The sequence below is a fragment of the Flagellimonas sp. 2504JD1-5 genome (genome assembly GCF_053618295.1).
In genome coordinates, this window is sequence record NZ_JBSIOU010000001.1 from 1855170 (window position 1) to 1912840 (window position 57671).

The window sequence follows — 57671 nt, forward strand, 5'->3', positions numbered from 1 at the left end:
TTTTCAAAATGTAGGTTTAGATTCGGGTTAAGAAATTTCCTACTAAAATAATAGCATTAGCCTACACTCATAATTTATTGTTGTGAACAGACCAAATTATGTTGTTTTATCGACGAATGACATTTTTTTAAAGACCGATTCCCAAAAAATGAAGATGGTTATGATACATTTCGATATAAAACTTATGGTTTTACGACCACCGTATCGGGTACCAAACCTGTATAATCCCCGCCATTCCGAATTACATCTCTTACAATTGATGAACTTATATAAGACTTTCCTGAAGACGTCAATAAAAACACCGTTTCTATCTCAGAAAGTTTTCTATTGGTATGTGCAATGGCTTTTTCAAACTCGAAGTCAGCCGGATTCCGAAGCCCTCTTAATATGAAATCGGCATTTACTTTTTTGCAAAAATCCACGGTAAGGCCTTCATAGGTGACCACCTTAATTTTTGGCTCATTTTTAAATGCCTCGTTAATAAAGTGTGTGCGCTCTTCAAGTGAAAACATGTATTTTTTGTCAGCGTTGATTCCAATGGCGATCAATAGTTCATCAAACAGGGTGATCCCTCTTGTAATTATGTCATAATGACCTAATGTGAGGGGGTCAAATGAACCTGGAAAAATGGCACGTCTCATTGTTGTGTTGTTTTTCTAAAAATACTGAATTTCTATGGTATGGCTTCTTCAATTGCACTGCCAAACAGTTTGTCAAGTGAAATGCCGGCGGCATTTGCTTGCTGTGGCAAAATACTTTCTTCGGTGAGCCCCGGAGTTGTATTTACCTCCAACAAAAAGGGTTCGTTGCCAATAAAAATAAACTCACTTCTACTATATCCTTTCAAACCCAATATTTGGTATATCTTTTTTGCTAAAGCGGATACATTTTGCTGCTGCGTTTTGGAAATTCTGGCTGGGGTGATTTCCTGTGATTTGCCTTCGTATTTGGCTTCAAAATCAAAAAAATCGTTTTCTGAAACAATCTCGGTAATAGGTAACACCATAACTTCATTATGGTATGTTATTACACCAACGGATACCTCTGTGCCATCCAAAAAACTCTCGATAATAACTTCGTTATCCTCCGAAAAGGCATTGTCAAGGGCCGCTTTTAAATCCTCTTTTTTATAAACTTTGCTGATTCCGTAACTGCTGCCAGCCCTATTGGCTTTAACAAAGCAGGGCAAACCAACTTTTTGTATAATGGCTTCTTTGTCAATAACATCGCCCTTGTTTACATAAAAAGACGTGGCACATTGTACCTTATATGGTTTTAGCACACTTAATAAATCCCTTTTGTTAAAGGTGAGTGCAGCTTGGTACTGGCTGCAGGATGTTTGTGGCAGATTAAGGAGTTCAAAATAGGCCTGAAGCAATCCATCCTCCCCAGGTGTGCCATGAACCGCGTTAAAAACACAGTCGAAATGAATTTTTTCCTCGCTTAGCCCAATACTGAAATCCGATTTGTCCACCGGGAATTCCTGATTGTCTTCACTTAAATAAAACCACTTTTCTTTTTGAATAATAATACGGTAGGGATTGTATTTTTTCCGATCCAGATATTTATAGACCACATTCCCACTTTTAATGGAGATTTCATATTCGCTGGAATAACCACCCATGATGATGGCGATGTTTTTTTTCATCGGCTTGTCGAATCGCTATGTCAAAGTAAAGAAAAAAGGACTGGCTTTCCTATATTTGTTCCGATAAGGCATAGGCATGAAACATTTTTTTAATTTTCTACGAAGTAGGGTGTTCCTAATTCAACTGGGTCTGGCGCTGCTGGCTTCCATACTGATTGTTTTCCTGATTTTGAGATGGTTGAAAAGCACCACCAACCATGGTGAGTTTGTAGAAGTGCCGGATTTTTCCAAAATGTCGGTAATGGAAATGCGAGAGGCTGTTGAGGATGCCGGACTTCGATATCAAGTTTTGGACTCATCCAACTATAACCCAGAGTATCCGCGATTTTCAATTTTGGAACAAAACCCTCCAGCCGGAAATAAGGTCAAATCAAATAGGAAGATTTACTTTACGGTAAACCCTTCGGGATATAAAAAGGTGACCGTTCCCGATATAATACAAGTAACACAGCGAAACGCGACTTCAATGCTGCGCGCTGTGGGATTGGAAGTGCAACGGGTAACTTACATTGACGAATTGGGCAAGGATATGGTCTATCGGATGAAATTTAAAGGAAAGCATATTAAACCGGGAGATAAATTGCCAAAAACCTCTAAGGTTGAACTGATTTGTGGTAATGGCACCATTCCAGCTAGTGCACGGGTGCAAGCAGATTCCGAATAGTCATGGGTCCATTCGAAAACCCCGAGCTTTCCCAAGACGAACTTTTTGAGCACCATAAATTTGTTGCATCCAAGGGTCAGGAACCGTTGCGGGTGGATAAATTCTTGATGAACTTTATTGAAAATGCTACTCGGAATAAAATTCAACAAGCCGCCAAACAGGGCCATATTTGGGTTAATGATGCTATTGTAAAACAGAATTACAAAGTAAAGGCGGGTGATGAGGTCAAAGTGCTGTTTGAACACCCTCCCTACGAGTTTTTGCTAACCCCCGAGAACATTCCTTTGGATATTGTTTATGAAGATGAAACATTATTGGTGGTAAATAAACCAGCGGGAATGGTGGTCCACCCTGGTCACGGGAATTATTCGGGCACCTTGATTAACGCATTGGTCTACCATTTTGACAATTTACCCACAAATAGTTCAGAAAGACCAGGTTTGGTGCATCGGATAGATAAGGATACCTCTGGACTTTTGGTAATTGCCAAGACCGAAATGGCCATGACACATTTGGCAAAGCAGTTTTTTGAAAAAAGTAGTGAGCGTGAATATTTGGCATTGGTATGGGGCAATGTTGTTGAAGATGAAGGAACCATTGAAGGGCATATAGCCCGAAACCCAAAGAATCGTTTACAGATGATGGTTTTTCCTGAAGGTGATCAGGGAAAAGAAGCAGTTACCCATTATAAAGTGGTGGAGCGTTTGGGGTATGTTACCTTGGTATCGTGCAAACTTAAAACTGGCAGAACCCATCAGATCAGGGTGCACATGAAATATATTGGACATACACTTTTCAACGATGAGCGTTACGGTGGGGAAAAAATTCTGAAAGGAACAACCTTCACTAAATACAAACAATTTGTTGAAAATGCCTTTAAAATACTTCCGAGACAGGCCTTGCATGCCAAAACTTTGGGTTTTGAACATCCGGTAAGTGGAGAGTTTATGCGCTTTGATTCTGAACTTCCGGACGATATGGTGAATTGTATTGATAAATGGCGTTCCTATGCCAAACACAGCGACCAATAGATTTCCTCAATCTTTAGATTGAAAACACCTTTTGGCCCAATTGTCATAAATCCAATTACATCCTTATTTTTACTTAAAATTTGATTTATGAAAATTGTTATCTCACCAGCGAAATCCCTCAATTTTGAATCAGAATTGCCAACATCAAAATATAGTCAACCACAATTTTTGGAAGCTTCCAAAAAACTAAATGCTGTTCTGGCCAAGAAAAAACCAAAAGCCCTTTCCAAATTGATGTCGATATCTGATAATTTGGCGGAATTAAATTGGCAGCGGAATCAACAATTTTCAACTCCATTTACAATTGATAATGCCAGACCGGCCGTTTATTCCTTTAATGGTGATGTATACCAAGGCCTTGATGCGTATACCATTCCTGAAAACAAATTGGATGCATTACAGGATACTTTGCGGATTCTTTCCGGTTTGTATGGAATTCTTAAACCCCTCGATTTGATTCAGCCCTATCGGTTAGAGATGGGAACACAGTTAAAAGTGGCCCGCAAAAAGAACCTTTATGAGTTTTGGAAGAAACAACTGACCGATTATTTAAATGAAGAATTGGAAGACGGCGAGTTGTTCATCAACTTGGCAAGCAATGAGTATTTTGGAGCTATTGATGAAAAAGGATTGAAAGTTCCAGTTGTTACCCCAATCTTTAAAGATTGGAAAAATGACAAGCTCAAGGTCATCAGTTTCTTCGCTAAAAAGGCGCGCGGGTCTATGGTAAGATACATTTTAGATAAAAATGTGAAGACCATGGAAGAGTTAAAAGGATTCGACTATGATGGATATCTTTTCAGTGCAGAGCATACCTTAAAAGAAAATCAACCGGTTTTTGTACGGTAATAATTGCTATAAACCTTTTGATGTTAGGTTTGTGGACTTCATATCCTAAATTGTGATGTGCCTAAATAAGGTATGTGATGTTTGGCATTTATCACGATCTTTGAGGTTTCAAAAATTATAAACTAACCATACCGAGAAAACCATGCAGCAGTCAAGACGTTTAGAAGAGTTTAGAAAATCGGTCACCAACAAATTCAATATATACAACAGTCTATTTTTAAGCTTGCCTTATCAAAACATAGAAAATGTGGGGGTATTGATTCCACTTTTGTTTGATCAATGCGAAAAAGGACTTAAGGCAGGTGAAAATCCACAGGAAATATTGGAAACGTTCTTTACCAACTTTGTAGACATAAAAGACGAAAGGGAACGATTGGATTTTATGTTCAAGGTTATCCAATACGTTGAACGGCAAGTTGTTTTGTACGATAGCGTTGAAGATTCTGCCTTTCCAAAACTGCAAGAGTATACCAAATCCCTTTCCATAAAGGATTACTTTGCATTGGTAAATCGCACCAAAAATTGGGATGAAATATCCAATTCACTTTCAACCTTTAGTGCCCGTATTGTACTTACGGCCCACCCTACACAGTTTTATACCCCAGCGGTGTTGGACATCATTTCTGAATTACGTTCGCTAATTGATGAAAACAAGGTGGATGATATCGATTTGACTTTACAGCAGCTAGGGCTTACCTCTTTGGTGAACGCCAAAAAACCAACGCCCTTGGATGAAGCCAAAAATATTATTTATATCCTTCGAAACACCTATTATGATGCCGTGGGAGAGCTGTTTCAGTATGTGAAGGGAAAGATTCATAACGAGGAGTTCAATAATTATAATATCATTAAACTTGGCTTTTGGCCTGGAGGGGATAGAGATGGGAATCCATTTGTCACCGCAGAAATTACGAGGCAAGTAGCTGATGAGCTTCGACTTACATTGATGAAATGTTATTACAACGAACTTAAAGCACTTCGTAAAAAATTGACCTTTAAGGATATGCAGGACGATTTGATTGAACTTAGCAATAAGCTCTACAAATCCATGTTCGATGCCAAGGCTGTTATTTCATACGAAGAGATAATAGAACAGTTGTTGCAGACTCGCGAAAAATTGGAAGGTAAATACCACAGGTTGTATTTAAAGCATCTTGATCAGTTTATCAATAAGGTCCATATTTTCAAAACACATTTTGCTACCTTGGATATTAGACAAGACCATAGTAAGCATAAATTGGTCATTACCAGCATTCTGAAACAACAGGGTGCGATAAAGGATAATTTGGAAGAACTTTCGGATGTCGAATTGCAACACTGGCTGTTGCAGAAAGATTTACAATTGAATCCCGATGACTTTGATGAGGATATTGTAAAAGACACCATTACGAATATTGGACAATTGAAGGAGATTCAAAAGAACAATGGTGAAGATGGATGCAATAGGTATATCATCAGCAATTCAGAGGATATTTATTCCGTACTCTTTGTATTCGGATTATTTAGATGGTGTGGATGGAAAGAAAATGATATTACTTTTGATATTATCCCATTATTCGAAACCATGAAGGGGATGGCCGAGGCAGAAGGCGTTATGCAAACTTTGTTTGATATGCCGCAATATCGCCAACATTTAGAACGGCGAAAGCATACGCATACCATCATGTTGGGCTTTTCCGATGGAACAAAGGATGGTGGATACCTCAAAGCCAATTGGTCCATTTTAAAAACCAAGGAAACATTGAGCAAAGTATGCAAGAAAAATGGAATTAAGGCTATTTTCTTTGATGGTAGGGGAGGTCCACCGGCCCGTGGAGGTGGAAAAACCCATCGTTTCTATGCGGCACAGACCAAAGACGTGGCCAACCACGAAATACAGCTTACCATTCAGGGGCAGACCATAACCAGTACCTATGGCACCAAAGAGCAGTTTATGCACAACTCAGAGCAGTTGTTGACTGCTGGTTTGAGTAATAATCTTTATGGGGAAGAACATGTGATCTCAACAGAACACCGAAAATTGATTGAGGAACTTTCCGAATTAAGTTTTGAAAAATACGATGCGCTAAAACAGCATGAAAAATTTATTCCTTATTTAGAGCACAGGAGCACACTGAAATATTATACAAAGGCCAATATTGGAAGTCGACCCGGTAAACGTGGCAACAAAAAACAGTTGGAACTTTCCGATTTAAGGGCCATTTCATTTGTGGGCTCATGGAGTCAGCTAAAGCAAAACGTGCCGGGGTATTTTGGAATAGGAACTGCCATTCAAAAATTAAAGGATGAAGGGAAATTGACTCAAGTGAAGAAGTTGTATGATGAGGTGCCTTTCTTTAAGACCTTGATGCACAACAGTATGATGTCGTTGGCAAAAACCAATTTCGATTTAACCAGTTACATGAAGGAGGATGCGGAGTTTGGTGAATTTTGGAACATACTTCATGAGGAATATTTACTTTCTAAGAAAATGCTCTTACAAATATCGGGACTTAAGATTTTGATGGAGGATGAGGAAGTTTCCCGCGAATCTGTTAACATTCGGGAAAAAATTGTACTGCCGCTATTGGTCATTCAGCAGAATGCACTGTATCATATCACGAAGAATTCCGAATACAAGGATGTTTATGAAAAGATTGTTACCCGTTCCTTATACGGTAATATTAACGCAAGCAGGAATTCGGCTTAAGAGTTTATTTTTGAATTCAAATCAAATTTGAAGTATTGAGTTCAAAACCATTTCTTCATACCCACCCGTATGACCCGTTCCTTTTTCCGGAGGCAACAAAATTGATTGTCGGAACTTTACCTCCGCCTCGATTTACTACAGGAGAACTAAAAGATGATGATGTTGACTTTTGCTACGGAAGTCGAAATGGGATGTTATGGCCTATTTTGAATGAAATTTTTGGGCTGCAACTAAAATATGAGACTACCCAGGAAGCCACTGAACAACGAAAGAACTTTTTGTTGGAACAAAAAATTGGGGTCTGTGATATTGTTGCAAGCGCCGAACGTCAAAAAATTGATGCCTCCGATTTGGGTATGCAAAATGTAAAACTTCGCGACTTGGTGGGATATCTCAAAAAATACCCGAATATCGAGACGATTCTTTTTATGGGTGGCAATAGTAAAAATGGCCCAGAATATTTCTTCCGAAAACAATTAAAGACATATGGATTACAACTTGAGGTGATTGATGGGGAAGTACCTAGAATTCATGGTTTAAGACTTCCAATTACTACAAAAGAAGAGTCGATATATAGATTTGTAAAGACGGTTTCATTGACTGCACCCTCAGGCGCGGCCAATCGCGCCATTGGTAGCCTTCAATCCTATAAGGATTTAAAAACAACCAATCCTGAATTCAACACATTTGATTTTAGGGTGATGCAGTATCGAGCATTTTTTGAATAACTAGTTCTTGAAGCTCGGGAATCGCTTTAAGACGGTATAAGTTTTAACCGGCTTTATTCGTTTTAATTCTATTTCTTGAATAATCTTGGAGACAGCTTTCTCAAATCTTGTTTTACGCATTGGTTTCATTAAAAAATCGTTGATGCCATAATCAAAAGCTTTTTTGGCGAAACTGGCCCAAGTAGAATTCATGATAATTGCGGTGTTGATTTCGATACTGTCAAGGAGCTCAAAAGCGTTGACCTTATCCATCAACACATCCAGAAAAACCATATCGACCTTGTGGTCATAAATGGCTTTGATTCCTTCATATGGGCTTTCATAAGAACCGATTAACTCTAAATCGGAATGATTTTTAATCAGAATTGACGTTGCCAACCTCTGAATGGAGGAATCGTCGATAACTAGTGCGGTATACTTCATAGTAAGCGGTTTGGGTACTATAAAATTAACTTCGCTATAAGTTTGCCTGTAAAAATGAGGATGTATTGCTGTTTCTTTCGGATAAAAACATACTTCTTACTATTTCGGCCTGACAATCAATCTTTTGAACAGTCGATTAAAGTGCACTTTTATGGACGAATAGAAACTTATTCCACCATTTTTGAAGATAAAATGGCATATAGAGCTTTTATTCCATAGGCCAATTGCACAATTTTTAAATTTTCGTTGGGACTGTGCTGATTATTATCAGGGTTTACCATGGGAACAATAAAAGCTGGAACCTTTAATTCGTTTATAAAAGGTGAGATTGGAACCGTACCTCCCATAATCCGAATGCGAACCACATCCTTACCAAAGGAATTTTGCAAGGTTTCAATCAAGAATTTACCATAGGCATTGTCCAAATCGGTACGAAAAGCATCAGTCACACTCCCTTCCTGCACAGTTACGATTTTATCAAAGGACATGCGTTCTTCTTTTGATGGAACATGGTCCAATACATGATACCCCTGTTTGGTGATATGGTTTTTGACCAATTGTTTTAAACGATGGCCATCACTTTCCGGAACCAAACGTAAATCCAATTCGGCTGTCGCACTTTCCGGAACAATGGTTCTTCTTTTTGGGCCTATCCAGCCCGAACCTAAACCACGAATGTTCAACGAAGGAAATTGAAGTGCTTCTTGATAAAAACCCCCTACTTTTTCCGAGGATTTAAACTGTAGTTTTTCGGCAATTGCCTGGTCGCTATCCGGGACACTCTTGAGAACTTCGGTTATGGACTCATCAAATGAGATTCCGTCGTAATATCCTGGAATTGTTACCCGTCCATCGGAATCTTTCATGGTGGCCAAAAGCTGAGCCAATTGAAACCCTGGATTTGGAGCGTAATTACCATAATGACCACTATGTTGAGGTTTGATGGGACCATAGGTGGTCAATGTCATTGTTGTAATTCCTCTACACCCATACACCACCGTTGGATTTTCTGAAGGATGGACAGGCCCGTCAGCAATTACCAAAAAGTCAGCTTGGAGTAATTCACGATACTGTTTTACCGCCTTTGGAAGCGGCTTGCTACTTTTTTCCTCCTCACCGTCTAAAATCACTTTAATGTTGAACGGGATTTCCTTTCCATCTTTTTTCAAAAGATCAATCGCGTTTAGAAACATTACAATGGGACCTTTGTCGTCGGAGGTGGAGCGGCCAAATAATCGCCAATCGTAGTTAATGTCGTCACCTAACTCATCAAAAGAAATAGTTTTAAAACTATCACCCTCCGGAGCTTTTAAAACAGTTTGGTATGGATTGGGTTGATTCCATTTCGATGGATCTACTGACTGTCCATCAAAGTGCATGTAAATGAGCATGGTGGGTTTGGAATCTTCCATTGGTAATGCTGCGAAAAACAATGGCAAATTTTCCGTTTCCAATACGGCGGTGTTAAAGCCGCGCTCTCCGAACTTTCTTTTCAACCAAAGAATATTGTCATCAATATCGTCAGCTTTCAAAGCATCGTTTGGAATTGCGATAAAATCCCTTAACTCTTCAATGGCTTTGAACACTTGCGATTTTATAGCGATTGAATCCTGGGAATAACTGTAACTAAATGACCAGAAGATGAGTAGATAGAAAAACTTTTTCATTGAGAAGGTGTTTGGTCACCTCGAGTGCAAGTGGGAGGTTTCAAGTTCTCGACTGCGTTCGAACGGACAATTAATTTGAAATAGCTAAGCAATAAATTTAGCGAATTCCCTTTACAAAATGGGCTATTTTATCAGCTCCATGTTCAGTAAGGTGTTTTATAAAGGCCGAACCAATAATGGCTCCCTTTGTTTTTTCAGTAGCCTGATCAAAGGTTTGTGAATTACTGATTCCAAAACCAACGATTTGCGGGTTTTTAAGTTGCATCGATGCAATACGGTCAAAATAGGCTTTTTGTTCATTTCCAAAACCTGTTTTGGCTCCCGTTGTACTCGCAGAACTAACCATATAAATAAATCCATCGGAAGCTGCATCGATTGCTTTAATGCGCTCATCACTGGTTTGGGGGGTAATCAAAAACATGTTGATCAGTCCATATTTTTTGAAGATAGATTCGTATTCTTCCTGATACACATCCAATGGTAAATCTGGTAAAATCAAACCATCGATACCCACTTCTTGGCATTTTTTACAAAAAGCTTCTACGCCATACTGAAATATTGGATTGAAGTAACCCATAATGATCAAAGGAATGGAAACGGTCTTGCGAATATTTTTGAGTTGTTCAAACAGAAGTTCAGAATGCATCCCATTGTTCAGCGCTTTGGTGGAACTATCCTGAATGGTGGGTCCATCGGCAAGAGGGTCGCTAAATGGTAGGCCAATCTCGATTAGGTCGACCCCACTTTTTTCCAAATCTTGGATAACCTTAACCGTATCATTTAAATTGGGATACCCCGCCGTAAAGTATATGGATAGTAGTTTTTTGTTCTCCTGTAATTTTTGATTGATTCTGTTCATTCTTTATATAGTATTGAGATTTGAGTATGTAGTATTGAGAGTTGTGTTATTCCTAATTACTCAATACTGACATCTCACTTCTATAAATCAAAATAGTCAATGTAATTCTGTAAATCCTTATCACCCCGCCCAGACAAATTCATGACAACAATATCCGAAGGGTTGAATTTTTTCTGTTCTAAAATGGCAAAAGCATGGGACGATTCAATAGCTGGAATAATACCTTCCAATTTTGAAAGTTCCATTCCTGCTTTCATCGCATCATCGTCTGTAATTGAAATGAACTCTCCTCGTCCTGATTTAAATAAATGGGCATGCAAAGGTCCAACACCTGGATAATCCAACCCAGCTGAAATGGAATAGGGTTCGGTGATTTGTCCGTCATTGGTTTGCATCAACAAGGTTTTACTGCCGTGAATTATTCCGACTTTACCCAATGCCGAAGTAGCAGCACTTTCGCCTGAATGGATGCCTTTTCCAGCAGCTTCAACTGCAATGATTCCGACTTCTGGAGTATCCAAAAAGTGATAATAAGCACCTGCAGCGTTGCTTCCTCCCCCAACACAGGCTACCACATAATCGGGGTTTTCACGACCTTCTTTTTCCAACAATTGCGTTTTGATTTCTTTGGAAATCACAGATTGAAAACGAGCTACCATGTCGGGATAGGGATGTGGACCTACAACGGAGCCAATAATATAATGCGTATCCACAGGATTATTGATCCAATCTCGAATGGCTTCGTTGGTAGCATCTTTTAGCGTTTTGCTCCCGGAAAGCGCGGGACGAACTTCTGCACCCAACATTTTCATTCGGGCAACGTTTGGGGCTTGTCTGGCTATATCAATTTCACCCATATAGACTACACATTCAATACCCATCAAAGCACAAACTGTTGCTGTGGCAACCCCATGCTGACCTGCACCTGTCTCTGCAATAATCCTATTCTTGCCCAATCGCTTGGCCATCAGAATCTGTCCAATGGTATTGTTGACTTTATGTGCTCCGGTATGATTTAAATCTTCCCGCTTCAAGTAGATTTTGGTGTTGTATTTGTTGGATAATCTTTCAGCAAAATAGAGTGGGGAAGGACGCCCTACATAATCCTTCAGCAATTGGTGAAACTCTTGCTGAAAGGAAGGTTCTTCCATAATCTGGATGTAGCTTTGGCGCAATTCTTCGCAATTGGGATACAACATTTCTGGTATGAATGCTCCTCCAAATTCTCCGTAATATCCTTTTTCGTCAACGTGATAACTCATACTTTTTTGTCATTCCTGCGCGGGCAGGAATCTTTTTTGGTTTGACTTTAATTTATGATGGATTCCGCCCCGTGCTTCGACTTCGCTCAGCATCCGTGCGGAATGGCAATAAATTTTTAAATTCTTTTAATTTTTCAATATTCTTTAATCCCGGTTTTGTCTCAAACTTGCTGTTCACATCGATTACCTTACAATACTTTGATGCAGAACTTTTCATGAAAGACTTAAGGTTCTCTACACTTTCCGGTCCAATCCCCCCACTTAAAAAATAGGGTTTGGTAGAAGGGTAATTGTTCAAAACGGACCAATCAAAGGCATAACCATTTCCACCAGGGAGCTTTCCTTTGGTGTCAAATAAATAATAGTCGCATACTTCTTCATAATCTTTTAAGATGGAGAAATCAAAATCATCCTTGATGGAAAAGACTTTGATGGTTGTCAGGTCGAGCGCAGTCGAGACCTTTTTATTTTCAGGGTGTTTCTTGCTTCTCGACTGCGCTCGAAGTAACAGCGAATCGTCACCCTGAACTTGATTCAGGGCCTCATTCGAGTGAGATTCTGAAACGAGTTCGGAATGACTTTTTTTTAGCGTACTACAAAACTCTGGACTTTCATTTCCATGAAGTTGGACGGCGGCCAAATCATATTTTTGCACTTTTCCCAAAACTTCTTCAACAGTTGCATCTACAAATACACCCACTTTTTTGATGGATTTCGGTAATGCCGGAATTTCTCCTTTAAAATATCGTGAAGAAGGTTCCCAGAAGATAAAACCCATGTAGTCGGGTTGCAGTTGCGCAACCTCCTGGGAATTATGATTCATGCCGCAGACTTTCATCTTCATGATTCCAGGTTTTTTATAAAAGTTGCAGCGTGCTTTCCAGGGTTATCCGTTTTCATGAAATTTTCTCCAATCAAAAAACCTTGGTAACCATATTGCTTAAGCTCTTTTATGGCTTCAACGGAGCTGATGCCACTTTCGGAAACTTTTACAAAGTCGTCCGGAATTTGGGTCGAAAGAGACTTGCTGGTTTCGAGACTGACTTCGAAGGTCTTCAAATTTCTATTATTTACGCCCAGCATGTCCAAACTTGGCATGATGGACTTATGCAGTTCTTCTTCATTGTGAACTTCTAGAAGCACATCCAATCCCAAACTTTTTGCCACTTCTGAAAATGTTTTGATATCATCTCTTCTTAAGATGGCAGCTATTAACAGAATCACATCCGCTCCATGTGCTTTTGCTTCCAAAATCTGATAGGAATCAATGATGAACTCTTTACGAAGTAAAGGTATATTTGCTACCGACCTAGCGAGCAATAAATCGTCCAACGAACCTCCAAAGTATTTGCCATCTGTCAAAACCGACATGCCACATACTCCAGCCGTTTCATAACCTTTGGCCACATCCTGAACATTCAAGCTTTGATTGATGACGGATTTGGAGGGAGAACGTCGTTTGTGCTCGGCAATGATTCCGGTATTGCTCTGTCGCAGTGCCGTTGCTAAAGAGGGGCTTTTTCTTCCAAAAAGCACGGATTGTTCCAATTGGGAAATTGGAATCAATGATTTTCTCAAATCAACCTCCTTCCGTTTATCAATTACTATTTTGTCTAATATGTTCATTCTTTGGTTGATAGTTTATGGTTGATAGTTTATGGTTGATGGTGCAGTATTTGATTTTAACTATCAACCATCAACTAATGACGATCAACTATTTACTTAATTCTTGCAATTTCTTCAACGTTTCCAATCCTTTTCCACCCATTAGGGATTCTTTTGCTTTTTCAAATCCTTCTTTTGGACTGATGTCATTTACCGTTGCAATGGCCACACCGGCATTGGCACAGACCACATTGTTCTGGGCTTCGGTGCCTTTTCCATGTAAAATATCCAAGAATATCTGGGCGGATTGGGCGATATCATCTCCTCCAGTAATTTCTGCTTTGGTAATTCGATTCACTCCAAAATCGACAGGCGATAAAATGCCTTCGGAAGTATTGGAAATAGTTTTTGTATCCCCAGTCAATGAAATTTCATCATAACCATCCAAGGCATGGAGTACTGTAAAGTTTTTATCTGTGTTTTGATAGAGGTACCCATACATTCTGGCCAATTCCAGATTAAAGACCCCAACCATCTGATTTTTGGGAAAAGCTGGATTTACCATGGGTCCCAGCATATTAAAGAAGGTCTTTACTGCCAATTCCCTTCGGATGGGAGCCACATTTTTCATGGCTGGATGAAATAGAGGGGCGTGCAATACGCAAATTCCTGCTTGGTCAATGGATTTCTTTAAAAAATCAGCTTCATTACTGAATTTGATACCTAAAAATTCCATGACATTGCTGCTTCCACATTTAGAGGACACACCATAATTTCCATGTTTGGTCACCTTCACTCCGGCCCCAGCAGTAACAAAAGACGCCAAGGTGGAAATGTTGAAAGTATCCTTACCGTCACCTCCGGTTCCACATAAATCAATAGGGTTGAATTCGGCCAAATCAATGGCCAAGCATAGCTCCAAAAGGGCATCTCGGAAGCCTTCCAACTCCTCAATGGTGATGCTTCGCATCATGTATACGGTTAAAAAAGCCGCAATTTGAGATGTATTGTAATCTCCTTTGGCAATATTGACCAAGATTTGCTTGGCATCGCTTTTGGACAAAATTTCGTGATTTATGAGTCTGTTGAGTGTCTCTTTCATGTTTTTTTCCTTTGTCATTCCTGCGAAGGCAGGAATCTTTAATCGGTCATTTGAATTCCCACTTTCTTTGGAACGAAATTAAAATTAGCCTTTGAGCCAATTTTTTAGCATTTGTTTTCCTTCGGGTGTCAACACCGATTCAGGGTGAAATTGTACGGCTGTTACGTCGTATGTTTTATGTTTTAAAGACATAATTTGCCCATTTTCATCCACAGAAGTAGCTTCCAAGCTTTCCGGTAAATCAGGATGGACCACCCAAGAGTGGTATCGCCCTACCTCGATCTGTTTTGGTAAACCTTCAAAAATAGCATCTTCCTTGGTCACAGAGATTGTCGTCGCCACCCCGTGGTACACCTGATCTAAATTCACCAAGGTTCCACCAAACACTTCACCAATGGCCTGCTGTCCTAAACAAACCCCCAGAATACGTTTGGTGGGCGCATAGGTTTTGATGATTTCCTTTACCAAACCAGCTTCATCTGGGATTCCAGGTCCGGGCGACAGCACAATTTCATCGAAGGGTTCAACATCTTCCAAGGTGAGTTGATCGTTTCGTTTTACGGTAACATCACAATCCAAATCCTCTAAATAGTGCACCAAATTATAGGTGAAGCTGTCGTAGTTGTCTATCATTAAAATCTTTCTTCGCATTTTAGATGGTTTCTGCAATTTCCAGCGCTTTGGTTAAGGCGCCCAATTTATTATAGGTTTCTTGTAATTCAGCTTCGGGGTCGGAGGCGGCAACCAAACCTGCTCCAGCTTGATAGTGCAATTGGTGATTTTTACTCAAAAATGTTCGAATCATAATGGCGTGGTTGAAATTCCCTTTAAAATCCATAAATCCGATAGCACCACCGTAGTAGGCGCGACTGGTTTTTTCATATTTCTCTATTAACTGCATGGCCATATGTTTTGGAGCTCCGCTAAGGGTTCCAGCAGGAAAAGTGTCAGCGACCACTTTCATGGTAGGACTATCTTTTTTCTTGAGTCCAGTTACTTTGGATACCAAATGAATGACATGCGAGAAATATTGGACTTCGCGATAGGTTTCCACATTAACGGTATTCCCATTTCTACTGAGATCATTTCGGGCTAAATCAACCAACATCACGTGCTCGGCGTTTTCCTTATCATCCTGAGCCAGTTTTTTTGCCAATTCGGCATCCTGTTCATCGTTTCCGGTTCTTTTGTAGGTGCCGGCAATAGGATGTATTTCGGCTTTCCCGTCTTTTACAATTAATTGCGCTTCCGGCGAACTGCCAAAGATTTTAAAATCCCCGTAATCAAAATAGAACAAATATGGGGATGGATTGATGGAACGAAGCGCTCGGTACACATTGAACTCATCACCCTTAAATCCTTGCGAAAATCTTCGAGAAAGTACTAGTTGGAAAACATCACCTCGTTGACAATGTTTTTTAGCCAGTGCCACATGTTCTTTGTATTCCTCATCTTTTAAATTGGAGGTGGGTTTTCCATCTTTTGAAAAGTTATAGGAAGCAAAATTTCGTACAGTGAACAGCTGGGCAATCTCATCTACATTGCTTTCATTTTCATAACAGTGGGCAAAAAGATATGCTTCGTTTTTAAAATGGTTTATGGCAATGATGTTCTGGTACACCGCATAATAGATATCCGGAATTTGAACCGAATCTTCCTTTTTGGAAACCTCAACATCTTCAAAATAGCGAACGGCATCATAAGCCATATATCCGAAAAGTCCATTGTTGATGAACTTAAAGCCATTGCTGGGGACGGAAAATTTTTGTCCGAATTGATGAATCACCTCTGTGACGTCCACTTCGGGAGTGATAGGAAATTCTTCTTTGGAACCATCAGGGAATCTTTGCGTGATTACTTCATTCTCAACTTTAATGGAGGCAATCGGATTGCAGCAGATGTATGAGAAGCTATTGTCATTGGCATGATAGTCGCTACTTTCCAAAAGAATGCTATTGGGAAATTTGTCCCTTACCTTAAGATAAACACTGACCGGCGTAATGGTATCGGCAAGTATTTGTTTGTAGGTAGTTTTGAGCGAATATTTCATGAGCGAAAATTATTTTTTTCATTTCCGCGTAGGCGGAAATCTTTTTATTGCTATTTATTCAAAGAACCAAGTCAGGTCCTTCCAATTCGGGTTAAAGTCATTTATCAAATTTATTTTCCATAGCCGGTTCCATTTTTTCAATTGTTTTTCTCTTCTGATTGCAGGCATGGGAAACCTGAATTTTTCATAGTAAACCAACTTATCCAATTTGTATCGTTTTGCAAATTTGCTTCCGGTTCCACTTTTATGCTTTTTCATTCGTTTTCCTAAATTGTTGGAATAGCCTATATAAATAGTTCCATTTTTCTTGTTTGAAATGATATAGACATAAAAACTCATTTTAACATTTGTTCACCGTTGCTGATTGATTTCCGCCTTCGCGGAAATGAGAACTAAACTCATACAATTAAAAAAGGCTTGTCGTGATGACAAGCCTCTATATGATTACAATGGGGGACTAGCTCACGATATTCGACGTAAGTTGATCCACCACCAAGTATTTACTGTTCTTAAATTCATTGCTTCAAAGATAAAAAGGAAATTCTAACTTCCAAATATTGTTTTGTGAAATTAAAAATCCCGCCTAAAAAACAATCTAAGCGGGATTTCCAAACACTAAACTAAAGCTGATTACATCTGCAAATCAACCACAAGGTCAAATTCATCATAGATCAATTTGTCCTTGGCGGTCCCGATAATACCGGAACCATATTTTACGTCGTATTTTGTTCGGTCAACTTTCAAAGTAGCTGTCGCTTTACTTCCATAAATTGAGACATCAAATGTTACAGACTCGGTAATTCCTTTAATAGTAAGGTCACCCGTTACTTCATATGAGTTTTTTCCACTGGCTTTTACTTTTGTGAACACTAAAGAAGCTGTTGGATTGGAAGCTGTAGAGAAAAAATCATCGGAGCTTAGGTGTCCATCCAGTTTGTTTTTGTAATCTCCTTGCAAGTCGGTGACATTGATGGTTGTCATATCAACAACGAATTCTCCTCCAACCAATTTTTCACCATCAAATTCGAGTGCCCCAGATTTAAGGTTGATGGTTCCGGTATGCGATCCGGCAACTTTGTACGCTTTCCAAGTAACAGTACTTTCATCTGTTTTTACAGCTTTCTTTTCACCATCAATTGGATTTGCAATTGCAGAAAGTCCGAATACGACTGTTAAGGCTAGGCTTAAAATTGTTTTTTTCATGATTTGTGTGCTTAATTTTCGATTTAAATAATTAGGGTTTATATATGTGTAAATAATTCTTCTTTTGATTTACGTACTTTGGCGTAGTGCTGTGTCTCGTCCTCATCGGAACGATACCCAACTGCGAGAACAACCGATGCGTTAAGGTTTTTCTCTTCCAGGTCAAGGATTTTATTATAGGCTTCAGATTCAAAACCTTCCATTGGACAGGTATCTATTTTTAATTCAGCTGCGGCCTGCATCATATTACTGAATGCAATATATACTTGTCTAGATGTCCAAATCCCTTTCGTTTCCGTAGGAAGGTCCAACAATTTAGATTTCATAAAGTCACCATAACCTTTTAGACCTTCGGCAGGAATTTTTCTGGTAGTGCTTACGTTTTCTAGATAACCATCCATTAATTCTTCCCCAAAATCAGTCACGTTGGCAAACACAATAATATGCGAGGCATCTGTTAATTGTGATTGTCCCCAAGAAACCGGTTTGAGTTTCTCTTTGATCTCAGGGTCTGTGATTACATAAACATGATAGGGTTGAAGTCCGTAAGAAGATGCACTTAGACGGGTAGCTTCTAACAAAAGTTCCAGATCTGTATCCGACACTTTTTTGGTACTATCAAATTTTTTGGTGGCATAGCGCCATGTTCTATTTTCTAGGATATTGCTCATTTTAAAATTTATCTAATAGTATGTTTAATTCTTCAAGTTCTTTTTTTGAAAAGTTTTGAAGGAGCCTACTTTCGGTATCCTCCATTACCGTGTCAATTTTTTCCAAAATCGTTTGACCCTTTTCGGTGATCAATATTTCCACTTTACGGCGGTTGGCTTCGCAAACCCACCGTTGTACATAACCTTTGGTTATAAGCTTGTCCACCAATCGGGTGGTATTGCTCATTTTGGTTACCATACGTTCATTGATGGTCGTTAAATTAGCCGGTTTCCCTTTTTGCCCGCGCAGAATCCTCAACACGTTGAATTGTTGTTTCGAAATTCCATAGGGTTTTAGAGCTGCCCCAAATTGTTCATTGATTTTGTTGCTGACCAATGCAAAATGAATCATGGTCCTCATTTTAAGAGGAAGCTTTCTTTCGGTTCTTATGATTTGTTCAACATTCATGTCAATACAACAATTGTATATACAAATGTATATTGTTAATCCGATTTGACACTATTTTTAACAGATAAAATTTTGTTAAAAAGAAATTGGGGGAAATCACTTTATTTACTTTTAAGGTCCTAAAATGCAGATAATGAAACAGTTGTTGTTTTCTTTTATTTTTGTTGTTGCTCTAGTAACCGGATGTGGTGAAAAACCTAAAGGGAAAGAAAAGGCAGATACTTCAGAACAGGCTTATGCCGAGGTTGAAAAAGAGGCCAAAGACCCTGTAAAATTTCCAGTTTATGATTACGAGGGGCTAAAACCATTATTATATAAGGATGACGGAAAAACGTATATCATAAATTTTTGGGCCACTTGGTGCAAACCTTGTATTGAAGAACTTCCCTATTTCGAAAAGGTTTATGCCGAGCAAAAAGACAATAATGTAGAGATGGTGTTGGTCAGTCTTGATATGCCATCCATGTGGAAAACGCGATTGGAGCCCTTTGTGGAAAAGAAAGGGCTTAAAGGAAAAGTGGTAATTCTTGACGATCCAAAACAAAACGATTGGATTCCAAAAATTAATGAAACTTGGGGTGGGGGCATACCCGCTACCTTGATCTATAATAAGGATAAACGCAATTTTTACGAAAGTGGATTTACCTATGAGGAATTGAACAAAGAGTTGAACAAATTCATTAACTAGTGATATGAAACTATTCAAAATCTTAAGTCTATTGGCTCTGGTAGTACTGTTTGGAGCTTTTTCAGGAGAACTAACCTCGGTAGATGAGGGGTATGATATTGGAGATGTTGCAACAGATTTCGCTTTAAAAAATACAGATGGCAAAATGGTTTCGCTATCCCATTATAATGAAGCCAAGGGTTTTTTGGTAATTTTTACTTGCAACGGTTGCCCTTATTCAGTGGCATATGAGGATCGCATCAATGCGCTGGATGCAAAATACAAAGCCAAGGGCGTTCCGGTGATTGCCATTAATCCAAGTAATGCAACAAAAAAGCAGGGAGAAAGTTTGGCCAAAATGAAGATTCGTGCTGCAGAAAAAGGATTTACCTTTCCCTATTTATTGGATGAGGGACAGCAAATTTATCCGCAATATGGAGCAACAAAAACCCCACATGTGTTCCTATTGGAAAAAATGGCCGAAGGGAATATTGTGAGATATATAGGCGCAATTGATGATAATTACCAAAGTGCTTCACGAGTTGAGGAGAAATACGTTGAAAATGCAGTGGACGCCATGTTGGCCGGAAAAGAGATAAAAGTGACCAAAACTAGGGCCATTGGATGCACTATAAAAGCCTAAAAGGAAAATTACGCATGTTTCAATCCGGGGTTATGCTCCGGATTTTTATTTTTGCTAAACTTAAATTGTTAAAAATGTCAGATTTATCGCAACAAGAATGGGAAGAACAACTGGAAAACGATAACAACGCCTTTGTACTGGACGTCCGCACACCAGAAGAAGTGGAGGAAGGTTATATTCCCAATGCCACCAATATAGATATTTATTTGGGACAAGGTTTTTTGGATGAGCTCGAAAAGCTTGACAAATCCAAGAATTATTATGTGTATTGTAGATCTGGTAACAGAAGTTCCCAGGCTTGTGCCATCATGAACAGTATTGGCATCGAAAATACCTTCAATCTTGAAGGAGGATTTATGAACTGGGAAGGAGAGGTCGCCGAATAAAATTTATGGATGTTTCCAAAGTCATAAATCAACTTGAACAAAATAGGAAGGTTTTCTATGATATGCTGTCAGGATTACCTTCCGATTTTGTGACCTGGAAACCCAACCCTAAGGGTTGGTGCGCTTTGGAAATAGTATGCCATTTAATTGATGAAGAAAAGCAGGACTTTAGAACACGTGTACAGCATGCGCTGGAAAATCCGAAAAAACCTTTAGTTCCGATTGATCCTCCCAGATGGGCTATAACCAACAATTATCTAGGGCAGGATTTCGCTTCTAAGTTGGATGAGTTTTGTGTTGAAAGAAAAAAGTCCATCCATTGGCTACGCAACTTAAAAGGCCCTGATTGGGAAAATAAGGTTAATCATCCTGAGCTTGGTCAAATAACCGCTTTATCATTTTTGAACAACTGGTTGGCCCACGATTACCATCACCTTCGGCAAATAAATAATTTGAAATACTACTATCACAAAGAAAATTCGGGAGATCCATTGACCTATGCAGGTAAATGGTAATCATTTTCTTATTTTAGTCGAATGAAGGAAGACCTACTCCATTTTATATGGAGGTGCGATAAGCTTCAAGGACGACCACTTACCACATCAACCTCTGAGCATATTGTAATTAAGAATCCGGGAAGTTTAAATCTTCACGCAGGACCTGATTTTTTTAATGCGCAAATTGAGGTTGGTGGTCAGCTGTGGGCTGGCAATGTAGAAATGCACCTCAAATCTTCGGATTGGTATGCACACCATCACGAAGTGGATTCCAATTATGACAATGTGATTCTTCATGTGGTTTGGGAAGATGATATTCTGGTGTTTAGAAAAGACGGCACACAAATTCCAACCTTGGAATTGAAAAATCAAATCGCACCCACAATTTTGGCAAAATACCAAGAACTTTTTCAACATTTTAACCCGTTGTTTATCAACTGTGAAAAAGATTTTAACCAAATGGATTCCTTTTTGGTGAATAACTACCTAGATAGATTGTATATAGAGCGGTTGGAACAAAAATCCATACTTATCTCAAGCCTACTTCAAAAATCAAATAACGATTGGGAAAGAGTTCTTTTTGTGATGTTGATGAGAAATTTCGGTTCGAAGATCAATGGCGATGTTTTCATGAACAGGGCCATGCAGCTTGATTTTTCCATCATTAGAAAAACCAGTTCGGACATTCACCAAATTGAGAGCCTTCTTTTTGGCTATTTGGGATTACTTGCCGTTGAAGATTGCAATGATGTTTATTATATAGAACTCCAAAAGGAATATGAATACCTGGCTCATAAATATAAACTGGATGCCACCTTGACGAAACCGGGTTTCTTTGGTTTGCGTCCAGCCAACTTTCCCACCATTCGTATGTCACAATTAGCGCATTTGTATCATCAACAGCAGAATCTATTTTCAAAATTGCTTCATGCTAACAGACGGGAGGAGATATATTCGATTTTCAGAACTGAGTCCAGCTCCTATTGGGAAAGCCATTTCACCTTTGGAAAAGTCTCCAAACAAAGCAAAAAGAAACTTTCAAAAAGCTTTATTGATCTATTGATGATAAATACCATAGTGCCACTTCGGTTTTGTTATTCCAAAAAGGTTGGTATCGATTCCACAGAGAACCTATTAAGCCTAATTTCCCAACTTGCTCCTGAAAAAAATGCTATAATGGACGGATTTAAAAACTTGGGCTCAAACACTATGAATGCTTTGGAAAGTCAAGCTAAATTACAATTGTACAACAACTATTGTTCAAAAAATAAATGCCTTCATTGTACCTTAGGCGCTCATTTATTGAACAGAAATACATAATTTTAGAGCGAGCACTATCAGAGATATTGTTCAATGGGCACAGGAACTGTCACTTCGAGCGCAGTCGAGAAGTATTGATGATTCTAATTTGTTGAATAGGTCTCGACTCCGCTCGACCTGACACTGTAAAAATTATGAGCTTGTTTTACAATACCCTCTATTACTTTCAAAAAAGAGGCTTTGAGGTCTGTAGGCGTATCGCTGAACGACTGGGAATAAGGGCAAGAGTTGTTAGAACCACCTTTATTTATTTGACCTTTGCCACCTTGGGTTTTGGGTTTGCCCTTTATCTTTTTATTGCATTTTGGTTACGAATCAAAGATTTGGTGTATACCAAAAGAACTTCAGTTTTTGACCTCTGATTATGATAAGATTATTGCGTTCAAAAATAGTATGGGCCATTAGTTTAATGCTTCTGGTATTGCTCTTTGGAGTGATTGGCTACAAGTTGCTTTCAGATTTTACATGGGTAGAGGCCATTTATATGACCATAATCACAGTGACCACCGTGGGTTTCTCCGAGGTCAGGCCATTGGATCCCAACGCAAAGATTTTTACCGTATTTTTAATTGTTACCAGTGTTTTTATTTTTGGTTTTGCGTTATCGGTGATTACTGAATACTTATTGGGACGCAATTCACTCCAGATTTTAAAAAAGAAGAAAGTGAAGAAAAAAATTGACAGTTTGTCCAATCATGTTGTAGTCTGCGGGTATGGAAGAAATGGAATGCAAGCAGCAGAAAAATTGAAGGCTTATAAAAAACCTTTTGTTGTTATTGAAAAAGATAAGGAGATTATTGAGCGGTATGAAAATGAGTTGCTTTTTGTAGAAGGAGATGCAAATGAAGACGAAACCTTACGCTCTGCTGGAATTGAGCGAGCACAATACCTTATTACCGCGGTGCCAGACGATGCGGCCAATTTATTTATTGTACTCTCGGCGCGCCAGTTGAACAAAAAGTTGTTCATAATTACAAGAGCCTCACAAGTTACTTCTCAAACCAAACTCCAATTGGCAGGTGCGGATAAGGTAATAATGCCAGATAAAATTGGAGGCGATTATATGGCATCATTGGTTGTAATGCCGGATTTGGTGACGTTTATAAACAAATTATCAGTGGAAGGAGAGAATACCACCAACCTTGAAGAAGTCGAAATCGAAGATTTTACAGATCAGATTGAATGCAATTCGTTACGTGATTTGGACCTGCGCAAAAGAACAGGGTGCACCATTATAGGTTATATAGAACCCGGCGGAAATTACATTATAAACCCAGAGGCGGATTTGATTCTGGAACCCAAAGGAAAAGTGATTGTTTTGGGTAGGCCCGAACAGATAAAAAAGCTCAACCAAATGTTTCAGATAGGTTAGTTTTATAACTTTTAAATTTGATTCCGTTGAATTTTTTTAGGATATTGCCCGCTATTCATCAAATTAACATAACCAAATAACACATTATGAAGTACAGACTTCTTACGTTAATTACCCTTTTATTACCATTACTATCAAGTGCCCAAGAAAAAGGCTTGGATGAAAGAGTGAATGATGCATTTATGCCGTTTGCAACTTGGTGGGAAGGTTTTGTTTTGACACCAATTTCAATTGCGGGGTACAACCTTCCCGTAGTGTTGATTCTTTTGATAATAGGAGCTACATTTTTTACGATACGATTTAAGTTTCCAAATATTACCAAATTTGGACTGGCCATTAACACGGTTCGGGGCAAGTATGATGAATTGGATCACCATAGCGTGGAGAAGACAGAGCTGAATGTGGCAGACGGAGACCTTCCAGGTACAATAAAAGATGAGAGTAAAGAAGGAGAAGTAAGTCATTTTCAAGCATTGGCAACCGCAGTTTCAGGTACGGTTGGACTGGGTAATATAGCCGGTGTAGCAGTCGCGATTGCTTTGGGTGGTCCTGGTGCCACCTTTTGGATGATTGTTTGTGGTTTAATAGGAATGTCGACCAAGTTTGTAGAATGTACACTTGGAGTAAAGTATAGAGATGTAGGTCCGGATGGAACCGTTTACGGAGGACCTATGTACTACCTCTCCAAAGGCTTAAAGGAAAGAGGATTCAAAGGACTTGGAAAAGTCTTGGCTGTGATTTTTGCAGTTTTATGTGTGGGTGCTTCATTTGGAGGAGGTAATGCATTTCAATCCAATCAGGCAGCTGTTCAGCTTTCAACTATGTTGAGCCTCGAAGGTGGTGCCACAGGAGTTATCATCGGAGTTATTTTGGCCATATTGGTTGGAATCGTAATTATCGGTGGTATTAAAAAGATTGCCAGTGTAACAGAAAAAATAGTTCCGTTCATGGCAGGAGTTTATGTATTGGCTTCCTTGGTGATTATTTTTGCCAATATCGAATACATAGGCGATGCTTTTGGAATGATCATAGGAGGAGCATTTACACCTGCCGCTGGACTCGGAGGTATTGTTGGGGTGATTATTGTTGGCTTCCAAAGAGCGGCCTTTTCCAATGAAGCGGGAGCTGGCTCTGCGGCCATTGCGCACTCCGCTGTAAAGACTAAATATCCAGCAAGTGAAGGTGTTGTTGCGCTTTTGGAACCTTTTATTGATACTGTGGTGATTTGTACCATGACAGCTTTGGTAATCATCTTCTTTAATATGGATGTGGGAGCTTTTGACTATGGAAATGCTGTAGGAAGCACAGTATTGCTTAACGAATCAGGAACTTATGTCGGAGGTGTTGATTTAACTTCGATGGCATATGATTCAGTAATACCAGGGTTTAGATACGTGTTGACTATTGCAATAATTCTTTTCGCCTTTTCAACCATGATCTCTTGGTCATATTACGGATTGCAATCTTGGAAATATCTATTTGGAAGAGGAAAGACTGCTGATATTGTTTATAAGGTAATGTTTTTACTATTTGTGATTATTGGAGCAGGTGCTACATTGGATGCGGTAATTAAGTTTTCCGATGCCATGATATTGGCTTTGGTATTCCCGAATATGATAGGACTTCTGTTCTTATTCCCGAGGGTAAGGGAGGAAATGGATAAATACCTTACTGACATAAAGAATTTTGTCAAAAGCAAATAAATTAGGCTTTGACTAGAATAAAATCCCACTTTAAGTTCAACAAACAAGAACGAAGTGGGATTTTCTTTTTGTTGCTGCTCATAATAATACTTCAAGGAGTTTATTTTTACCTCCAAGCGAAACCTTCAGGTTTGGAAGCGAAGGTTGTCGTGAAAAGTACAATGCAATCCAAGTTGGACAGTCTTCGACTTTTGGCCCAGGAAAAAGTTACGCCAAAGATTTTTCCGTTCAATCCAAACTATATTACAGATTACAAGGGCTATTCGCTGGGAATGTCCACCCAAGAATTGGATAGATTGTTTGCTTTTAGGAAAACAGGAAGTTTTGTGAACTCTGCTGAACAATTTCAACAAGTGACCCAAGTGTCCGATTCCTTATTAAAACTCATGGCACCTTCATTCAAGTTTCCAGATTGGGTTCAAAAGAAAAAATACACAGATTCCGATATCAAAATTAAGCTGAGCAAAACTTTTAAAGTGACAGATCTTAATTTGGCCACGGCGGATGATTTAAAAACCGTTAGTGGTATTGGAGAAAAGTTATCAGTACGGATTGTCAAATTCAGGGATAGACTTGGCGGATTTTTGGTCAACGAACAATTGTATGATGTCTACGGACTGGAACCCGAAGTGGTTCAGCGTACGTTGATGAGATTTAAGGTTATAGATCCACCTAGGCTTAAAAAAATCAATATCAATAGGGCAACAGCTGAAGAGTTATCCCGTTTGATTTATATAAACAGGAATTTGGCCGAAAGAATAATCCATTATCGGGAACAGAATGAGGCATTCGATTCTTTGGATGAATTGTTGAATGTAGCCACCTTTCCTAAGGAAAGGATTGATAGAATTAAGCTATATTTGACCCTATAAATTTGAACTATGGTTACGGATACTTTGTCCACAATGAACTTCGATTATTCAGAGACCCAGAAGATGGTCGCTGAATCTGCAAAAGAGTTTGCACAGCAATATATTGCACCTCATGTAATGGAGTGGGATGAAACCCAAACTTTTCCAATAGAAGTATTTAAGAAAGCGGGTGAAATGGGATTTATGGGTGTTCTGGTCCCTGAAGAACTTGGTGGTTCTGGACTGGGATATCATGAGTATGTGGCCATATTGGAAGAAATTTCAAAAGTGGATCCGGCCATTGGACTTTCGGTAGCTGCACATAATTCATTGTGCACCAACCATATTTTATCTTTTGGGAATGATGAACAAAAGCAACGATGGATACCAAAGTTGGCAACCGCAGAGTGGTTGGGAGCCTGGGGGCTTACGGAGCATAACACAGGTTCTGATGCTGGTGGAATGAATACCACTGCTGTAAAAGATGGCGACCACTGGATTTTAAATGGAGCCAAAAATTTTATCACCCATGGTAAAAGCGGTGATATTGCTGTTGTGATTGCAAGAACGGGAGAAAAAGGCGATAGTCGTGGAATGACGGCCTTTGCCATTGAAAAAGGAACTCCCGGGTTTACAAGTGGAAAAAAAGAAGATAAATTGGGCATGCGGGCCAGTGAAACCGCCGAACTTATTTTTTCGGATTGCAGAATTTCAGATGAAAACAGATTAGGAGAAGTGGGTGAAGGTTTTATCCAGTCGATGAAGGTTTTGGATGGTGGCCGTATCTCAATTGGGGCATTATCCCTTGGTGTGGCAAAAGGTGCTTACGAAGCGGCTCTTAAATACTCCAAAGAACGTGTTCAATTTGGAAAGCCTATTAGTCAATTTCAGGGAATTTCATTCAAGTTGGCTGATATGGCAACGGAAATTGAAGCTTCCGAACTGCTATTGCACAAAGCGGCATTTCTGAAAAATTCAGGAAGACAAATGACCATGCACGGAGCCATGTCCAAGATGTACGCTTCCGAGGTTTGTGTCAAAGTTGCCAACGAAGCTGTACAGATTCATGGAGGATATGGGTATATTAAAGATTTTCCGGTAGAAAAGTTCTACAGAGATGCCAAGCTATGCACTATTGGTGAAGGAACCACGGAAATTCAAAAAGTAGTTATTTCAAGAAATATTCTAAAGTAATTTGTCCATTACTAATTAATACTTGTATATTTGCACTCCAAAATCTAAAAGAGAGGAGGTTGTAGCCCATGTTAATAATACCAGTAAAAGAAGGAGAAAACATCGATAGAGCTTTAAAGCGTTTCAAGCGTAAGTTTGATAAGACAGGTACAATGCGTCAATTGCGAAAAAGACAGCAGTTCACAAAGCCTTCTGTAAAACGTAGAGCTGAAGTTCAAAAAGCTCAATATATACAAGGACTTAGAGATCAGGAAGAAATTTAGATCTCTGCACCGAACATAATGAGAATCCCGTTCCAATTTGGAACGGGATTTTTTTGTTCCAATACTTGAGCTTATTTGGGTAACTTTGAATACATGGCTCTTGATGCGTTTATATCTTATCTAAAATTCGAGAAAAATTACTCTAAGCATACCATAAAGGCTTACGAAAAGGATTTAAGGGCGTTTTCCTATTATGTTACGGAAGTTTTTGAGCTTGGTTCCATTGATCATGTGGACTATACCATAATACGAAGTTGGATTGTTTCATTGGTGAACGGTGAAGTGTCCAACAGAACAGTCAATAGAAAGATTTCTTCACTAAGGGCATATTATAAGTTTTTGCAAAAAATTCAACAAATTACGATTTCACCTTTAGCAAAACACAAAGCCTTAAAAACCGAACAGAAAGTTGAGGTTCCGTTTTCCGAACAAGAAATGAAGACCATACTTTCAGAGATTCCTTTTGAGGAAGACTTTGAAGGTATTCGTGACAGGCTTATCATCGAATTATTGTATGCCACTGGAATGCGAAGGACCGAATTGGTGAATCTTAAGCTAACGGATTATAGCAATGCCAACCGAACACTAAAGGTTCTGGGGAAAAGGAACAAAGAGCGCATTCTTCCACTCCTTCCGTCAACAATTGAAATGCTTGAGAAGTATTTAGGCATGCGAAACGAATTGGAAAAGACCATGGATTCATCTTTTCTCTTTTTAACAAAAGGAGGACTTAAAATTTATGAAACGCTTGTATATCGAACTATAAATAAGTATTTTAGTTTGGTGTCCCCTAAGGTAAAAAAGAGTCCTCATATACTCAGACATACCTTTGCAACACATCTGCTTAATAGGGGAGCTGATTTAAACGCTGTGAAAGAGCTGTTGGGTCATTCCAGTTTGGCATCCACCCAAGTGTATACACACAATAGTATCGCCGAACTGAAAAAAGTTCACGCAAAGACCCATCCAAGAAGTAAGGAATAGCCAATTCCTTATATTGTATAACACGTCTGCCAAAAGGTAGTCCTAAAAACTAAATCTTATGAAGGTAAATGCACAATCGGTAAATTTTGTAGCTGATGGTAAGCTTATGGATTTTATCCAGAAGAGAATGGATAAATTGGAGACGTTCTATGATAAGGTCATCGGTTCGGATGTATATTTGAAGGTTGATAATACCAGTGCAAAAGAAAATAAGATGGTTGAAATAAAAGTACTTGTCCCAAGAGATAAGATCATCGTAAAGAAACAGTGTAAAACTTTTGAAGAGGCCATTGATTCAGCTTGTAGTTCCCTGGAGAGACAATTGGTAAAAAAGAAAGAAAAATTAAGGGCAAAAGCATGATTAAAATTTTTGAAAATTTATTTTGATTAAAAAAATAAATATATACATTTGCAGTCCGTTAGAAATAGCGGGCTTTTTTTATGGAAAAAAGGCCATAAATTGCCGATGTAGCTCAGCTGGCTAGAGCAGCTGATTTGTAATCAGCAGGTCGTGGGTTCGAGTCCCTCCATCGGCTCGTAACATATTGAAAATAAGGCGGGGAGATACTCAAGCGGCCAACGAGGACAGACTGTAAATCTGTTGGTTTTCACCTTCGCAGGTTCGAATCCTGCTCTCCCCACAAGCAAACTTTTGAGAAAAAGCTTGTTTTGAAGAGTTTTTTGAAATGTTGAAGTGTTTTTGGGTTTTTGCCCAAATTAAAAAATGCGGGAGTAGCTCAGTTGGTAGAGCGTCAGCCTTCCAAGCTGAATGTCGCCGGTTCGAACCCGGTCTCCCGCTCTATAGTCATCCTTGCGAAAGCAGGAATCTCTTCCAAATATATGGGAGAACTATTTATGAAGTAGTTGATTCAGCACTTTACGCCGGTGTAGCTCAGGGGTAGAGCGTTTCCTTGGTAAGGAAGAGGTCACGAGTTCAAATCTCGTCATTGGCTCAAAACGATTTGTACACTAATATAAACTAAGATTAAAATTATTTAAAATGGCAAAGGAAACTTTTGATCGTTCCAAACCGCACTTAAATATTGGTACTATTGGACACGTGGATCACGGTAAAACAACGTTGACCGCTGCTATTACTACTGTATTGGCCAATGCGGGTTTGTCAGAGCTTAGAAGCTTTGATTCTATCGATAACGCCCCTGAAGAAAAAGAAAGAGGTATTACTATCAACACGTCTCACGTAGAGTATCAAACAGAAAACCGTCACTACGCTCACGTTGACTGTCCAGGTCACGCGGATTACGTAAAGAACATGGTTACTGGTGCTGCTCAGATGGACGGTGCTATCTTGGTTGTTGCTGCAACTGATGGACCTATGCCACAAACTCGTGAGCACATCCTTCTTGGACGCCAGGTTGGTATTCCAAGAATCGTTGTTTTCTTGAACAAAGTTGACATGGTTGACGATGAGGAGCTTTTAGAGCTTGTTGAAATGGAAGTAAGAGAATTGCTTTCTTTCTACGAGTATGATGGTGACAACGGACCTGTTATCTCTGGTTCTGCTCTTGGTGCACTTAACGGTGAGCAAAAATGGGTAGATACTGTAATGGAGTTGATGGCAGCTGTTGATGAGTGGATTGAGCTTCCAAAAAGGGATGTTGATAAAGATTTCTTGATGCCTGTTGAAGACGTATTCACCATTACTGGTCGTGGTACTGTTGCAACTGGTCGTATCGAAACTGGTGTTGCCAACACAGGTGATGCTGTTGATATCATTGGTATGGGTGCTGAGAAATTAACCTCTACAATTACTGGTGTTGAGATGTTCCGTAAGATTTTGGATAGAGGTGAAGCTGGTGATAACGTAGGTATCCTTTTGAGAGGTATTGAAAAATCCGATATCAAAAGAGGTATGGTAATCTGTAAGCCAGGTTCCGTTAAGCCACACGCTAAATTCAAAGCTGAGGTTTATATCCTTAAAAAAGAAGAAGGTGGTCGTCACACACCATTCCACAACAACTACCGTCCACAGTTCTACGTAAGAACAACTGACGTAACAGGAAACATTGGTCTTCCTGATGGAGTTGAAATGGTTATGCCTGGTGATAACTTGACCATCAACGTTGATTTGATTCAGCCAATCGCATTGAGCGTAGGTCTACGTTTCGCTATCCGTGAAGGTGGTAGAACAGTAGGTGCTGGTCAGGTTACGGAGATTTTAGATTAATCATTTTACAATAAAGTATTGCACTAAAGGGTGTTCCGTATATGCGGAATACCTTTCAGTGTAAATATAAACGGGTGTGGTTCATCTCTGAAAATTTGAGGTGGGAAGGATACCAAATTTTACGGGCGTAGCTCAGTTGGTAGAGCACTGGTCTCCAAAACCAGGTGTCGGGAGTTCGAGCCTCTCCGCCCGTGCAAATTGAAATCATGAAAGTTATTGTGGCGAGAAGCCTGTCCTGAGCGAAGTCGAAGGAAGCCTCTCTGCCCGTGCAGGAAATACAATAATACTATGTTCACATACATAAAAGAATCATTTGAAGAATTAAAGAGCAATGTTACCTGGCTAAACAGGGAAAGAGCATCAAACCTTATGGTGGTTGTTGCGGTTTTCTCTATTCTGTTCGCCTTGGCAACCTGGGGTGTCGATTCCCTTTTCAGCAAATTGATTCGATTGTATTTTGATAACGTAATAGGATAGTTGATATGTCTGAGGTTCTGGAGAAAAAATGGTATGTGGTAAGGGCTGTTAGCGGTCAAGAAAACAAAATCAAAGGCTACATTGAAAGTGAAGTGGAGCGCAATGGTTTTGGTGATTATCTAGAAGAGGTTCTTGTTCCTACCGAAAAAGTTGTACAGATCCGTAACGGAAAGAAAATCAATAAAGAAAGGGTTTACTTTCCTGGATATATAATGATAAAAGCCAATTTGGGTGGAGAAATGGTGCACATCATCCGCTCCATTACAAATGTTATTGGCTTCTTAGGTGAGGTTAAAGGCGGTGATCCCGTTCCATTAAGGAAATCTGAGGTGAACCGTATGCTAGGAAAAGTGGATGAGCTTGCCGTTAATACGGACAATGTAGCTATACCATTTGTTTTAGGTGAAACCGTAAAAGTTATTGATGGTCCTTTCAACGGATTCAATGGAACTGTTGAGAAAATCAATGAAGAAAAGCGTAAGCTAGAGGTAATGGTGAAAATTTTCGGCAGAAAAACACCATTGGAACTTAGCTATATGCAAGTAGAAAAAGTTTAAAAAGAGCTGTTACATATATAAAGTTGTGTTGCTTCCAATTAACACACTTTCATTTTAATTAAAAACAATGGCAAAAGAAGTAGATAAGGTAGTTAAATTACAAGTTAGGGGAGGTGCCGCGAATCCGTCGCCACCGGTTGGACCCGCCTTAGGTGCTGCAGGTGTTAACATAATGGAGTTCTGTAAGCAGTTTAACGCTCGTACACAGGACAAGCCAGGTAAAGTATTACCTGTTGTTATCACCGTTTACAAAGACAAATCTTTCGAGTTTGTTGTAAAGACACCACCAGCGGCAGTTCAATTGATGGAAGCAGCTAAGATTAAAAAAGGATCTGGCGAGCCTAACAGAGTTAAAAATGGTTCTGTATCCTGGGATCAAGTAAAGCAAATCGCTGAAGACAAAATGGTCGATTTGAATGCTTTTACGGTAGAGTCTGCAATGAGTATGGTTGCAGGTACTGCTAGATCTATGGGTTTAAAAGTAGCAGGCAAAAGACCTTTTTAAAATCTTAAAGCAATTTATAATGGCAAGATTGACTAAAAAGCAGAAAGACGCTCACTCCAAAATAGACAAGAATAAATTGTACTCTTTGGACGAAGCATCAGCTTTAGTAAAAGAAATAACCAATGTAAAATTTGACGCTTCCATTGACCTTGCAGTTCGTTTGGGTGTAGATCCAAGAAAAGCAAATCAAATGGTACGTGGCGTAGTTACACTTCCACATGGAACAGGTAAAGACGTAAAGGTTTTAGCATTGGTGACCCCAGATAAAGAAGCAGAAGCTAAAGAAGCTGGTGCCGATTTTGTTGGGTTAGACGAATATTTGGAAAAAATAAAAGGCGGTTGGACAGATGTTGATGTTATCATCACTATGCCAAGCGTTATGGGTAAACTTGGTCCACTCGGTAGAGTTTTGGGACCTAGAGGTTTAATGCCCAATCCAAAGACCGGTACAGTAACCATGGATGTTGCAAAAGCGGTATCTGAAGTGAAAGCTGGTAAGATTGATTTTAAAGTGGACAAAACTGGAATTGTACATGCGGCAATAGGAAAAGCTTCCTTTTCTGCAGATAAAATTGCGGGTAATGCCAAGGAACTAATAGATACTTTGGTAAGAATGAAGCCAGCTGCGGCAAAAGGTGTTTATATGAAGAGCATCTATTTGTCAAGTACCATGAGTCCTAGTGTTCAACTAGATCCAAAAGCAGTTTCGTAACTGGTAGTTCAATATTTTAATTATGACAAGAGAAGAAAAAGCAATCGTAATAGAAGATTTGACTGCACAGTTGGCTGATAACGCTAATATTTATTTGGCAGATATATCAGGATTGGATGCTACAACCACTTCTAATCTTAGAAGAGCTTGTTTCAAAGCCAATATTAAACTTGCAGTTGTAAAGAACACCTTGCTTGCAAAAGCAATGGAAGCTTCTGATAAGGAATTCGGTGAACTACCTGATGTTTTAAAAGGAAATACATCTTTGATGTTTTCTGAAACGGGGAATGCACCTGCGAAACTTATCAAAAACTTTAGAAAGAAATCAGATAAACCATTACTTAAAGGAGCTTTTATTGCAGAGGCTATCTATTTAGGAGATGAAAACCTGGATGCACTTGTAAATATCAAGTCCAAAGAGGAAGTTATTGGGGATATTATCGGATTGTTGCAATCACCAGCCAAGAATGTTATTTCTGGACTTAAATCTGGTGGCGGTAAACTGGCCGGAATCCTTAAGACATTATCTGAGAAAGAATAATTCGCGCACAATAAACTAAGTATATTTTTAAAAATTTGATTAAACGATAGAAAAATGGCAGATTTAAAAGATTTTGCAGAACAGTTGGTAAACCTTACAGTAAAAGAGGTAAATGAGTTGGCCGACATATTAAAAGAAGAATACGGTATTGAGCCTGCTGCTGCTGCAGTAGCTGTTGCTGGCGGTGCTGCCGGTGGCGGTGAAGCTGAAGCTGCTGAGGAAAAATCAGAATTTGATGTAATCCTTACAGCTGCTGGTGGTTCTAAATTGGCAGTAGTAAAACTAGTTAAAGAATTGACTGGTCTTGGATTGAAAGATGCCAAGGACATCGTTGACAGCGCACCAAAAGCTGTTAAAGAAGGTGTTGCCAAAGATGAGGCAGAAGGTATCAAAAAATCATTGGAAGAAGCAGGAGCGGAAGTTGAGCTTAAATAATAGCTTTTACCATACAAATTTGGTTAAGGTCTTTCCATAAAAATGGTTAGGCCTTAGCCTATTTAATAGGAGTGTATAAAGTCGTACACCGCCCAAAGTAATATTTCACGATCAAAATTTGTCCATTGATGTTCACAAACACTACTGAAAGAGTAAATTTCGCATCCGCTAAGAACATACCGGAATACCCGGATTTCTTGGACATTCAGATTAAATCCTTTCAAGACTTTTTTCAGCTTGAAACCAAATCTGACGAAAGAGGAAATGAAGGTCTCTACAACACCTTCATGGAAAATTTTCCGATTACAGACACTAGAAATCAGTTTGTACTCGAATTTCTAGACTATTTTATAGATCCGCCAAGATATTCCATCCAAGAATGTATAGAGCGTGGACTTACTTATAGCGTTCCCTTAAAGGCGCGTTTAAAATTGTATTGTACCGATCCAGAACACGAAGATTTCGAGACCATAGTGCAAGATGTGTACCTAGGTACCATTCCGTACATGACTCCAAGTGGAACTTTCGTGATCAATGGTGCAGAAAGAGTTGTAGTTTCCCAATTGCACAGATCTCCTGGAGTTTTCTTCGGACAATCTTTTCACGCAAACGGAACAAAACTATACTCAGCAAGGGTAATTCCTTTTAAAGGGTCCTGGATTGAATTTGCTACAGATATCAATAGCGTGATGTACGCTTATATTGATAGAAAGAAAAAATTGCCTGTGACAACCCTTTTCCGCGCGATCGGATTTGAGCGTGACAAGGATATTTTGGAAATTTTCGACCTTTCAGAAGAAATAAAGGTTTCCAAAGCAGGATTGAAAAAAGTGTTGGGCCGAAAATTGGCCGCAAGGGTACTGAACACATGGCATGAGGATTTTGTGGATGAAGATACCGGGGAAGTGGTGTCCATTGAACGTAACGAGATTGTCCTTGATCGTGACACCGTATTGGAAAAAGAGCATATCGATGAAATTATCGATGCCGATGTAAAAACCATCCTGCTCCATAAAGAAAACAATACGCAGTCGGATTACGCGATTATCCACAATACCTTGCAAAAAGACCCTACCAACTCTGAAAAAGAAGCGGTAGAGCACATTTATAGACAATTACGTAATGCCGAACCGCCAGATGAAGAAACGGCCCGTGGTATTATAGATAAGTTGTTTTTCTCCGATCAGCGTTACAATTTAGGTGAAGTTGGTCGTTACAGAATGAACAAGAAATTGGGTCTTGATATTGGAATGGACAAACAGGTCTTGACTAAGGAAGATATCATTACCATTATCAAATATTTGATCGAGCTGATCAACTCCAAAGCAGAGATCGATGATATCGACCACTTGTCCAACCGTCGTGTTAGAACTGTGGGAGAGCAATTGTCATCCCAATTTGGTGTAGGTTTGGCCCGTATGGCCAGAACCATCCGTGAGCGTATGAACGTTCGTGACAACGAAGTATTTACCCCGATTGATTTGATCAACGCCAAGACCTTGTCTTCCGTGATCAACTCCTTTTTTGGTACAAACCAGTTGTCTCAGTTTATGGATCAAACCAATCCATTGGCGGAGATTACGCACAAAAGAAGGTTGTCAGCACTCGGGCCAGGAGGTCTTTCCCGTGAAAGAGCAGGTTTCGAGGTTCGGGACGTTCACTACACGCATTACGGAAGATTATGTCCGATAGAAACCCCTGAAGGACCAAACATTGGTTTGATTTCTTCACTTTCTGTATTTGCCAAGGTTAACCCTATGGGCTTCTTGGAAACACCTTACCGAAAAGTTGAAAATGGTGTTGTAAATACAAAGGAGTACACTTATTTAAGTGCAGAGGAAGAAGAGGGAATGAAGATTTCCCAAGCAAACATTCCTACTGATGAAAAAGGAAAAATTGAGGATGACAAGGTCATTGCCCGTGAAGAAGGTGATTTCCCGGTTGTGGATCCATCAGAAGTAAACTATACCGATGTTGCCCCTAACCAAATTGCTTCCATTTCAGCATCTTTGATTCCATTCTTGGAGCACGATGATGCAAACCGAGCTTTGATGGGGTCTAACATGATGCGTCAGGCAGTTCCATTATTGAAACCTGAATCCCCAATTGTAGGTACAGGTCTGGAAAGACAGGTGGCCACAGATTCCCGTGTATTGATCAATGCAGAAGGTGATGGTGTAGTTGAATACGTTGACGCTCAGAAAATCACCATTAAATACACAAGATCAGAGGAAGAACGATTGGTAAGCTTCGAAGAAGACTCCAAAACCTACGAATTGGTCAAGTTTAGAAAAACCAACCAAGGTACCAGTATCAACCTAAAACCAATTGTCCAAAAAGGAGATAAGGTTAAAAGAGGGCAGGTACTTTGTGAAGGATACGCTACCCAAAAAGGAGAATTGGCACTTGGTAGAAATATGAAGGTGGCCTTTATGCCTTGGAAAGGGTACAACTTTGAGGATGCTATCGTGATTTCTGAAAAAGTAGTACGCGAAGATATCTTTACCTCTATCCATATCGATGAATATGCATTGGAAGTACGAGATACCAAATTAGGTGCTGAGGAATTGACCAACGATATTCCTAACGTATCCGAAGAAGCTACGAAAGATTTGGATGAATACGGTATGATCCGAATCGGTGCTGAAGTAAAACCTGGTGATATTTTGATTGGTAAGATTACTCCAAAAGGAGAATCTGACCCAACTCCAGAAGAAAAGTTACTGCGTGCCATCTTTGGTGACAAAGCGGGTGACGTAAAAGATGCTTCGTTGAAAGCTTCACCTTCATTGAGAGGGGTGGTTATCGACAAAAAGTTATTCTCACGTTCCATCAAGGACAAGCGTAAGCGCTCAGAGGACAAAGAAGCCATCACTAGATTGGAGATGGATTATGAAGTGAAATTCCAGCAGTTGAAAGATGTTCTTATCGAGAAACTCTTTGGATTGATCAGTGGTAAAACGTCTCAAGGAGTTATCAACGATTTGGGTGAAGAAGTACTTCCAAAAGGAAAGAAATACACCATCAAAATGTTGAATGCTGTTGATGATTTTGCCCACTTGGTTGGCGGAAGCTGGACAACAGATGATAAAACCAATACTTTGGTTGCCGATTTGTTGCACAACTATAAGATTAAGTTGAACGACATTCAAGGAAACCTAAGAAGGGATAAGTTTACCATTTCGGTGGGAGATGAACTTCCTGCAGGTATCATGAAATTGGCCAAAGTATATATCGCCAAAAAGCGTAAGCTGAAAGTTGGTGATAAAATGGCTGGGCGTCACGGTAACAAAGGTATCGTTGCACGTATTGTTCGTCAGGAAGATATGCCGTTCTTGGAAGATGGAACACCTGTGGATATCGTATTGAATCCACTTGGGGTACCTTCCCGTATGAACATTGGTCAGATTTATGAAACTGTTCTTGGATGGGCAGGTCAGAAACTGGACAAAAAATACGGAACCCCAATTTTCGATGGTGCTACCTTGGAGCAAATCAATGAGTATACCGATGAGGCCGGAGTTCCAAGATTTGGACACACCCATTTATATGATGGTGGTACAGGACAACGATTTGATCAGGCCGCGACTGTAGGTGTTATCTACATGTTGAAATTAGGTCACATGGTCGACGATAAGATGCACGCTAGATCTATTGGACCATACTCGTTGATCACACAACAACCATTGGGTGGTAAAGCCCAGTTCGGTGGTCAGCGTTTTGGTGAGATGGAAGTTTGGGCATTAGAAGCTTATGGAGCTTCGTCTACCCTACGTGAAATCTTGACCGTTAAATCCGATGACGTTATCGGAAGGGCCAAGACCTATGAGTCCATTGTAAAAGGTGAGACCATGCCAGAACCTGGATTGCCAGAATCTTTCAATGTATTGATGCACGAACTTAAGGGATTAGGTTTGGATATCCGATTGGAAGAATAATAGAATATATAAGCATTTTTAATCATATCATCTCCATAGTATTATGGCTAGAATAAAAGATAATAACGCACCAAAAAGGTTTGATAAAATTTCCATCGGATTGGCTTCACCAGAGTCTATTTTGGCAGAGTCAAGAGGAGAAGTTTTAAAACCGGAGACCATTAATTACAGAACCCACAAGCCAGAGCGTGATGGGTTGTTCTGTGAGCGCATATTCGGCCCTGTAAAGGACTATGAATGTGCCTGTGGAAAATACAAACGTATCCGTTACCGCGGAATTGTTTGTGACCGTTGTGGTGTTGAAGTGACCGAGAAGAAGGTACGTAGAGATCGTGTAGGACACATTAATCTTGTGGTTCCTGTTGCGCACATCTGGTATTTCCGTTCACTTCCAAACAAAATAGGATACCTATTGGGATTGCCTTCCAAGAAATTGGATATGATCATTTATTATGAAAGATATGTGGTCATTCAACCAGGTGAGGCCAAAGGTCCTGAAGGTGAGGAAATCAACAAAATGGATTTCTTGACGGAAGAGGAGTATTTGAACATCTTGGAAACACTTCCACAGGAAAATCAATATTTGGAAGATTCTGACCCTAACAAGTTCATTGCTAAAATGGGTGCGGAGTGTTTAATTGATTTGTTGTCTCGAATTGATTTGGAAGAGCTTTCCTATCAACTAAGGCACAAAGCCAATACTGAAACTTCCAAGCAGCGTAAAACAGAGGCTTTAAAGCGTCTTCAGGTAGTTGAGGCCATTCGCGAATCGCAAAACAACAGAGAGAACAAACCTGAATGGATGATTATGAAGGTGGTTCCGGTAATTCCACCAGAATTACGTCCGTTGGTGCCATTGGATGGTGGTCGTTTTGCAACTTCCGATTTGAACGACCTATATCGCAGGGTAATTATCCGAAACAATCGTTTAAAGCGATTGATGGAAATCAAAGCTCCTGAGGTAATCTTGAGAAACGAGAAGCGTATGCTTCAAGAAGCAGTGGATTCACTTTTCGATAATACAAGAAAAGCTTCTGCTGTAAAAACAGAATCGAACAGACCATTGAAATCCCTTTCCGATTCCTTGAAAGGTAAACAAGGTCGTTTCCGTCAGAACCTATTGGGTAAACGTGTGGATTATTCTGCTCGTTCGGTAATTGTGGTTGGACCGGAAATGAAATTGTACGAATGTGGTCTTCCAAAAGATATGGCTGCTGAGCTATACAAGCCTTTTGTTATCAGAAAACTGATTGAAAGAGGTATTGTAAAGACGGTTAAGTCGGCCAAGAAGATTATAGACAAGAAAGAACCCGTAGTTTGGGATATCTTGGAGAATGTCCTTAAAGGACATCCGGTACTATTGAACCGGGCTCCCACACTGCACAGGTTGGGTATCCAGGCTTTCCAACCAAAACTGATTGAAGGTAAGGCGATTCGTCTCCACCCATTGGCATGTACCGCATTTAATGCGGATTTCGATGGTGACCAGATGGCAGTTCACTTACCATTAGGCCCAGAGGCCATTTTGGAAGCACAATTGTTAATGTTGGCTTCCCAAAACATCTTGAACCCGGCAAATGGTTCTCCAATTACCGTTCCTTCTCAGGATATGGTTTTGGGTCTGTATTATATGACCAAGGAGAAGAAGTCTACCAAAGAAGAGCCTGTAAAAGGTGAAGGGTTGACTTTCTATTCCGCGGAAGAGGTTGAAATTGCTTTCAATGAAGGTAAAGTAGAATTGAATGCAGGTATCAAGGTTAGAGCGAAAGACTTTAATGAAGAAGGAGAGCTTGTAAAGCAAATTATTGAAACTACTGTTGGTCGTGTATTGTTCAACAGTGTTGTACCGGAACAAGCCGGATACATCAATACCGTTTTGAACAAGAAATCCCTAAGAAACATTATTGGGGATATTTTAGCCGTTACCGATGTTCCTGCTACTGCAGAGTTCTTGGATAAGATCAAGACCATGGGTTACGAATTCGCCTTTAAAGGAGGTTTGTCCTTCAGTTTGGGAGATATTATAATTCCACCAGAGAAACATGATATGATCAATGACGCCAATGAGCAGGTTGATGGTATTATGATGAACTATAATATGGGATTGATTACCAATAATGAAAGATACAATCAGGTAATTGATGTTTGGACTTCTACCAATGCCATGTTGACCGAATTGGCCATGAAGCGTATTCGCGAAGACAAACAAGGGTTCAACTCTGTATATATGATGTTGGATTCTGGTGCAAGGGGTTCCAAAGAGCAGATTCGTCAGTTGACAGGTATGCGTGGTCTGATGGCCAAGCCGAAAAAATCGACCGCCGGTGGTGGAGAGATTATCGAAAACCCGATCCTGTCCAACTTTAAGGAAGGACTATCGATTTTGGAATACTTTATCTCAACCCACGGTGCTCGTAAAGGTCTAGCGGATACCGCTTTGAAAACTGCGGATGCTGGGTACTTGACAAGACGTTTGGTAGATGTTTCCCAAGATGTGATCATTAATATTGATGATTGTGGTACGTTGAGGGGTATCGAAGTTTCCGCATTGAAGAAAAATGAAGAAGTGGTGGAAACGCTAGGAGAAAGAATCCTAGGTCGAGTTTCATTGCACGATGTATACAATCCTTTGAATGAGGAATTACTTTTGGAAGCTGGACAACAGATTTCAGAAGCTGATGTGAAAAGAGTAGAAGCAGCTCCGGTCGAGAAGATTGAAGTGCGTTCTGCATTGACATGCGAAGCGCCAAAAGGAATCTGTGCAAAATGCTACGGTAGAAACTTGGCGACCAATAAAATGGTTCAACGAGGTGAGGCTGTTGGTGTTGTTGCAGCGCAGTCCATTGGTGAGCCTGGAACACAGTTAACCTTGCGTACCTTCCACGTGGGCGGTATTGCTGGTAACATTTCTGAGGACAATAAACTTCAAGCTAAATTTGAAGGTATTGCAGAAATCGAAGATCTTAGAACAGTAGTTGGAGAAAACAGTGAAGGCGAAAAAGCCAATATTGTTATTTCCAGAACTTCCGAGATCAAGGTAGTTGATGCCAATACTGGAATCACCCTAAGTACCAATAACATTCCTTATGGTTCGCAATTGTTTGTGAAGAACGGTGCCAAAATTAAACCGGGTACTGTAATTTGTCAGTGGGATCCATATAACGGTGTTATTGTTTCTGAATTTACTGGGCAGATTGCCTATGAAAACATTGAGCAGGGAGTTACCTATCAAGTGGAAATTGACGAACAAACCGGTTTCCAAGAAAAGGTAATCTCTGAATCTCGAAATAAGAAGCTGATTCCAACCTTGTTGATCAAGGACGGTAAAGGAGAAACTTTACGTTCGTATAACTTACCTGTTGGTTCACATATTATGGTGGACGACGGTGATAAGATTAAGGAAGGTAAGATTTTGGTGAAGATTCCACGTAAATCTGCTAAAGCAGGGGATATTACAGGAGGTCTTCCAAGGGTAACCGAGCTTTTTGAAGCACGTAACCCTTCTAACCCAGCAGTTGTTTCTGAGATTGATGGTGTAGTTTCCTTCGGAAAAATCAAACGAGGTAACCGCGAGATTATCATCGAATCCAAAACAGGAGAGATCAAGAAGTACTTGGTGAAATTGTCCAACCAGATTTTGGTACAGGAGAACGATTACGTTCGTGCTGGTATGCCATTATCCGATGGGTCTATTACTCCAGAAGACATCTTGGCCATTAAAGGGCCATCTGCAGTACAGCAATACTTGGTGAACGAAGTTCAAGAAGTATACCGTCTGCAAGGTGTGAAAATTAATGACAAGCACTTTGAGGTTGTTGTACGTCAGATGATGCGTAAGGTACGTATCGAGGATTCTGGTGACACTACCTTCTTGGAGAACCAATTGGTGCACAAAGATGATTTCATCCGTGAGAACGATGAGATTTTCGGACAAAAAGTTGTTGAAGATGCTGGTGATTCTGAAAACCTGAAGCCTGGTCAGATAATTTCTGCAAGAGCGCTTCGAGATGAGAATTCAATTTTGCGTAGAGAAGACAAAACTTTGGTGACCGCACGAGATGCCGTTGCAGCAACTGCGACTCCAATCTTGCAAGGTATTACCAGGGCTTCGCTTCAGACAAAATCGTTCATCTCTGCAGCATCGTTCCAGGAAACCACTAAAGTATTGAACGAAGCCGCTGTAAGTGGTAAAGTTGATACTTTGGAAGGATTGAAGGAGAATGTAATTGTTGGACACAAGATTCCTGCCGGTACCGGTATGAGGGATTATGATAGTATCATTGTAGGATCAAAAGAAGAATACGATGAAATCATGGCTCGAAAAGAGGAATTCAAATTCTAATAAACAAACCCTGGCAATTGTCAGGGTTTTCTTTTTAATATAACAGATATATTGCGTCACCCTGAATTTATTTCAGGGTCTCATAATAAAAGTTTGATGATAGGGATTTGAGATTCTGAAACAAGTTCAGAATGATGTTCTCTTAAAATTCAAGATTATTTTAAATCCAAATACAAAATGGCTGAAAACGATAAAAATCAAAAGCAAATCAACATAGAATTGGATGAAAAAACGGCCGAAGGCATTTATTCCAATCTGGCAATAATAAACCACTCTGTATCCGAATTTGTGGTGGATTTTATTAGCATGATGCCTGGAGCACCCAAAGCCAAGGTGAAAAGCCGAATTGTTTTAACGCCTCAACATGCCAAGAAGTTTTTAAAAGCACTAAGTGACAATGTCGCAAGGTTTGAAAAAGCACATGGTACAATAAAAGATTACGAGCAACCTCCCATCCCCATGAATTTTGGGCCCACGGGAGAAGCTTAAAAAATAAAACCTGACTCTAAAAAGTCAGGTTTTTTTATTTTAAATGTCATTTGGATTAGGACAACCAACCTTTTTGGATGCCCTTTTTGGCCAAAAGTATAAGCAAAACACCAATAACTATAACCAGAATCGGCATATAAATGGCCTGATTTCCGTAGACCTCAATGGTGTTGCTCAGAAAAAGCCCATAGATAAACTGGCCCAGTATGCCCAAAAGGGAGATGAAAAAAACGGGTTTGGCCCATTTTTTACGAAGTAAAAGAGCAATACAGCCCAAAGTACCTCCAAAAACGGCTATCGCGAATGCCGCTGTCACCCATGCTGGTTGAGCCTCAAAAAGCTCTCGTTGGGCCTGGGTCATCTGTTCCAATTGCTCAACGCTGGTATAAGCCTGGCCCAAATACGCCATTACTCCCATAATGTTCCACAAAAGAGCTGCAACGCTCACTATCCAGAACCAAACTGGTGGTTTGTTCGAATCGGTCATAAGAATGTTTTTTAATGGTTACAGCCAATAAAGTACAAAAAAAGTAGAAGATGGGTCTTATCTTCAGCTGTTTGAACCTAAGAAACCTCTTCGGTGACTTCCGAAGTAAAACGAAGTTTTACCGACGGGTATTTCTGCTGTGTCATTTGAAGCGAGAATGCGGAGTCGGCCAAAAATACCAATTGCCCTTGCTTGTCAGTAGCCAAAAATTTCTGTTTTACCCGCTTAAATTCCTTGAATTCGTCACCATTTGGGTCTTCAGCATCAACCCAACACGCCTTATAAACGGGAAAATTCTCATAGGTGCATTTAGCTCCATATTCATGTTCTAATCGGTATTGGATAACTTCATATTGGAGTGCACCTACAGTTCCAATAATTTTTCTACCGTTCAATTCCAGAGTAAACAATTGCGCTACACCTTCGTCCATAAGCTGATCAATACCTTTATAAAGCTGTTTGGCTTTCATGGGGTCGGCATTGTTGATATATCTAAAATGTTCCGGAGAGAAACTTGGAATACCTCGGTAATGCAATTTTTCACCATTGGTCAAGGTATCACCGATTTTAAAGTTTCCGGTATCATGCAATCCAACAATATCACCGGGATAGGAGATGTCAACAATCTCCTTTTTCTCGGCAAAAAAGGCATTGGGACTGGAAAACTTGAGTTTTTTGCCCTGCCTCACATGTAGGTAAGGTTTATTTCGTTCAAATGTACCCGACACTATTTTAATAAAAGCCAAACGGTCCCGATGTTTGGGATCCATATTTGCATGGATTTTAAACACAAAGCCTGAAAAATCCTTTTCATCCGCTTCAACCACACGTTCTTCGGCCTTTTTGGCTCGGGGTGATGGAGCAATATCCACAAAGCAATCCAATAACTCCCGCACTCCAAAATTATTCAGTGCAGACCCAAAAAATACCGGTTGTTGAGTTCCGTTTAAATAAGCTTCCTTATCAAATTCAGGATAGACCCCCGCAACCAATTCCAAATTGTCGCGAAGCTCAGTTGCCGCAGCCTCGCCAATGATGTTTTCCAATTCGGGATTTTCAATATCATCAAAAGCAATTGTATCCTCAATATTCTGCTTGCTGTTACCACTGAACAGATTGATATTCTTTTCGTAAATGTTATAGATTCCCTTGAAATCATATCCCATTCCAATAGGAAAACTCAATGGTGTTACCGATAGCCCCAGCTTTTGTTCTACCTCGTCCAACAAATCAAACGCATCCTTCCCTTCGCGATCCAATTTGTTGATAAAAACGATCATGGGAATATTTCGCATGCGACAGACCTCTACCAATTTCTCGGTCTGTTCTTCTACACCTTTAGCTACATCTATCACCACAATGACACTGTCGACCGCGGTTAAGGTCCTAAACGTATCCTCTGCAAAATCTTTGTGCCCCGGAGTATCTAGAATATTGATTTTCTTATCATTATAAATAAAAGCCAAGACAGACGTAGCAACCGAAATACCACGCTGGCGCTCTATTTCCATAAAGTCACTGGTGGCCGATTTTTTGATTTTGTTGTTTTTAACAGCGCCTGCTTCCTGAATGGCACCTCCAAACAACAATAGCTTTTCGGTCAGTGTTGTTTTTCCAGCATCCGGGTGAGAGATAATACCAAAAGTTCTTCGTCTAGCTATTTCCTTGTCAAAATCCATCTACAAAATTTCGGCAAAAATAGCGTAATTATCTCTTTTTGAATGCAAATAGGACATTCTAAACAATTGTTGATAGTATGGGGACAAAAAATAGGAAAATACTTGCCCTAAAAACAAAAAAGTAGAGTAATTTTCGCACAGTGATTTTTTGCCGTTTTACCGCGTTGTAATCCTTTTTATAAACTTGCTCGTATAAATAATAGTGGCAAGTAATGACGAAGAATATGCTTTTTGTCGATTAAAATAGGTGTTGCACCCCGAATGCACTAACTATGTGCACAAAAGGTGGCCTGGTTGAAATACAGAAACCACTAAAAGTTAAGAAAAGCCCCATTTTCTTACAAGTTCGAGAATACTTCTGCCATGGTGATTAGTTGACCAAAACTATCATTATGGAAAAAATTACTTTCTTAAATTTTAAGAAAAAGGTTTTATATAGTCTTTTTTCATTGATATGCTTTGCATTTTGTCTAAGCCTTTCAACCACCGCCCACGCAAATAATTTTGAGGAGGATACGGGCTATTATACCGATACTGATGGAGATGGCGTGCCAGACAATACCGATATTGATTCAGACAATGACGGGATAATCGATACCGTTGAGGATGAGAACTTGGACGGCGATGATTGTTATTGGACCAATCCTACCGACACTGATGGTGATACAATTCCTGATTATCTAGATGTTGATTCAGATGATGACGGCATAATTGACAATATTGAGGCACAACCTACAAATGGGTACGTACCTCCTTCCGGTAAAGATACCGATGGCAACGGTTTGGATGATGCTTATGAAGAAACGCCAGGTAGCTGTGGAGGATTAATTCCCGTAGATACCGATTACGACCATATACCGGATTATAAGGATATTGATTCGGACAACGATGGGATTTTGGATAACGTTGAAGCCCAAACTACTTCGGGTTACGTTCCACCATCAGGTACGGATACAGATGGCAATGGTTTGGATGATGCCTACGAAGAGACTCCCGGTAGCTGCGGAGGTTTGACTCCAATTGATACAGATGGTGACTATATCAAAGATTTCCGAGACATTGATTCAGACAACGATGGGATCTTGGATAATATTGAAGCCCAAGATCCAAATCATATTCAAACCCCTTGTGGAGTGGATTCAGATGGAAATGGATTGGATGATCATTATGAATCTTATCCTGGAGCAGGAGAGGGCATTACGCCAATCAATAGCGATGATGACCCGCTGCCAAATTTCAGGGATATTGATTCCGATAACGACGGAATCCCAGATAACGTAGAAGGACAAACCACAGCTGGATATGTCCCACCAAGTGGAATGGATGATGATAATGATGGTTTGGACAATGCATACGAAGGAAATGGAGATGAAGGAATTACTCCCGAGAACACGGATGGTGAAGATAATCCCGATTACCTTGACAACGACTCCGACAATGATCTTGTGGCGGACAACAACGAGGGGAACGACTTTAACTTTGACGGTGTCCCCGATCAGACCTTTACCGGCACCGATACGGACAACGATGGCCTTGACGACGGCTACGAGGGCAGTGATGTCAATGATGGCTACGATGTCAATGATGAGATCGATGATCCGGCCAATGACCTTCCCGATACCGATGGCACTGAGGATGTGAACTACCGCGACTTCGACGACGATGGTGATGGCATCGACACCCCGGACGAGGATGATGACGGTGACGGTGACCCTACCAATGATGATACTGATGATGACGGGACCCCGGACTATCTGGACCCTGATAGCCCCGGAGAAGATACGGATGATGACGGGGTACCTGACAGCGTTGACCTTGATGATGATAATGATGGAATCCTCGATACAACAGAGGACCACAATTTGGATGGTGACGACGACCCCTTGACCGATCCTTTGGACAGTGATGGTGACGGCCGCCCGGACCATTTGGACATAGACAGTGATAATGATGGTATCCCTGACAATGTCGAGGCGCAGCCCACGGCCACGTACATCGCCCCTAGCGATGACGATGAGGCGACCTATGAGGCGAACCAAGGTGTGAACTCGGCCTATATTGGTGGATTGACCCCTGAGAACACCGATAGCACTGACGCTCCGGACTATTTGGACGATGACTCGGACAACGACCTTGTTGCGGACAACAACGAAGGGAACGACTTCAACTTTGACGGTGTTCCTGATCAGACCTTTACCGGCACCGATACGGACAACGATGGCCTTGACGATGGTTATGAGGGAAGCGATGTCAACGATGGCTACGATGTGAACGACGAGATCGATGATCCGGCCAATGACCTTCCCGATACTGATGGCACTGAGGATGTGAACTACCGCGACTTCGACGACGATGGTGATGGCATCGACACCCCGGATGAGGACGATGACGGTGACGGTGACCCGACCAATGACGATACCGATGATGACGGGACCCCAGACTACCTTGATCCCGACAGTCCTGGAGAAGATACAGATGATGACGGGGTGCCGGACAGCGTTGACCTAGACGATGACAACGATGGTATCCTCGATACAACAGAGGACCACAATTTGGATCGTGACAACGACCCCTTGACCGATCCTTTGGACAGTGACGGCGATGGTCGACCGGACCATTTGGACATCGACAGTGATAATGATGGCATTCCGGACAATGTTGAGGCCCAGCCCACGGCGAGCTATATCGCCCCTAACGATGACGATGAGGCGACCTATGAGGCCAACCAGGGTGTGAACTCGGCCTATATCGGTGGATTGACCCCTGAGAACACCGATGGCACTGACGCTCCGGACTATTTGGATGATGACTCGGACAACGACCTTGTTGCGGACAACAACGAGGGGAACGACTTCAATTTTGATGGTGTGCCCGACCAGAACTTTACGGGAACCGATACGGACAACGATGGCCTTGACGACGGCTACGAGGGCAGTGATGTCAATGATGGTTACGATGTCAATGATGAGATCGATGATCCGGCCAATGACCTTCCCGATACTGATGGCACTGAGGATGTGAACTACCGCGACTTCGACGACGATGGAGATGGTATAGACACCCCGGACGAGGACGATGACGGCGACGGTGACCCGACCAATGACGATACCGATGATGACGGGACCCCGGACTATCTGGACCCATTCGTTCCCAATGTTATTGATGCTGTGGACGACAACTATACTTCGGATGGTGAAGGTGGTGTAATGCCGGATGTTGATGTACTTGCCAATGACACCCTAAACGGAAACCCAGTTACCTTAGCGAATGTAATCTTAACTTCGACACCTACGGAAGTGCTTACCATCAATGAGGATGGAAGTGTCAGTGTAGCACCTGGAACTCCAGAAGGTACATACACTATCGAATACACCATTTGTGAGATTGCCGATACCGATAACTGTGATACCGGAACCGTTACCGTTGAAGTTGGTCCAAGTACGGGCAATGTAATTGATGCAGTGGAAGACTCCTTTACTTTTGATGGTTCTGGAGAGATTCCTGACAGCAATGTGCTGTCTAACGATACCTTGGATGGAGAGCCAGTAACGCTTTCTGATGTGATTCTGACTTCGACACCCACGGAAGTACTGACCATCAATGAGGATGGAAGCGTGAGTGTTGCCGAAGGAACACCGGCAGGCACCTACACGATTGAATATACCATTTGTGAAATTGCCGATACCGACAATTGCGATACGGGAACTGTAACCGTGGAAATTGATCCGGGAATGGGCATTGTAATTGATGCTGTCGATGATGACTATGTTTCTGATGGTTCGGGTGGGGAAATTCCTGATAGCAATGTGCTTTCCAACGACACCTTGGACGGGGAACCAGTGACTTTATCCGATGTGATCCTGACCTCGACACCTACGGAAGTATTGACCATCAATGAAGATGGAAGTGTCAGTGTTGCTGAAGGAACCCCAGATGGAACGTATACCATTGAATATACCATTTGTGAAATTGCGGATGTGGACAACTGTGATACAGGAACTGTAACTGTAGTTGTTGATTCAAGTATGGCAAACATTATTGATGCTATGGATGATGGGTATAGCACGGATGGAGCAGATGGTGAAATCCCTGATAGCAATGTACTTTCAAACGATACCCTTAATGGTGAACCAGTCACGCTTTCCGATGTAATATTGACTTCAACCAATACCGATGAGCTTACCATTAATGAAGATGGAAGTGTCAGTGTTGCCGAAGGAACCCCTGAGGGTACCTATACCATCGAATACACCATCTGTGAAATTGCAGATGTTGATAACTGTGATACAGGTACTGTGACGGTTGAAGTAGGTCCTGGAATGGTGAATGTAATTGATGCTGTGGATGATGCCTATAGCACCGATGGCACAGATGGGGTTATTCCAGATAGTAATGTACTTTCCAATGACACCCTGAATGGGGAACCAATTGGCTTGATAGATGTAATACTCTCCTCAACTCCCACCAGTGAACTCACGGTAAACGAGAACGGAACTGTGAGCGTTTCTCCAGGAACACCTGAGGGTACCTATACAATTGAATATACTATTTGTGAGGCTTCAAACTCTGAAAACTGCGATACCGCCACGGTAACCGTTACTGTTTCGATTGAAGATATTGCTGTTAATCAGATGTTGACCCCAAATGGGGATTTAAAGAACGATTTCCTTTTCATAAGAGGAGTTAAAAGTATCAGAACCAGTACACTTAGAATTTTTAACCGTTGGGGCGTTGCTGTATATGAAGGAAAAGACTACGATAATGTGAACAATGTTTTTGATGGACGTTCACGTGGTAGGTCGACCTTGAGCGTCAACGATTACCTTCCGGCGGGAGTATATTTTTATATATTTGACTACGAAACGGATGAAGGAAGTTTTACCGACTCCGAATACATTTACATAAGTAGGTAACATATTGAATCAGAATGATTAAAAAACACTTTTTAATTCCGTTTTTGTTCGTTGTTGTAACGTTTCAAGGCCTTGTTGCGCAACAAGATGCGCAGTATACCCAATATATGTACAACACACTTAGTGTAAACCCAGCATATGCAGGATCTAGAGGACAATTGACATTTGCTGGTCTGTACCGTTCACAATGGATAGGTCTTGCTGGAGCCCCAGAGACCTTTACCATTAATCTCCATTCCCCTATCAGAAACAGTAGATTAGGATATGGGGTCTCTATTGTAAATGACAACATTGGTGATGGGGTGGTTCAGGAAACCTATCTTGATGTAGTTCTTTCATATACCATTGAGTTTGCTCAGGAAAACAAATTATCATTTGGACTAAAAGCAGGCGGAAATATGTTGAACCTCGATTTTAATGGCTTGAGGAACTTTGATCAAGAAGTGGTTCAGCAAGATAATATTGACAATCAGTTTAACCCAAATTTTGGTCTGGGCCTATATTTTCATAACGATAGGTTTTATGCTGGCCTTTCAGCTCCCAATGTTTTGGAAACGGAGTATTTTGACAATGGAGATTCCGATTCAGTTAATTTTTTGGCTGCAGAACGAATCAATTTCTATTTTATAACAGGATATGTTTTCGATTTGAATGCCGATTGGAAGTTTAAACCAGCACTTTTGACCAAAGCGGTGGGAGGTGCCCCATTACAGGTAGATCTTTCAGCAACTTTTCTGTTTGCTGAAAAGTTCAGTTTTGGAGCGGCATACAGATTGGACGCGGCAGTGAGTGCATTGGCCGGATTCCAAATTACCGATCAGGTTATGCTTGGACTCGCCTATGATCGTGAAACAACAGAACTTGGAGGCACCCAATTCAATGATGGTTCTTTCGAGGTATTTTTAAGATGGGAGCTTTTAAAGGCATTTCAAAAAACCGTATCACCTAGATTCTTTTAATACAGGGTTATGCTAAAAAGAATACTTTTACTTCTTGTTTTTTTAGGATGTGTGTTTCAAGCCGTGGCCCAAGACAATGACAAGGTCAATGAAAAACAACAGGCCAAGGTCAAAGCAAAGGCCGATGAACGTTACAATGAATATTCTTTTAGCCCGGCTATAGACATTTATAAAAAGGTGTTGGACAAGGGCTATGTATCACCGGATCTTTTAAAAAGGTTGGCCAACTCGTACTACTTTAATGCCAAATATGAGGAAGCTGCTAAAGTGTATCAGCGATTGGCAGAATCCTATCCAGAAGAAATTGAACCTGATTATTATTTTCGATATGCCCAAAGTTTGAAAACGTTGGGAGAATATGATGAATCTGCTAAAATAATGTCAAAATTCAAGGAGATTACAGCAACATCTGCAGAAGATATCTATGATGAGGATTATCTGGAGAAAATAGAGAAAAACTCGGGGAGATATAACATCCAACCCTTTCCATATAATACCAAATATGCCGATTTTGCCGCATCTTATTATGAAAAAGGCTTGATTTTTTCTTCGGACAGGGATACAGGAAACTTGGCCCGTTATAGGCATACATGGAATTCTAAAGATTTCTTGGATTTGTATAAAGTAAATGTGGACAGTGTTTCCAATGACAATGTGGTCAAATTGCCCGGCGATGTAAATACCCGACTGCACGAATCCACATCCGCCATTTCCAAGGATGGAACCACCATGTATTTTACCAGAAACAATTTCTTGGATGGCAAAAAATACAAAGACGAAAAAGGGGTAATTCGACTAAAAATATACAGCGCAGAATTGATAGATGGCGAGTGGACCAATGTAGTTGAACTTCCATTCAATAATGATTCCTATTCTGTAGCCCATCCAGTGCTGAGTCCAGATGGAAAAAGGCTCTATTTTGTTTCCGATATGCCTGGCACCCAAGGCGAATCTGACATTTTTGTAACGGAGATTATTGGTGATGGTTCGTATGGGCCTATACAGAATTTAGGTAACAATATCAACACCAGGGCCCGAGAAACCTTTCCTTATATTACCAAAGATGGAGTGTTGTACTTTTCATCTGACGGGCACCAAGGATTGGGGGGATTGGATGTATTTGCCACCAAAATAGCCTTTGGAAACTTTAATGAACCCGTAGTCAATGTCGGAAAACCAATTAATGGAAATTACGATGATTTTGCCTTTATCATGGACAATGAGGCCAAGACCGGATATTTTTCTTCCAATAGAACGGGTGGATTGGGAGAGGACGATATCTATGAATTTGTAGAAAACCAACCCCTGGTACTGGATTGCATCCAAGATGTGACGGGAACGGTAAGGGATAGAATTTCCAATGAAGTTTTGGTAGGTGCAACGGTCAAAATAATTGATGAGGAGAACAACGAAGTTTCATCGACCCTTACAGATTCAAAAGGAAATTATGTGCTGGACCTGGATTGCGCAAAAGGAAATTTTGTAAGAGCTTCTAGAGATGGTTATGTTCCTGCAGAAGAGTATTTGAACAAATCTTACGGCAAACCCAGAATTGTTGATTTCTATCTGGAAAGAGACGTAGTAACCGGAGGCTTTGGCGATGATTTGGCCAAATTACTGCAATTGAGCACCATTTACTTTGACCTAAATAAGTACGATATTCGCAGAGATGCTGAAATTGAGATTCAGAAAGTAATCGTTGCCATGGAGAAATATCCTAGCCTTAAAATTAAAGTCAATTCCCATACCGATAGCCGTGGCAATGATGCCTATAACCTTTGGTTATCACAAAAACGTGCAGCATCTACGGTAAACTATATGATTTCCAAGGGTATATCTGCTGACAGATTAAAAGGTGAAGGTTTTGGAGAAACTCGTTTAGTAAACGATTGTCTTAATGGCGTTCCATGCTCCAAAGACAAGCACCAGTTAAACAGGCGGTCGGAGTTTATCATTTTTGAATAAGAATTGAAGTCATTTTCAAGTCATAGGAAAAGCTTAGGATTGACCACTTTCTTACGTTGTTGACTGTATAATAATTGAGATTCACTTTATCGATTAACCCTTTCACAACAAATATTTAGAGCGCAACAGCTAGGAGGTTACATTTGGATGTAACACAATGGCCTCATCTATGGGAGATTTAAAATTGGGAAAAGGAAAAGTACTTTTTCCATTCATTCTATGTCTAGTTTTTTTTGGAAAAACAAATGCCCAAGAAACCTTTAGGGATGAATTTAGTTCAGTTGCATATAACAATAATGATGGGACAGTTAATTGGGCAACCAATTGGACAGAAATAGATGATACTGACTTAGGGCCAACAACGGAGTTTATATATATTACGGGCAACCAGCTTAGAATGGAATATATTTGGAGCGAATCCATTTACCGTACTGCTAATCTTACTGGAGCCACAGTTGCAACTTTAAGTTTTGATTATACCACTAATAGTCTTGGGGGACAGCGTCAGTTGGGCGTTTTAGTTTCTAATAATGGAGGTGCGAGTTATACGCAAATTGCCACTATAAGTGGTAACGGTAGCTTCACACAAGATATATCTGCCTATATCTCAAGCAACACCACAATTTCTTTTGCCAAATCCAATCAAGATTGGCAAAGTGATGATTGGGCCCAACTTGATAATGTTCAGATTAGTGCCAACATTGGTTCAAGCGTAACCATAGAAGATGTGGCTGTAAACGAAAATGCAGGTAGTGCTGTTTTTACGGTTACCCATAGCGGTGCTGATGCCTCCGGAGCCTTTAGTGTTGACTACTCCATTACTGCCGTCAGCGCAACAGAGGGGACTGATTACACAACTGGTTCAGGTTTATACACTGGCACATTAAATTTCAATGGTACAGCTGGAGATACGGAAACAATTACTGTCAATATAACCAACGACACAGAATATGAAATTGCTGAAACCTATACCATGAGTTTTACGTCAACCAGTGACCCTTCAGTAAATATTACGGATACCGCAATTGGCACCATTAATGACGATGAGATAATTTTGGATGATGTTGCCTTAAGTTTGTATGACGATTTTCAAGGTAATTTTGACTATGTGCTCACTGGAGGCACATTGAGGACAAATGATGATGCTACTGACCCTTGTAGCATAACAACAACCTCTTCAGGTAATTTGACGACAATTTTACCCCCTACGGGTAAAACCATTAAGAAAGCCTATCTATATTGGGCACATTCCAGCACTGTTCTTGACCAAAATGTAACATTGGAAGGCCAGGCTGTAAACGCCGATTTGGTATATGGTGCACTCACTCTTGGTGTTCAATTCTATGGATATATAGCCGATGTGACCAATATTGTCACGGATTTAACTGATCCATGGGGGGAAACGTATGACTTTACTGACTTGACTGTTGACAATACAGGTACATATTGCTCCAGTACTGTAGTTTTAGGAGCATGGTCCCTAATGATATTTTACGAAGATTTCAGTTTGCCGACATCTACTATTAACCTCTATTATGGTTTTGATGCCACTCAAAACAGTGGTACCTCATTTACCTTGGATAATTTTTATGCCATAAGCCCTATCGGAAGTAAGGCCACTTTTTTATCATACGAAGGTGATGCATCTTTAGATGGAACTGTTGGTACCAATAAGGAGGAACTTTCAATCTTACCACAAGGAGGTGGAGCTCCCAACATCCTTACCGGTGATGGTGGGCAAACAGGTAACAATCCTTTTAACTCTACCATATTTGATAATACCTCTGGAGTGAACACTTCCGGTATTTATGGATTGGATTTGGACACTTATGATATTTCGTCATTTATTAACATAACCGATACCCAAGTAACAGCAAATGTTGATATGGGTCAAGATTTGGTCATTTCCAGCGCAGTGGTATTAAAAGTGCCTTCCAATATTATCTCAGGAACCGTCTTTGAAGATATAAATTACCCGGGAGGAGTTGGAAGGGACATGGCAACCGCTTCAGGCATCGCAATTCCCAATGTCACAGTGGAATTATATGATAATTTGGGTGCTTTGGTAGATACTGAGGTAACTGATACGGATGGAGAATACGCCTTTGGAGGAATATCGGATGGTACCTATACGGTAAGAATTCTCAATTCAAGTATAAATTCTACCCGTGTAGGAGGCACAAGCTGCGGTACGTGCTATGCTGTACAAACATTTAGATCCGATTATGATGGAACTACTTTGAACAATATAACAACCGAGATAGGGGGTAATTTTCCAAGCAATGAAGATGTGGCGGTGGGAATATTGACAGGCGCCCAGACCACAAGCACGGTTGTAGTTTTAGCTGGAGGAACAGGTGGTATTGATTTTGGTTTTAATTTCAATACAATAGTAAATACAAATGAAGATGGACAGGGATCTTTGGAACAGTTCATTGTGAATTCCAATAATTTGGATGAAACAGGATTGGATATAGAGGCAAACACGATTTTTGATCCAGCAGCAGGAGAAGACACTTCCATTTTTATGATTCCACCAACTTCTGACCCTTTTGGGCGAACAGCGGATTCAAATTTCAGCGGGGGATTTTTTGATATATTGTTATCAGGTGGGAATCCATTATCGAGCGTTACTTCAGATAATACACAGATTGATGGAAGAACACAAACGGCTTACTCAGGAGACACTAATGCTGGAACGGCAGGTTCTGGAGGTACAACTGTAGGTACATCGGCAATTTCACTACCAAATTATGATCTACCTGAAATACAGGTACACAGGGATTTGGGAGATGTTTTTGTAACACAGGGTAGCAATATCACTATAAGAAATTTAGCTGTATACGCCAATATCAATGCTGGAATTCGAATAGATGCCGGTACTTTGTTTGTAACCCAAAACTTGTTGGGTGTAAACGCTTCTGGAATAAATGCTGGAAATATAAGTATTGGAATAGAAAATGTGGGTGGTGACCTTAATGCCGACGGTAATTATATTGCAACAACCACGGAGAGCGGTATTCTAATAAATGGAGGAGCCACAAATACGGTACAGAACAATCATTTTGAAAATAATGGTGACAGCGCTTGCGACGATGCAATTACGTTAACAGGAGGTAGTGGTATTACCATTCAACAAAACTTGATAAATGGATCAGCTTCCACGGCAATCGATGGGGCATCGTTTTCTGGAGGTGCGACTATAGCTGAAAACTCAATTACCACTTCTGGTCAAAATGGAACCAACTGTGGTGGTGGAATAGAAAATATGGGAATCAAAATTGACGGAAACAACTCCCAAATGACCAATAATGTGATTTTTAGCAATGGCGGAGCCGGAATTGTAGTGTTGGGAGGAACTGGAAATCTGATTAGTCAGAATTCAATATATGCCAATGGTACTTCGGGCAACGCTTTGGGAATAGACTTGGATGCTTCAGCCGGTTTTGGAGATGACATCACCCTAAATGACAATGGTGATAGTGATTCAGGACCAAATAATCTCATAAATTTTCCCATTCTCAACACAATATTCATTTCAGGCTCAGACTTAATAGTAACCGGTTGGTCACGCCCCGGTGCGACCATAGAATTTTTCCTTACGGATATTAGTGAGGGAAGTGCAACCGCTGGCGACAACCAATTAGGGCTTTCAACTGACTATGGCGAAGGTCAAACCTTTATAGCATCCGCTGTTGAAGGAAGCGTTTCCGACTCGGACGCTACCTCTACTGCTTATTCAGATGCAGATGGAAATGCAGACACGACAAATAGGTTTAAGTTTACAATTCCATTGCCAACGGCAAGCCTAAGCGATATGATTACCGCTACGGCAACATTGGGCAATTCCACCTCAGAGTTTTCACCCATTAGTTCTATAAAAGTTTCAACCGTAATTACCAACCGAAGAATTACATATCGTGTAAATAGGAACTAAAACTTCCTAGGTATTTCAACTTGGTTTTTGATTTCTGATGAAAATTTAGCTTATCAAGGCGTTAAAAGAACTCTTGTTATGGGTTGTTTTTCTGTTGATTACAATTGAAATACGTCAAAATATCTTGTGATTGTTGAGGTTCACTTCATCGATTAGCGCTTTCACAACAAATATTTAGATACAGTAATACCAACTGTTACATTTGACAAAAGCATATTCCCCAAAAACTATGCTTGCTAAAGTTTTCGGTATGAAAAAAGGGTTGCTATTTTTTGCAATTGCGCTACTATGTTCTTGGTTTTCGGTAACAGGGCAAGAAACATTTCGTGATAATTTTAGCTCAGTTTCCTATGCCAATAATGATGGATCGCAGAGTTTTTCCAATGATTGGACTGAAAGTAATGACGATGGAAGCCCAAGTGGGGGAAGAATCGAAATCGTATCCAATCAACTTGAGTTCAATAATTTGGATAGCAGCAGTATTATCAGGGACCTAAACCTAACAGGAGCTACTTCCGCCGTACTTACATTAGATTATAACAGAACAAGTGGAAATGAGAGCATTCTGGTTCAACTTTTTAACGGTTCAACCTATAATACAATTGCAACTTTGGCCGGCACAGGATCGGTAAATTACAACTTAGCTGCCAACGAAATGACCGCTTCATCCTCCATTCGCTTCATAACAGGAAGTGGGGGATGGGGTACTTCGGAAACCATTTATGTGGACAATGTGCTTATAACTGCAACATTTAGCCCTTTTATTAC

General features: G+C 40.3%; 51 protein-coding genes and 5 tRNA genes (2 of these 56 cut by a window edge). 38 read left to right on the forward strand and 18 right to left on the reverse strand.

What is annotated here, in order from left to right; translation table 11 throughout:
* From ACULLG_RS08225 to ACULLG_RS08235, 3 genes are all read right to left on the reverse strand, one after another.
* Positions 1 to 7, reverse strand: partial view of a PAS domain-containing protein gene (locus ACULLG_RS08225; RefSeq protein WP_452126285.1) — the 5' portion only. It extends 1853 nt beyond the left edge of the window; the window shows 7 of its 1860 coding nt (coding positions 1-7); its start codon is at positions 5 to 7; the stop codon falls past the left edge of the window.
* Positions 8 to 182: 175 nt separating this feature from the next.
* Positions 183 to 641: a pantetheine-phosphate adenylyltransferase gene (gene coaD, locus ACULLG_RS08230; protein ID WP_452126286.1), complete on the reverse strand. Its 459-nt coding sequence runs from the start codon at positions 639 to 641 to the stop codon at positions 183 to 185.
* 32 nt (positions 642 to 673) lie between these two features.
* Positions 674 to 1648 (reverse strand): D-alanine--D-alanine ligase, encoded by a 975-nt coding sequence (locus tag ACULLG_RS08235; RefSeq protein WP_452126287.1) that lies wholly within the window; start codon positions 1646 to 1648, stop codon positions 674 to 676.
* Positions 1649 to 1724: 76 nt separating this feature from the next.
* Here ACULLG_RS08235 and ACULLG_RS08240 point away from each other — a divergent pair, with 76 nt between their 5' ends.
* The 5 genes from ACULLG_RS08240 to ACULLG_RS08260 all read left to right on the forward strand — a co-directional run bounded on the left by ACULLG_RS08240 (position 1725) and on the right by ACULLG_RS08260 (position 7609).
* Positions 1725 to 2312 (forward strand): PASTA domain-containing protein, encoded by a 588-nt coding sequence (locus tag ACULLG_RS08240; RefSeq protein WP_452126288.1) that lies wholly within the window; start codon positions 1725 to 1727, stop codon positions 2310 to 2312.
* A gap of 2 nt (positions 2313 to 2314) precedes the next feature.
* The gene (locus ACULLG_RS08245; protein WP_452126289.1) at positions 2315 to 3343 is read left to right on the forward strand and encodes an RluA family pseudouridine synthase; all 1029 of its coding nucleotides are present in this window, start codon (positions 2315 to 2317) and stop codon (positions 3341 to 3343) included.
* 87 nt (positions 3344 to 3430) lie between these two features.
* The gene (yaaA, locus tag ACULLG_RS08250; protein WP_452126290.1) at positions 3431 to 4192 is read left to right on the forward strand and encodes a peroxide stress protein YaaA; all 762 of its coding nucleotides are present in this window, start codon (positions 3431 to 3433) and stop codon (positions 4190 to 4192) included.
* Positions 4193 to 4334: 142 nt separating this feature from the next.
* Positions 4335 to 6881 (forward strand): phosphoenolpyruvate carboxylase, encoded by a 2547-nt coding sequence (locus tag ACULLG_RS08255; protein WP_452126291.1) that lies wholly within the window; start codon positions 4335 to 4337, stop codon positions 6879 to 6881.
* 35 nt (positions 6882 to 6916) lie between these two features.
* Complete coding sequence (locus tag ACULLG_RS08260) at positions 6917 to 7609, forward strand: uracil-DNA glycosylase family protein (protein WP_452126292.1); 693 nt, start codon at positions 6917 to 6919, stop codon at positions 7607 to 7609.
* On the opposite strand, the gene ACULLG_RS08265 is transcribed toward ACULLG_RS08260, so the two are convergent.
* From ACULLG_RS08265 to ACULLG_RS08325, 13 genes are all read right to left on the reverse strand, one after another.
* Positions 7610 to 8032, reverse strand: coding sequence for a LytR/AlgR family response regulator transcription factor (locus ACULLG_RS08265; RefSeq protein ID WP_452126293.1), 423 nt, complete (start codon positions 8030 to 8032; stop codon positions 7610 to 7612).
* 167 nt (positions 8033 to 8199) lie between these two features.
* The gene (locus ACULLG_RS08270) at positions 8200 to 9699 is read right to left on the reverse strand and encodes a M20/M25/M40 family metallo-hydrolase (protein ID WP_452126294.1); all 1500 of its coding nucleotides are present in this window, start codon (positions 9697 to 9699) and stop codon (positions 8200 to 8202) included.
* A 97-nt stretch (positions 9700 to 9796) separates the two neighbouring features.
* A complete protein-coding gene (gene trpA / locus ACULLG_RS08275) occupies positions 9797 to 10558 on the reverse strand; it encodes a tryptophan synthase subunit alpha (protein ID WP_452126295.1) in 762 nt (253 codons plus the stop codon).
* Positions 10559 to 10638: 80 nt separating this feature from the next.
* Positions 10639 to 11820, reverse strand: coding sequence for a tryptophan synthase subunit beta (gene trpB, locus ACULLG_RS08280; RefSeq protein WP_452126296.1), 1182 nt, complete (start codon positions 11818 to 11820; stop codon positions 10639 to 10641).
* A gap of 52 nt (positions 11821 to 11872) precedes the next feature.
* Complete coding sequence (locus ACULLG_RS08285) at positions 11873 to 12664, reverse strand: phosphoribosylanthranilate isomerase (RefSeq protein WP_452126297.1); 792 nt, start codon at positions 12662 to 12664, stop codon at positions 11873 to 11875.
* Positions 12661 to 13446 (reverse strand): indole-3-glycerol phosphate synthase TrpC, encoded by a 786-nt coding sequence (gene trpC / locus ACULLG_RS08290; protein WP_452126298.1) that lies wholly within the window; start codon positions 13444 to 13446, stop codon positions 12661 to 12663. Before trpC ends, ACULLG_RS08285 begins: the two co-directional genes overlap by 4 nt.
* Positions 13447 to 13534: 88 nt before the next feature.
* Positions 13535 to 14527, reverse strand: coding sequence for an anthranilate phosphoribosyltransferase (gene trpD, locus ACULLG_RS08295; RefSeq protein WP_452126299.1), 993 nt, complete (start codon positions 14525 to 14527; stop codon positions 13535 to 13537).
* Positions 14528 to 14611: 84 nt separating this feature from the next.
* A complete protein-coding gene (locus ACULLG_RS08300) occupies positions 14612 to 15178 on the reverse strand; it encodes an anthranilate synthase component II (RefSeq protein ID WP_452126300.1) in 567 nt (188 codons plus the stop codon).
* 1 nt (position 15179) lies between these two features.
* Positions 15180 to 16577, reverse strand: coding sequence for an anthranilate synthase component I family protein (locus tag ACULLG_RS08305; RefSeq protein WP_452126301.1), 1398 nt, complete (start codon positions 16575 to 16577; stop codon positions 15180 to 15182).
* Between the two features lie 54 nt (positions 16578 to 16631).
* Positions 16632 to 16916: a GIY-YIG nuclease family protein gene (locus ACULLG_RS08310; RefSeq protein ID WP_452126302.1), complete on the reverse strand. Its 285-nt coding sequence runs from the start codon at positions 16914 to 16916 to the stop codon at positions 16632 to 16634.
* 291 nt (positions 16917 to 17207) lie between these two features.
* Positions 17208 to 17780 carry a YceI family protein gene (locus ACULLG_RS08315; RefSeq protein WP_452126303.1) on the reverse strand — a complete coding sequence of 191 codons (573 nt, stop codon included), beginning with the start codon at positions 17778 to 17780 and terminating at the stop codon, positions 17208 to 17210.
* Positions 17781 to 17818: 38 nt separating this feature from the next.
* Positions 17819 to 18451, reverse strand: a complete 633-nt coding sequence (locus tag ACULLG_RS08320; RefSeq protein WP_452126304.1) for an NAD(P)H-dependent oxidoreductase — start codon at positions 18449 to 18451, stop codon at positions 17819 to 17821.
* 1 nt (position 18452) lies between these two features.
* Entirely contained in the window at positions 18453 to 18842 is a 390-nt protein-coding gene (locus ACULLG_RS08325) for a MarR family winged helix-turn-helix transcriptional regulator (RefSeq protein ID WP_452126305.1), read from the reverse strand.
* A gap of 190 nt (positions 18843 to 19032) precedes the next feature.
* Between ACULLG_RS08325 and ACULLG_RS08330 the strand changes: the two genes are divergently transcribed.
* The 28 genes from ACULLG_RS08330 to ACULLG_RS08465 all read left to right on the forward strand — a co-directional run bounded on the left by ACULLG_RS08330 (position 19033) and on the right by ACULLG_RS08465 (position 42963).
* Positions 19033 to 19587 carry a TlpA family protein disulfide reductase gene (locus ACULLG_RS08330; protein ID WP_452126306.1) on the forward strand — a complete coding sequence of 185 codons (555 nt, stop codon included), beginning with the start codon at positions 19033 to 19035 and terminating at the stop codon, positions 19585 to 19587.
* A gap of 4 nt (positions 19588 to 19591) precedes the next feature.
* Positions 19592 to 20209, forward strand: coding sequence for a thioredoxin family protein (locus ACULLG_RS08335; protein WP_452126307.1), 618 nt, complete (start codon positions 19592 to 19594; stop codon positions 20207 to 20209).
* A 74-nt stretch (positions 20210 to 20283) separates the two neighbouring features.
* Complete coding sequence (locus ACULLG_RS08340; protein ID WP_452126308.1) at positions 20284 to 20595, forward strand: rhodanese-like domain-containing protein; 312 nt, start codon at positions 20284 to 20286, stop codon at positions 20593 to 20595.
* Between the two features lie 5 nt (positions 20596 to 20600).
* On the forward strand, positions 20601 to 21110 hold the full coding sequence (locus ACULLG_RS08345; protein WP_452126309.1) for a DinB family protein: 510 nt from the start codon (positions 20601 to 20603) through the stop codon (positions 21108 to 21110).
* Between the two features lie 21 nt (positions 21111 to 21131).
* Positions 21132 to 22412, forward strand: a complete 1281-nt coding sequence (locus tag ACULLG_RS08350; RefSeq protein WP_452126310.1) for a DUF2851 family protein — start codon at positions 21132 to 21134, stop codon at positions 22410 to 22412.
* A 134-nt stretch (positions 22413 to 22546) separates the two neighbouring features.
* Entirely contained in the window at positions 22547 to 22774 is a 228-nt protein-coding gene (locus tag ACULLG_RS08355; RefSeq protein WP_163416073.1) for a PspC domain-containing protein, read from the forward strand.
* Between the two features lie 2 nt (positions 22775 to 22776).
* Positions 22777 to 23784 (forward strand): potassium channel family protein, encoded by a 1008-nt coding sequence (locus ACULLG_RS08360; protein ID WP_452126311.1) that lies wholly within the window; start codon positions 22777 to 22779, stop codon positions 23782 to 23784.
* Between the two features lie 86 nt (positions 23785 to 23870).
* Positions 23871 to 25487 carry an alanine/glycine:cation symporter family protein gene (locus ACULLG_RS08365; protein ID WP_452126312.1) on the forward strand — a complete coding sequence of 539 codons (1617 nt, stop codon included), beginning with the start codon at positions 23871 to 23873 and terminating at the stop codon, positions 25485 to 25487.
* Between the two features lie 8 nt (positions 25488 to 25495).
* Positions 25496 to 26359, forward strand: coding sequence for a ComEA family DNA-binding protein (locus tag ACULLG_RS08370; protein ID WP_452126313.1), 864 nt, complete (start codon positions 25496 to 25498; stop codon positions 26357 to 26359).
* Between the two features lie 33 nt (positions 26360 to 26392).
* Entirely contained in the window at positions 26393 to 27532 is a 1140-nt protein-coding gene (locus tag ACULLG_RS08375; RefSeq protein WP_452126545.1) for an acyl-CoA dehydrogenase family protein, read from the forward strand.
* 68 nt (positions 27533 to 27600) lie between these two features.
* Positions 27601 to 27795: a 30S ribosomal protein S21 gene (gene rpsU / locus ACULLG_RS08380; RefSeq protein WP_147740561.1), complete on the forward strand. Its 195-nt coding sequence runs from the start codon at positions 27601 to 27603 to the stop codon at positions 27793 to 27795.
* A gap of 93 nt (positions 27796 to 27888) precedes the next feature.
* Complete coding sequence (locus tag ACULLG_RS08385; RefSeq protein WP_452126314.1) at positions 27889 to 28779, forward strand: tyrosine-type recombinase/integrase; 891 nt, start codon at positions 27889 to 27891, stop codon at positions 28777 to 28779.
* Positions 28780 to 28837: 58 nt separating this feature from the next.
* Entirely contained in the window at positions 28838 to 29140 is a 303-nt protein-coding gene (hpf, locus tag ACULLG_RS08390) for a ribosome hibernation-promoting factor, HPF/YfiA family (protein WP_452126315.1), read from the forward strand.
* A 101-nt stretch (positions 29141 to 29241) separates the two neighbouring features.
* Positions 29242 to 29315 (forward strand) — tRNA-Thr (locus tag ACULLG_RS08395).
* A 22-nt stretch (positions 29316 to 29337) separates the two neighbouring features.
* Positions 29338 to 29420 (forward strand) — tRNA-Tyr (locus ACULLG_RS08400).
* A gap of 85 nt (positions 29421 to 29505) precedes the next feature.
* A tRNA-Gly gene (locus ACULLG_RS08405) sits at positions 29506 to 29578 on the forward strand.
* 82 nt (positions 29579 to 29660) lie between these two features.
* Positions 29661 to 29732, forward strand: a tRNA-Thr gene (locus ACULLG_RS08410).
* A 47-nt stretch (positions 29733 to 29779) separates the two neighbouring features.
* Positions 29780 to 30967 (forward strand): elongation factor Tu, encoded by a 1188-nt coding sequence (gene tuf, locus ACULLG_RS08415; RefSeq protein WP_452126316.1) that lies wholly within the window; start codon positions 29780 to 29782, stop codon positions 30965 to 30967.
* Positions 30968 to 31088: 121 nt separating this feature from the next.
* Positions 31089 to 31161, forward strand: a tRNA-Trp gene (locus ACULLG_RS08420).
* A gap of 94 nt (positions 31162 to 31255) precedes the next feature.
* Complete coding sequence (gene secE, locus ACULLG_RS08425; protein WP_420601231.1) at positions 31256 to 31444, forward strand: preprotein translocase subunit SecE; 189 nt, start codon at positions 31256 to 31258, stop codon at positions 31442 to 31444.
* 5 nt (positions 31445 to 31449) lie between these two features.
* The gene (gene nusG / locus ACULLG_RS08430) at positions 31450 to 32001 is read left to right on the forward strand and encodes a transcription termination/antitermination protein NusG (RefSeq protein ID WP_136466277.1); all 552 of its coding nucleotides are present in this window, start codon (positions 31450 to 31452) and stop codon (positions 31999 to 32001) included.
* A gap of 67 nt (positions 32002 to 32068) precedes the next feature.
* On the forward strand, positions 32069 to 32506 hold the full coding sequence (gene rplK, locus ACULLG_RS08435; protein WP_097047425.1) for a 50S ribosomal protein L11: 438 nt from the start codon (positions 32069 to 32071) through the stop codon (positions 32504 to 32506).
* Positions 32507 to 32525: 19 nt separating this feature from the next.
* On the forward strand, positions 32526 to 33218 hold the full coding sequence (gene rplA / locus ACULLG_RS08440) for a 50S ribosomal protein L1 (protein WP_298794590.1): 693 nt from the start codon (positions 32526 to 32528) through the stop codon (positions 33216 to 33218).
* Positions 33219 to 33240: 22 nt separating this feature from the next.
* Positions 33241 to 33759 (forward strand): 50S ribosomal protein L10, encoded by a 519-nt coding sequence (gene rplJ, locus ACULLG_RS08445; RefSeq protein ID WP_298794589.1) that lies wholly within the window; start codon positions 33241 to 33243, stop codon positions 33757 to 33759.
* Between the two features lie 54 nt (positions 33760 to 33813).
* Entirely contained in the window at positions 33814 to 34194 is a 381-nt protein-coding gene (rplL, locus tag ACULLG_RS08450) for a 50S ribosomal protein L7/L12 (protein ID WP_190811542.1), read from the forward strand.
* A 128-nt stretch (positions 34195 to 34322) separates the two neighbouring features.
* Positions 34323 to 38132 carry a DNA-directed RNA polymerase subunit beta gene (gene rpoB, locus ACULLG_RS08455; protein WP_452126317.1) on the forward strand — a complete coding sequence of 1270 codons (3810 nt, stop codon included), beginning with the start codon at positions 34323 to 34325 and terminating at the stop codon, positions 38130 to 38132.
* A gap of 43 nt (positions 38133 to 38175) precedes the next feature.
* Positions 38176 to 42474 carry a DNA-directed RNA polymerase subunit beta' gene (gene rpoC, locus ACULLG_RS08460; protein ID WP_452126318.1) on the forward strand — a complete coding sequence of 1433 codons (4299 nt, stop codon included), beginning with the start codon at positions 38176 to 38178 and terminating at the stop codon, positions 42472 to 42474.
* Positions 42475 to 42651: 177 nt separating this feature from the next.
* Positions 42652 to 42963, forward strand: a complete 312-nt coding sequence (locus ACULLG_RS08465; RefSeq protein WP_452126319.1) for a DUF3467 domain-containing protein — start codon at positions 42652 to 42654, stop codon at positions 42961 to 42963.
* Positions 42964 to 43018: 55 nt separating this feature from the next.
* On the opposite strand, the gene ACULLG_RS08470 is transcribed toward ACULLG_RS08465, so the two are convergent.
* A complete protein-coding gene (locus ACULLG_RS08470) occupies positions 43019 to 43450 on the reverse strand; it encodes a hypothetical protein (protein ID WP_452126320.1) in 432 nt (143 codons plus the stop codon).
* Positions 43451 to 43527: 77 nt separating this feature from the next.
* Complete coding sequence (locus tag ACULLG_RS08475) at positions 43528 to 45129, reverse strand: peptide chain release factor 3 (RefSeq protein ID WP_452126321.1); 1602 nt, start codon at positions 45127 to 45129, stop codon at positions 43528 to 43530.
* Positions 45130 to 45521: 392 nt separating this feature from the next.
* Here ACULLG_RS08475 and ACULLG_RS08480 point away from each other — a divergent pair, with 392 nt between their 5' ends.
* The 5 genes from ACULLG_RS08480 to ACULLG_RS08500 all read left to right on the forward strand — a co-directional run.
* A complete protein-coding gene (locus tag ACULLG_RS08480; protein WP_452126322.1) occupies positions 45522 to 50042 on the forward strand; it encodes a T9SS type B sorting domain-containing protein in 4521 nt (1506 codons plus the stop codon).
* 14 nt (positions 50043 to 50056) lie between these two features.
* Positions 50057 to 51001: a PorP/SprF family type IX secretion system membrane protein gene (locus ACULLG_RS08485; protein WP_452126323.1), complete on the forward strand. Its 945-nt coding sequence runs from the start codon at positions 50057 to 50059 to the stop codon at positions 50999 to 51001.
* Positions 51002 to 51010: 9 nt separating this feature from the next.
* The gene (locus ACULLG_RS08490; RefSeq protein WP_452126324.1) at positions 51011 to 52966 is read left to right on the forward strand and encodes an OmpA family protein; all 1956 of its coding nucleotides are present in this window, start codon (positions 51011 to 51013) and stop codon (positions 52964 to 52966) included.
* A gap of 169 nt (positions 52967 to 53135) precedes the next feature.
* Positions 53136 to 56903 carry a beta strand repeat-containing protein gene (locus ACULLG_RS08495; protein ID WP_452126325.1) on the forward strand — a complete coding sequence of 1256 codons (3768 nt, stop codon included), beginning with the start codon at positions 53136 to 53138 and terminating at the stop codon, positions 56901 to 56903.
* Between the two features lie 250 nt (positions 56904 to 57153).
* Positions 57154 to 57671: the 5' end (the start) of a DUF7933 domain-containing protein gene (locus tag ACULLG_RS08500; protein ID WP_452126326.1), read on the forward strand. 1732 nt of this gene lie beyond the right edge of the window; the window shows 518 of its 2250 coding nt (coding positions 1-518); the start codon lies at positions 57154 to 57156; its stop codon lies off the right edge, out of view.

What these genes read in the sequence shown, in the direction of transcription:
- ACULLG_RS08245 (WP_452126289.1), top strand. Translation starts at nt 2,315, where the DNA reads ATGGGTCCATTCGAAAACCCCGAGCTTTCCCAAGACGAACTTTTTGAG.
- trpA (WP_452126295.1), bottom strand. Translation starts at nt 10,558, where the DNA reads ATGAACAGAATCAATCAAAAATTACAGGAGAACAAAAAACTACTATCC.
- ACULLG_RS08495 (WP_452126325.1), top strand. Translation starts at nt 53,136, where the DNA reads ATGGGAGATTTAAAATTGGGAAAAGGAAAAGTACTTTTTCCATTCATT.
- ACULLG_RS08385 (WP_452126314.1), top strand. Translation starts at nt 27,889, where the DNA reads ATGGCTCTTGATGCGTTTATATCTTATCTAAAATTCGAGAAAAATTAC.
- ACULLG_RS08240 (WP_452126288.1), top strand. Translation starts at nt 1,725, where the DNA reads ATGAAACATTTTTTTAATTTTCTACGAAGTAGGGTGTTCCTAATTCAA.
- yaaA (WP_452126290.1), top strand. Translation starts at nt 3,431, where the DNA reads ATGAAAATTGTTATCTCACCAGCGAAATCCCTCAATTTTGAATCAGAA.
- secE (WP_420601231.1), top strand. Translation starts at nt 31,256, where the DNA reads ATGTTCACATACATAAAAGAATCATTTGAAGAATTAAAGAGCAATGTT.
- ACULLG_RS08470 (WP_452126320.1), bottom strand. Translation starts at nt 43,450, where the DNA reads ATGACCGATTCGAACAAACCACCAGTTTGGTTCTGGATAGTGAGCGTT.
- ACULLG_RS08480 (WP_452126322.1), top strand. Translation starts at nt 45,522, where the DNA reads ATGGAAAAAATTACTTTCTTAAATTTTAAGAAAAAGGTTTTATATAGT.
- trpB (WP_452126296.1), bottom strand. Translation starts at nt 11,820, where the DNA reads ATGAGTTATCACGTTGACGAAAAAGGATATTACGGAGAATTTGGAGGA.
- ACULLG_RS08235 (WP_452126287.1), bottom strand. Translation starts at nt 1,648, where the DNA reads ATGAAAAAAAACATCGCCATCATCATGGGTGGTTATTCCAGCGAATAT.
- rplL (WP_190811542.1), top strand. Translation starts at nt 33,814, where the DNA reads ATGGCAGATTTAAAAGATTTTGCAGAACAGTTGGTAAACCTTACAGTA.
- ACULLG_RS08475 (WP_452126321.1), bottom strand. Translation starts at nt 45,129, where the DNA reads ATGGATTTTGACAAGGAAATAGCTAGACGAAGAACTTTTGGTATTATC.
- trpC (WP_452126298.1), bottom strand. Translation starts at nt 13,446, where the DNA reads ATGAACATATTAGACAAAATAGTAATTGATAAACGGAAGGAGGTTGAT.
- ACULLG_RS08360 (WP_452126311.1), top strand. Translation starts at nt 22,777, where the DNA reads ATGATAAGATTATTGCGTTCAAAAATAGTATGGGCCATTAGTTTAATG.
- ACULLG_RS08270 (WP_452126294.1), bottom strand. Translation starts at nt 9,699, where the DNA reads ATGAAAAAGTTTTTCTATCTACTCATCTTCTGGTCATTTAGTTACAGT.
- ACULLG_RS08335 (WP_452126307.1), top strand. Translation starts at nt 19,592, where the DNA reads ATGAAACTATTCAAAATCTTAAGTCTATTGGCTCTGGTAGTACTGTTT.
- ACULLG_RS08485 (WP_452126323.1), top strand. Translation starts at nt 50,057, where the DNA reads ATGATTAAAAAACACTTTTTAATTCCGTTTTTGTTCGTTGTTGTAACG.
- ACULLG_RS08355 (WP_163416073.1), top strand. Translation starts at nt 22,547, where the DNA reads ATGAGCTTGTTTTACAATACCCTCTATTACTTTCAAAAAAGAGGCTTT.
- ACULLG_RS08340 (WP_452126308.1), top strand. Translation starts at nt 20,284, where the DNA reads ATGTCAGATTTATCGCAACAAGAATGGGAAGAACAACTGGAAAACGAT.
- tuf (WP_452126316.1), top strand. Translation starts at nt 29,780, where the DNA reads ATGGCAAAGGAAACTTTTGATCGTTCCAAACCGCACTTAAATATTGGT.
- ACULLG_RS08320 (WP_452126304.1), bottom strand. Translation starts at nt 18,451, where the DNA reads ATGAGCAATATCCTAGAAAATAGAACATGGCGCTATGCCACCAAAAAA.
- rplK (WP_097047425.1), top strand. Translation starts at nt 32,069, where the DNA reads ATGGCAAAAGAAGTAGATAAGGTAGTTAAATTACAAGTTAGGGGAGGT.
- ACULLG_RS08285 (WP_452126297.1), bottom strand. Translation starts at nt 12,664, where the DNA reads ATGAAGATGAAAGTCTGCGGCATGAATCATAATTCCCAGGAGGTTGCG.
- nusG (WP_136466277.1), top strand. Translation starts at nt 31,450, where the DNA reads ATGTCTGAGGTTCTGGAGAAAAAATGGTATGTGGTAAGGGCTGTTAGC.
- ACULLG_RS08465 (WP_452126319.1), top strand. Translation starts at nt 42,652, where the DNA reads ATGGCTGAAAACGATAAAAATCAAAAGCAAATCAACATAGAATTGGAT.
- ACULLG_RS08350 (WP_452126310.1), top strand. Translation starts at nt 21,132, where the DNA reads ATGAAGGAAGACCTACTCCATTTTATATGGAGGTGCGATAAGCTTCAA.
- ACULLG_RS08315 (WP_452126303.1), bottom strand. Translation starts at nt 17,780, where the DNA reads ATGAAAAAAACAATTTTAAGCCTAGCCTTAACAGTCGTATTCGGACTT.
- rpoB (WP_452126317.1), top strand. Translation starts at nt 34,323, where the DNA reads ATGTTCACAAACACTACTGAAAGAGTAAATTTCGCATCCGCTAAGAAC.
- ACULLG_RS08330 (WP_452126306.1), top strand. Translation starts at nt 19,033, where the DNA reads ATGAAACAGTTGTTGTTTTCTTTTATTTTTGTTGTTGCTCTAGTAACC.
- ACULLG_RS08265 (WP_452126293.1), bottom strand. Translation starts at nt 8,032, where the DNA reads ATGAAGTATACCGCACTAGTTATCGACGATTCCTCCATTCAGAGGTTG.
- rpsU (WP_147740561.1), top strand. Translation starts at nt 27,601, where the DNA reads ATGTTAATAATACCAGTAAAAGAAGGAGAAAACATCGATAGAGCTTTA.
- ACULLG_RS08305 (WP_452126301.1), bottom strand. Translation starts at nt 16,577, where the DNA reads ATGAAATATTCGCTCAAAACTACCTACAAACAAATACTTGCCGATACC.
- rplA (WP_298794590.1), top strand. Translation starts at nt 32,526, where the DNA reads ATGGCAAGATTGACTAAAAAGCAGAAAGACGCTCACTCCAAAATAGAC.
- ACULLG_RS08310 (WP_452126302.1), bottom strand. Translation starts at nt 16,916, where the DNA reads ATGAGTTTTTATGTCTATATCATTTCAAACAAGAAAAATGGAACTATT.
- ACULLG_RS08300 (WP_452126300.1), bottom strand. Translation starts at nt 15,178, where the DNA reads ATGCGAAGAAAGATTTTAATGATAGACAACTACGACAGCTTCACCTAT.
- ACULLG_RS08375 (WP_452126545.1), top strand. Translation starts at nt 26,393, where the DNA reads ATGAACTTCGATTATTCAGAGACCCAGAAGATGGTCGCTGAATCTGCA.
- trpD (WP_452126299.1), bottom strand. Translation starts at nt 14,527, where the DNA reads ATGAAAGAGACACTCAACAGACTCATAAATCACGAAATTTTGTCCAAA.
- ACULLG_RS08365 (WP_452126312.1), top strand. Translation starts at nt 23,871, where the DNA reads ATGAAGTACAGACTTCTTACGTTAATTACCCTTTTATTACCATTACTA.
- ACULLG_RS08345 (WP_452126309.1), top strand. Translation starts at nt 20,601, where the DNA reads ATGGATGTTTCCAAAGTCATAAATCAACTTGAACAAAATAGGAAGGTT.
- ACULLG_RS08325 (WP_452126305.1), bottom strand. Translation starts at nt 18,842, where the DNA reads ATGATTCATTTTGCATTGGTCAGCAACAAAATCAATGAACAATTTGGG.
- coaD (WP_452126286.1), bottom strand. Translation starts at nt 641, where the DNA reads ATGAGACGTGCCATTTTTCCAGGTTCATTTGACCCCCTCACATTAGGT.
- rpoC (WP_452126318.1), top strand. Translation starts at nt 38,176, where the DNA reads ATGGCTAGAATAAAAGATAATAACGCACCAAAAAGGTTTGATAAAATT.
- ACULLG_RS08255 (WP_452126291.1), top strand. Translation starts at nt 4,335, where the DNA reads ATGCAGCAGTCAAGACGTTTAGAAGAGTTTAGAAAATCGGTCACCAAC.
- ACULLG_RS08490 (WP_452126324.1), top strand. Translation starts at nt 51,011, where the DNA reads ATGCTAAAAAGAATACTTTTACTTCTTGTTTTTTTAGGATGTGTGTTT.
- hpf (WP_452126315.1), top strand. Translation starts at nt 28,838, where the DNA reads ATGAAGGTAAATGCACAATCGGTAAATTTTGTAGCTGATGGTAAGCTT.
- rplJ (WP_298794589.1), top strand. Translation starts at nt 33,241, where the DNA reads ATGACAAGAGAAGAAAAAGCAATCGTAATAGAAGATTTGACTGCACAG.